Origin of the sequence: Nitrosospira multiformis (assembly GCF_003050865.1) — a bacterium.
In the GTDB taxonomy this organism is placed as follows: Bacteria; Pseudomonadota; Gammaproteobacteria; order Burkholderiales; family Nitrosomonadaceae; genus Nitrosospira; species Nitrosospira multiformis_E.
This window is the reverse complement of sequence record NZ_QAOK01000004.1, coordinates 115,344-168,470: the sequence shown is the minus strand read 5'-3', so window position 1 is coordinate 168,470 and position 53,127 is coordinate 115,344. Positions and strand designations below refer to the sequence as shown.

Below are 53,127 nucleotides of genomic sequence, written 5' to 3'. Positions count from 1 at the left end.
ACCTATGCCCTGCTGCTTGCAGGGCTCGGCCTGATGGGTGTTATGGCGAAACGCAGGAATGATAAACAAAACACTTGAACTGATCTAACTTAGAGCCACCCCTCCTCCGGGAGGGGATTACCCGCACACAATCTCCCTCAACCCGCTTCTCACCCTTCACCTGCTCCTGTTTCTCACCATTGATCCGGCTCCGCTTGGCGGATGCCGCTCGCTCCTGTTTTCTTGGGATATATCATGAGAAAGCCTGCCGGTGAATCACCGGCAGGCTCTGGAATAAAAATATGGCTGGCTTGCCCGAAAGCGGGCTGGCGGGCTAAAAGCTACCGGGAAAGGAGGACCCGGCAGCAACGGATAACCTGTGTTCAGTTTTTTGACTTTTTCTTGATATTCCTGGTTTTCCTGTTTTGCGGTTACCGGAAGAAAAGCTGAGAAAAAATTCGGAATAGAGCTTTCTTATCCCGACGTAACCCTCTTTCCTATCGGCAGGGGCCCTCTTCTCAGATATCACTCGTAGCTCTGCAACGGTAATTCCACAAGACAATAATAATAAGAATTATTCTCATTATATCCGGCAATGGGGAAAAAGCAAGCGCTTTTATTCGTGCGCCGGAAGACTGCTGCATTTTGAATAAAGCTGAAAATGAAGATCACGCCCTCATTCAGTAACATTCGAATTTCTTATCTTAAATAGAAATAATTCTCATAATCATTATAAAAAATCAAACCATAATCGTTATCTTCAGGGGAGCAATAGAAAGCATTCCCTGCCCAAGGCCAATACCTGCGTATTTGCCACAGAAACCCCGAAATAAGAAGGACTAACAATCTAGAGGGAGGTGATCTCTGCGAATCGACAATTTGTGCCGCAATAAAAATAGATGGACGTCAAAAATTAATAACCTGATTGGAGATAACAAATGAAGTTGAATGCGATCCATTTCAAAAAAATAGCCGTTTCCGTGCCATTATTTACATTGGCTTTTCTCGCCAATCCAGCACACGCCGTTGACTGGACTGAGATCGGTGATGCAGGACAGTTGGTGAGTACGGCACAAATGCCGACAGGGGATGAAGGCAGGCTGAGAAATATTTACGGAACCATTTCGACCAATAATGATGTGGATCTGTTCAGGATCTACATTTCCAATCCCACTACATTCTCCGCGGGTGTCAGCTCTACCAGCGGCAACCTTGATTCGGGACTCATCCTGTTTAACGAGGGAGGGTACGCGCTATATGGAAATGATGATGCCATGCTTCGTACGGGTACCTCAGGCTTGCCGGCAGGTCACTTGAGTGGGCCCCAGGCACCAGGCTGGTATAATCTGGCAATATTTGCCCTTGGCACGCCACCCGTCAGCGGCGATGGCTTTACGTCCGACCACTATATGTTTCCCAATGTAAGCTCTCCCTATACCCAGATCCTTACCGCGACAGGGCCTGGAGGAGCCTCGTCCCTGACGGGGTGGGCGCAGTTAAAGGACACGGTTGCGCTCAACGAGGAGTACGGCATAAGACTTTCAGGAGTGACAGTTTCCCCGGTTCCCGAACCGGAAACCTACGCCATGCTGCTTGCCGGCCTGGGATTGATGGGAATGATGGTTCGGCGGAGAAAGGGATTTATTGCGCGATAGATTGCTTTCCCGTCCGGGATTTCTGGAAGATCGTCTGACGAGAAGGAAGGGCTGCCAAAATAGGCACCTTCAAGGCTGAAGACTTTACCAGGAAGATTTGTTTGTGTAGACAAACGGTGTGTGAAAACCTTGTGGACAGTATTATTCGTCCACAAGGTCCTTCATTTGAAATGACTTATATGACTGATAACAATCCGTGTGAAGTCAAAGGCAGAATTGTAAAAACTTGCTGATCAATCTTTATCAATCTCGATAAGCTTCCCATCCTCGCCCACCTTGATCTCGATCTTCTTTCCGTCAGGCAGCCTCACATCAGCCTCATAAATTTTTGTCTTCTTGCCACTTATCGTTTCAGTTTCTTTCTCGATCTCCTCGATTATGCCCCCGCTCGTGTTTTCAGTTATCGTTTTCTGAACTGCCGGGGGAACATCGGGCCATTGAACTTTTTCATCGGCAAAAGCCAGCGTCGAAAGTGCCAGGGCAACGGGCAAGAAAATCGGCACAAACGGTTTTTTATTCATGAAGTGAATCTCCTTATGAGAAACAAGTAGCTACGGGTGAGTGCCCCGCGATGTGAGAAAAGGAACCATGACAGAAAACATGACCTTTGATTATTAGATCAGGACGATCGCGAATCATCCGTACGTTATCGAACAGTACGATGACAACATATTGCGAGTTTGCGGATTTGCCACAGAAGCCTTAATTTACTGCCCGTCTATCCATGCACGGGCTGCCACATTAGCCGCCTCATATGCCTTGTCTTCGTCGTGCAAAGGCTCCACGAAGCTTTCGTAAACCACTATGCCTTCATCATCCATTATCCTGTAGCGGCCATTCCAGAGACCACTGGCATCGTCCCGCTCCGATGCAGTAATGATCGTGTACCCCTTATAGTCGGTATTCATATTGCCTCCATAGGTAAACTGTAAACTGACGATGATAATTGCGAACCCACGTATATCGATGTTCTCTGTCTTCAGTTGGAGAGGTGCGGCATGGTAAACGTTCATTACCAACGCTCGTTCCATTCGCCCAATTCCTTGAATTCCTTATACCCCTCGCCCGCACTCCTCCCGGATAGAGACGTCAGGCTTACCGGTGTCAACAAAACTTTTCCCCGTTTGTAGTATTCTATGAATTAGAGTTGCCAATTCAACAGAAATCGGATTCCTCGCACCACTTCCCCGATAGTAAATCTGGAGCTGCCATGCCGCCTCACACACCCCGCTATTTTCTCCCCTTCAAAGTCTTCAGCAGAATCGTACTTATATTAATCGCGCTGGCGATTGTCTACGCCGCATTGATCTCGGTCAAGAACTGGTCCGGCATCAGCGTATAAGCTCTGCCAGCAGTACTCATCTCTAACATCTCAAAGAGGTATCGATGACCAAGCGACAGGGACGGCTTTTTTTTATTATTTGCACCCTTGTTTCCGCCATCGCCTTCATTGGCCTTACATTCGACAGTCACCGGCGCTTTCCCGGACTCACCAATGAAGACAAGCTGACGCCCGAGATCATCAGGGGAAAAGACGTCTGGCATAACAGCAACTGCATCAACTGCCACACTCTCCTGGGCGAAGGCGGCTACTACGCGCCCGATCTGACCAAGGTTACCCAGCAGCGGGGCACGCCTTATCTAACCGCCTTCCTGAAGGACCCTTCCCAATTCTACTCGGAGGAGAAGCACCGGCGCCTGATGCCGAACCCGAAACTGAGTGATACGGAAATCAGCGAGGTCATCGCCTTTCTCGACTGGGTCGGTCATATCGACAACCAGGGCTGGCCTCCACGCCCCATTATAGTATCCGGCACAACCATTCCAGGTACCGATGTCGGCCAGCCACCGACACATGCGTCTGTTTCCACGGACCCGGTCGCGCAGGGTGAAGCACTCTTCCGCTCCTCACCCCCCGCTTGCAACGCATGCCATTCCATCGCACCGGGGGTAAATCTGGCGGGTCCCACTCTTGCCGGACTCGCTACCCGTGCCACGGCGATCGTTGCCTCTCCTGAATATAAGGGAGAAGCGAAGACGTCCGCCGACTACATCCGCGAATCCATTACTCATCCAAGCGTTTACCTGGTTCCCGGCGCCATGTATTCCGCCAATAACCAGTCGTTCATGCCCGACAACTTTGCTACGGATCTCGAACCTCGACAGATCGACAGCCTCGTTGCCTACCTCGAAACCTTGAAATAGGAGACGCCATGCGCTACCGCTCACAGTCGATCGCATACTGGTATTTCGCCATCGCCATGTGCCTGTTCGGCCTGCAACTGGTATTCGGGCTGCTCTCTGCGAGCAAGTACCTGGGGCCCGATCCGCTTCTGGATTTCCTCCCTTTCGATAAAACCAAGGCCATTCACACCAATCTTCTGATTGTCTGGGTGCTTACGGGTTTCATGGGCGCAACCTACTACGTGGTGCCGGAAGAATCGCGCAGCGAAATTTACAGCGTCAAACTGGCCTACATCCAGCTTGTCGCCTGGACGCTCATGGGAGTAACAGCGATTGTCGGTTATATGTTCGGCTGGACCGCCGGCAACAAAATGCTGGAGCAACCGTTCCCGCTGAAGATCGTGATTGTCATCGTCATGCTGATGTTCCTGTATAACATCCTCATGACAATCAAGCGGGCGGGACGCTGGACCGTTACCGAGGGTGTGCTGGTAGCCGGTCTGGCGCTTGCGGCGGTGCTGTATCTGCCGGCCCTGATCGAATATGAAAATTATACTGTCAGCATCTTCTATCGCTGGTGGACGATCCACTTGTGGGTGGAAGGCGTATGGGAGATGATACAGGGCGGCCTGCTCGCGTATCTGCTGATCCGGTTGTCCGGCGCCGACCGGGAAGTCATGGAAAAATGGCTGTACGTGATCGTCGGCCTGGTTTTCATGGCCGGTATCCTGGGCACCGCGCATCACTACTACTGGGTGGGCGTGCCTCATTACTGGCTGCCTATCGGCGGTTTCTTCAGCGCCCTGGAACCGGTGGCGCTCCTCGGCATGGCAATGTATGCATACTTTGCCATGCGCCGCGCCGGGTTTTCCCACCCCAACTCACTGGCCGTTCACTGGACCATCGGCAGCACCGTATTCACGGTATTCGGTGCCGGTCTGCTCGGATTCGCGCATACCTGGCCGAGTGTCAATAAATGGACGCATGGCACGCTCATCACCGCCATGCATGGACATGGCGCGTTCTATGGCGCCTATGCCATGACAGTGCTGGCCATAATCAGCTATACCCTGCCCCACCTCACCAGTGATCGTAAAGTGGAGGGAAACAGTATCGGCTACTGGGCGTTCTGGATGCAGGTGATGGGAATGTTCGGCATGACGCTCTCCTTCGGCACGGCTGGCATCGGGCAGGTTTATCTGGAGCGCATCCTCGGCCTGGGCTACCTCGATACGCAACTGAAACTGCAGGTGCACTTCCTGATGCTGATCGCCACTGCATCGGTGTTTGCAATCGGAGCAGCCCTGTTCATCTGGAATTTTTTCCGAACCGCGCCCAAGTCCGTCGCAGCAATTGATCCCAGCGCATCCGCACCCGATCTTGCTCCAGCCGGTCATGCCAGTTCCGCCGGCAGCGGATAGATTGCGCGATAATGGAGGATCTGTTAATCAAGCTCCCGGCTTTAGAAAATACGCGCCAGGACGTGCCGCACCCGCAGGCCGAAGAGCCTTATTACCTTCCTTTCGGCGATGAGGTAAGCATTTTTATGCAATGCCATCGACGCCACCTCGCCGTCATGCTGAAAGGCCCGACGGGCTGTGGAAAAACGCGTTTTGTCGAGCACATGGCCTGGCGCCTGAAGCGGCCCCTCATCATCGTATCCTGTCACGATGATCTGACCGCGGCGGATCTCGTGGGCCGCTTTCTGATACGCGACAACGCCACCGTATGGCAGGATGGTCCGCTCACGCGCGCTGTTCGCACTGGCGCAATCTGCTATCTCGATGAAGTGGTTGAAGCGCGGCAGGACGCAGTCGTCGTTATCCACCCTTTGACGGACTATCGGCGTGTTCTCCCTGTCGACAAAACCGGCGAACTGATTGAGGCCACTCCAGGTTTTCAGCTTGTCATTTCATATAATCCCGGTTATCAGCATGTAACCAAGGATCTCAAGCCGAGCACTCGCCAACGCTTTGTCGCGCTTGATTTCGACTTTCCACCTCCTGAACGGGAAGCCGAGATCGTCATCCACGAAAGTGGCGCGGAACCCGTCCTGGCGCATGATCTTGTGGCACTGGCCGGACGCATTCGCGGTCTGGCAGACCGTGGTCTCGCCGAAGTACCCAGCACGCGCCTGCTGGTGGCAACAGCCCGCCTCATCGCCAACGGAATTGCACCCCGGCTGGCCTGTCATGTTGCACTTGTGTCCCCATTATCCGATGATCCTGTCCTCGTGGCCGCGATGCTTGACTTGGTCGACGCAACGCTGGTGGATTGAATATCGGATAGGCAAATCTCCTCGTGCGGTGCCCCCATTCTTTCTTATACCCTTCTTTCTAGCGCTATTTCCGCATGGCCGAACCTGAAGGACTCATTATCGATGCCGCCCGCCAGGCAACTGCTTTCGTATCCCGTCTGTGGGACCATGACAACAACGTACCGGATAATTCCTGCACGCTGTCCGCCTGCCGCCAGCGCCTGGAATTTCTCCTGTCGGCCGTTCACGGGCACGCTGTATCGCTGCGGGTCGCCCAACCTCCGGCGCCGCCATCGGCCCTATCCCGGCTGTTTGGCCGCATCCCGCGACATCTGATCGAAACCCGCCCGTTACCGGCGAACGATGGCGCCACTATTTTCCTGCCCATGCAGTTGGATCCGGGCGAACAGAGCGCGCTTTCTCCGCATCATTTCTTTCGACTTCTCGCCTTGCAGCAAGCCGGGCGTGCCCGGCGTCGGGAAATACAAACACTTCCCATTGACACGCTGACACTTGACCTCTTTCAACTGAGTGAAGCAGTTGCCGCAGATCATGCCCTCGCCCTTCATTTTGCCGGACTGCGGCTTGATCTTGCGGCCTTGCGCCGGGCGATGCTATCGCAGCGACCGCCGCCTTCGCTTCTAAATGCGGTCGAACAGGCGGTGGAAGAACTTTATTGTGGCGTACTCAAGGCTAGTCCGGATGACATTCCTCCCCCGCTTGCTCTTGCGCGGAAGCCCGAGGATTCGCTTGACTGGGCGGTGGAGATGAGCATGAAGATCTCGACTCGAACAAGGATGCCCACGGTTCGCTATCGAGGATGCGCCAAGGATCTGTGGTGGGGTAAGATGCTGCCGCCCTCCTCCGGAAATCAACCCATCCGATACGAGGAAGCGCTCCGGGATATGATGCAGCCTTCCGCAAACCCCCGGCGCAGCGCAAATCTTTCCCGTCGTCCGCAAGCCCGGGAAAAAACCCCAGATGAGGATGACGAGACGCAAGGGATGTGGATGGTGCAGAAGGATGATCCGCAGCAGCACGTCGAAGATCCTGCTGGCCTCCAGCGGCCAGCTGACCGCGATGACGACGCTGACGCTGGCGATCTGGCGGATTCCCTGTCCGAACTACCGGAAGCACAGCTCATCTCATCTTCGAAGACCGTGCGGGAACTCCTGCTGGCGGATGATCCCCTTGACCAACGGACGACGCTAGTCCTCCCCGGCAAGGGAGCGGCGCACGGCATTGTTTACCCGGAATGGGATTTCCGCGTTTCGCGTTATCACAAGGAGGGGGCCATCGTTCGGCTTCAACCGCCATTGCTGGGAGATGTCGGCTGGGCAGAGTCCGTGGTGGCAAGACGCCCTGCTCTGCTGCGGCAGGTTCAGCTTCGACTTGAGGGACTGCGACCGCGGCGTATTCGCTACCACCGCCAACCGGAAGGAGAGGAGATCGATATCAACGCCTGCGTGAACGCCTTCGCGGAACGACGAGCAGGCTTGCCCCCGCAGGATCGCTTGTATCAATCAGTAAAAGCAGCGCGGCGCGACATTGCTGTTGCATTGCTGATTGATATCAGCGGCTCGACCGATGGATGGGTTTCCCAGGAGTTGCGCATCATCGACGTTGAAAAGGAAGCGCTGCTGCTCGTTTATCTGGCATTGACCAAACTGGGTGATCCTTTCTGCATTTATGCCTTTTCGGGAGAAAGCGCGCAAAATGTCTCGTTGTGGCCCTTGAAGAATTTTGAAGAGAACGACCGGATACTTGTGCAACGCCGCATTGCAGCATTGGAACCGCAGCTCTACACGCGCGCGGGGGCCGCGATTCGCCACACCACCAGCCTGCTCACTGCCACCAGCGCCCAGTATCGCCTGCTTATCCTGCTGTCGGATGGAAAACCCAACGATGTCGATCGCTACGAGGGTCGCTACGGAGTGGAAGACATGCGTCAGGCCGTGGCCGAAGCCCGCCTCCAGGCCATTCATCCGTTCTGCATTACTGTCGACCGGCACGCGCCGCAATATCTTGCCCGGGTGTTTGGCGCGCGGCACTACGCCGTATTGCAGCAGGCGGAAACGCTCCCGGTTGTCCTGGCAGACGTGCTCAGAAGGCTAATCAGGCAGTGAGCTTCACTCCTCTGTCGACCCACGAATTGCCGCCATCCCACGCATTCCTGCGATAATTCTTCCTCAGCCTAGCCGTTTTCCCCACAGCATTTTGGTTTGCGGTGGCCTGCTGGTTTAAAATAACGATCTTGCCCATAACCGCCGAGCTTGAGCGAAACCGGTTAAAATCCAATTGAAACCCTTTGCATCTATTACTGGAGAGACATTGTGCTGTTTGAGCGCGTCAAATCTTTGGATCACATCCTGGAGTCGGCTGAAACCCGAGGGCTCAAACGACAGCTTGGCGCATTTGATCTGACCATGCTGGGAATCGGCGCCGTCATCGGCACCGGCATCTTTGTATTGACTTCGGTTGCTGCGGACAAGGCAGGCCCGGGCATGATGTTTTCCTTCCTCATAGCCGGGTTCGTCTGCGCGCTGGCTGCCCTTGTCTATTCTGAAATTGCAGCCATCGTTCCGGTAGCAGGATCCGCCTATACCTATTCTTATGCGATATTCGGCGAACTCGCTGCATGGATGGTCGGCTGGGCGCTGATTCTGGAGTATGCGATCGCCGCAGCGGCGGTAGCCGTGGGCTGGTCCGGTTATATCAATGGCTTCCTGAACGAAATAGGCTACGGGCTGCCACTGGCGCTGACGGCAGGACCGGCGGACATGATTGTCGGGCTGGATGGCACAATATCGGCAGGAGGATTCAACCTGCTGGCATTTCTGGTGTCGTTGTTCGTCACCGTGCTGCTGGTCATGGGCACGACAAAAAGCGCCAGGTTTACCGCAGTTCTGGTTGTCATAAAAATTATCGCACTTACCGCATTTATCGTTCTCGCCCTGCCGGCGGTAAATTCCATAAACTTCCAACCCATGCTGCCCAATGGATGGGGCACACCGCTTTCAGGAGTGGGAATCCTGGGTGCGGCCGCGTCCATCTTCTTTGCCTATGTCGGATTCGATGCTGTTTCGACCGCAGCCGAAGAAACGAGCAACCCAAACCGTAATGTGCCGATAGGATTGATAGCTTCATTGACGATTTGCACCATCATTTATCTCGTCGTCGCCTACGCGGCGGTCGGAGCAGTGGGAGCGCAGCCGGGAGGCGATTTGTCCCTCTCCAAAGAACCACTGGCATTTGTGCTGCGTGAGGTCGGTTACCCAACCATAGGCAACTGGGTGGCTTCGGCGGCAATTGTCGCACTGCCCTCTGTCGTGCTCATGATGCTCTATGGGCAGACCCGCGTCCTCTTCACCATGTCTCATGACGGATTGATGCCCGGTATTTTTTCTCATGTACACAAACGCTTTCACACTCCCCATATTGTCACCCTGTTCACCGGAACGGCCGTCGCGCTGTTCGCTGCCATGTTTCCGGTAGGCATGCTGGCCGATATTTCCAATTCCGGGACGCTCTTCGCTTTCTTCATGGTTGCTCTCGGCGTGATGGTCCTGCGACGCCGTGCACCCGATCTCCATCGACCTTTCAAGACCCCTATGCTGTGGATGGTCGGCCCGCTGGCAATGGGTGGCTGCGGTCTGCTGTTCGTCAGCCTGGGGTGGGAGACCATCAGGCTATTCCTTGCGTGGGCAGGTATCGGCCTGATTATCTATTTCACTTATGCCCGCAAGCACAGTCATCTTGGAAAACAGCAGGCAAACTAGTGCTTTCAGATTAAAATGGCCGGCATGCGTTCCAAACCCCGATACCTGATACCTGATACCACGATTTTCGGTCCACCCGCCAATTCCATGAGTCGCACTGCCCTTGCCAATTCGAACGCTGAAGGCGAATGGTGGAAGAAAACCACTGTTTATCATGTCTATGTGCGTTCTTTTTACGACTCCAATGGCGATGGAATCGGAGATATCCAGGGCATCATCGAAAAACTGGATTATCTGCACGATCTCGGATATGAAACAATCTGGGTGTCGCCCTTCACGCAAAGTCCACAAAAAGACTTCGGCTACGATATCAGCGATTACCTCTCCATCTCTCCTGAATATGGCGATATGCCGCTCTTTGAGAAACTGGTTGAAGAGGTGCACCGCCGCAGCATGAAACTGGTATTCGACCTGGTGGTGAATCACACTTCGAGCGAGCATTCCTGGTTCACCGAATCCGCAAGCTCGCGCGACAACCCCAAAGCCGACTGGTATGTCTGGAAAGATGGGAAAGGCAAAAAGGGTTTGAAGCGCCCGAATAACTGGCGCGCCATGGCAGGTAACAAAGCCTGGACTTACCACCCGCAGCGGAAGCAATTCTATTACACCGCTTTCCTCCCTTTTCAGCCCGACCTGAACTACCACAATCCGGAAGTCAAACAGGCGATGTTCGAAGTCATCAGATTCTGGCTGAACAAGGGGGTGGATGGATTTCGTCTCGATATCATCAGTGCCATCTACGAGGACTCCGAGTTGCGCAGTAATCCTCCCAGTCCCCGTTTGACCCCATCGGATAAATCGCTATCCATCTTTTTCCAGAACCTGAAAAACAATTTTCTCCACGAAAAGAGCTTTGAATTCGCTACCGAGTTGCGGCGCGTAGTGGATGAGTTCGATAATCCCAAAAGGGTGCTTATCGGGGAATCACATGGAGATGAAGCACTGATCCGTCGTTTCTGTCAGAACGATGGGCAGTATGGGTTGCACGCTGTTTTCCTTTTCAAGGCCATTTCCACGCCTTTCAAGGCGGAAAAATACCGCGAAATGCTGATGACATTCGAGAAGCATTTTCCCGAACCGCTGATACCCACTCTCGTCTTTGCCAACCACGATCGTAACCGTGTCATCAGCCGCCTGGGAGGGAGCATAGAAAAGGCAAAACTGCTGGCGCTGTTCCAGTTTACCTGCCGGGGGATTCCCTTCACCTATTTCGGTGATGAGATTGGCATACCTCGGGTAAGAATTCCCCTGAAGGACGGAAAAGATGCGATTGCCATCCAGCATAAATGGGTACCGCAGTTTCTGGTTGATCGCAGCAGTGAAATTCTCAATCGCGACGAGTGCCGTACTCCGATGCTATGGAATGAAAGGCCCAGGGCAGGCTTTTGTGAGAGCTCAGCAGAACCATGGCTGCCGGTAGCAGACAGCTTCAGGGAAATAAATGTAGAAAAACAGATTTCGGAACCGCATTCCCTTCTCAATTTTTACAGGAAAATCATCCGGCTCCGCAACAAGGCGCCAAGCTTGCATGCCGGGAGCCTCGAAATCCTGCATGACCTCTGCGACCGGAAAATTCTCGCTTATCGCCGGATATTCAATGAAGAGAAGCACATAGTGCTCCTCAACATGTCCCACCAGCAGGTTAAAACCCCCTTGAATAAACCAGTGCTGCTTTCCACGCATCCGCAAAGCCCCGTGCATCAATTACAACCTTTCGAAGGGCGCATCATCAATGAATCGCATTGACAGCATGCAGTGGGAATCTTTCTTTCTCGCTGAGAAGGATGCGGGAACCCTGTCGGTTCCATTTGAATGATTTGTTTTCAATATCTACAGAAAGGAGTATGACTTGTGGTAATTTTTCAAGCTTTAACGCGCAGCATCATTTCTGCAATCCTGCCTGCAATCCTCATGCTGCCGACGGTGTTGCTGGCCGATGCAACCAGCAAACCGCTCAAGGCAAGCGTAGAGACCCATGAACAGCCTGGATTCAGAGCGGATTGTCCTTCCAAATTCGGCGGTACCACTACAGGTATCGGCAAAAGTACCCACATGGGTAAGGTTTCGCTCAAGGCCATCGACTGCATTACCCCCATGGAGGATCATTTTATTTTCGAGGGCACGTTCACCTTGACGGTCGCAAACGGCGATACCGTTACCGGCCTCTACAAAGGTGCATTTGTACCGGCCGATGATCAATCCAAGTACAACCTGACGGATGCGAAATTTGAAATAAGCGGCGGAACGGGGCGTTTTCGCGGAGCAAAGGGAATTGCGGAATTGAAAGGAGATCAGGATATCGCGACCGGGAAAGGGAAAATTGAAATTGATGGAACGGTTTCATACTGAGGCAATAAATGTGCGAAGGGCAATAGCAAGCAGCAGCATGACGCTCCAATAACATTCACAGAAATTTCATTTCGGCCATTTCAGCCCGGACGCAACCATAAGACCCCCCTGACCCCTGCTCACCCTTCTTCAGCATCCGGGTCGACCCAGTATTTCGACATTCCCGCGGCGAACAGGAACATCCACATGACCAGGACAAACGGAAATGTGAGAGTCGGCAGGCCTATGGGGGTCAGAAAGCTGGCAAAGCCCGCTGAACGAAACGAGGCTGGACTTTAAGTCAGATCTGGCCAATGCGCCTGCCACAAAAAATGGCCGAACCTTTGCTCACAAAATCCTAATCATTCTTATCGTTCACCGTACGGAAGAAAATCTCACCCTCCTTGATCATACCGAGTTCATTGCGCGCGCGCTCTTCGACAGCGTCATACCCCTGCTTGAGGTCCCGCACTTCCGCATCCAGTGCGGAATTGCGAGTTTTGAGTTTTTCGTTGGTTTCAGACTGAGTTGCAAGCTGCTGATCGACCTCCCATACTTTCAGCCAACTACCCTTACCCAGCCATAGCGGATATTGCAGCAGAACAATCAATGCCACGAGTATAAGAGTCAATACTTTCACTTCGGCTTCTCCCAGGACTCCTCCTATGAGGAGTTCCTGACTTGTCCGCTCGGATTTGAAAAGGCTTATTTCAACTGGTAGAAGGCGTCGCGACCGGGATAACTGGCGGTGTCGCCCAGATCTTCCTCGATGCGCAGGAGTTGGTTGTATTTTGCAAGGCGGTCGGAACGGGAAAGCGATCCGGTCTTGATCTGCAATGCATTGCTCGCCACAGCGATGTCCGCGATCGTGGTATCTTCGGTCTCCCCCGAACGGTGCGAGACCACTGCTGTGTAGCCGGCACGCTTTGCACTTTCAATTGCGTAAAGAGCTTCGGTAAGCGTCCCGATCTGATTGAGCTTGATCAATATGGAATTTGCGATGCCCTGGGAGACACCTTCTTTCAGAATACTCGCGTTTGTAACAAAAATATCATCGCCCACCAGTTGCACGGATTTCCCAAGTCTGCTGGTCAGCAGCTTCCAGCCATCCCAGTCATGTTCGCTCATCCCGTCTTCAATACTGATAATGGGATACTTATCGATCCAGGTGGCAAGATAATCGGCAAACTGGGTCGAATCGAGCACCAGGCCATCCGACTCCAGATGATATTTGCCGTCACGGTAAAACTCCGAAGCAGCGCAATCTAGGCCAATGGCGACATCCGGCCCCGGAAGATAGCCCGCGTTCTCGATCGCTTCCACGATCAGTTGCAATGCCGCCTCATTATTGGGGAGATCGGGTGCAAAGCCGCCTTCGTCACCCACCGCCGTATGCATGCCTCTCTTGTCGAGCAAGCCTTTCAAGGTATGAAATATTTCTGCACCCCAACGCAGGGCTTCGCGAAAACTCTGGGCGCCCAGAGGAATGATTACGAACTCCTGCATGTCAATATTGTTATTGGCATGGGCACCGCCATTGATGACGTTCATCATGGGAACAGGCATGGCCATGGGTCCCGCGCCGCCGACATACCGGTACAGCGGTAGTCCGCATTCTTCCGCCGCCGCCTTGGCTACCGCGAGCGATACGGAAAGAATTGCGTTGGCGCCAAGCCTTGATTTGTTGCCGCTGCCATCGAGATCGATCAGTGTGCGGTCGATAAAAGCCTGGTCCATTGCATCCAGTCCCATGATTGCTTCTGAAATTTCGGTGTTCACATTTTCCACCGCTTTCAGTACGCCTTTACCGAAATAGCGCTGAGCGTCCTCATCGCGCAATTCGACAGCCTCCCGGGTGCCAACCGATGCGCCGGAAGGAACAGCCGCCCGACCCAATACTCCGGATTCAAGCAAAACATCCGCTTCCACGGTTGGATTCCCGCGCGAGTCAAGAATTTCGCGGGCGATGACATCTACAATTGCACTCATGCTATTTTTCCCTGATCATTTATCTGTAAGTTATTAAAAAACGGTTCTGCTGCTTTCCGGGGGCTACCGGGGACGGCTTGAGGATGGGAGGCTGAAACGGCCTTAAATGGTCTTAGGCGGTCTTGAAAGGCGCCTCCAGCAATACGGTTATTGGATATAGGCGCCCATTGTGGTGCGTTCAGGCTTATCGGCCGATATCACCCCTTCGCTGGAAAGGTTCTTGTCCGCGGACACTGCCGCCGCCTCGATGAATGCCGCAAAGAGAGGGTGTCCGGTCCGGGGAGTCGAGGTGAACTCAGGATGGAACTGGGAGGCAACAAACCATGGATGTTCGGTTTGCGGCAATTCGACCATTTCGCACAATCCCTCTCCGGCCGATACTGCGCTGATACTCAGCCCCGCCTGTTCCAAACGGGAGATGTACTGATTGTTAACCTCGTAACGATGCCGATGCCGTTCGATAATTTTGTCCGACCCGTAAATTTTACGGGCAAGAGACCCCTCTTTGAGCAAGCACTCCTGGCCGCCCAGGCGCATGGTCCCTCCGAGATCGGAATCCGCAGTCCGGGTTTCCAGCTGGCCTTCACGGGAGCGCCATTCGATAGTCAGTGCAATAACGGGATAAGCTGTCTCAGGATGAAACTCGGTACTGTGCGCCCCTTGCATGCCAGCCTTGTTACGCGCGTATTCGATAACAGCCAGCTGCATGCCAAGGCAGATACCAAGGTAGGGAATGCGGTTGGTACGCGCGAAATGGATAGCCATAATCTTGCCCTCTACTCCGCGTTTTCCAAAACCACCAGGCACCAGGATAGCATCCATGCCTTCCAGACAACCGGTACCGTCCTTTTCTATACTCTCGGAATCCACATAATGAATGTTGATTTTGCTGCGAGTGTGAATTCCTGCGTGAATCAACGCTTCCGAAAGAGACTTGTAAGACTCCGTCAGATCGACATATTTTCCAACCAGCGCGATTTCTATCGTCCGCTCTGGATGTTCCAGCGCGTGAACCAGTTTTTTCCAGGTACTGAGATCCGCTGCCTTGGCAAGGACGTGCAGCTTGTGGCAGACAATTTCATCCAGCATCTGGTCGTGCAGCAGCGAGGGAATTTTATAGATGCTGTCCACATCCAGCGCCAGGATCACCGCCTCTTCCCGAACGTTGGTGAACAGTGCGATCTTGCGCCGTTCATCCCCAGGCAATGCACGGTCAGCACGGCACAACAGCACATCCGGCTGAATGCCGATTTCGCGCAACTCCTTTACCGAGTGCTGCGTTGGCTTGGTTTTCAGTTCTCCCGCTGAGGCAATGTAGGGCAGCAATGTGAGGTGAATGAAGCAGGTATCTTCGCGCGGAAGTTGAACCGCCATCTGCCGGATAGCTTCCAGAAAGGGCAGTGATTCAATATCCCCTACGGTTCCACCGATTTCAACGATGGCTACCTGGGCGTCTCCGGCGCCCGCCCTGATGTAATGCTTGATTTCGTCCGTGATATGCGGAATGACTTGTACGGTGCCGCCCAGATAGTCGCCGCGCCGCTCCTTCTTTATCACGCTCTCATAAATCTGACCCGTGGTAAAGTTGTTGCGCCGGCTCATCTTGCCACTGATGAAGCGCTCGTAGTGCCCCAGGTCGAGGTCCGTTTCCGCGCCATCCTCGGTGACGAAGACCTCACCATGCTGAAAGGGACTCATGGTGCCTGGATCGACGTTGATATAAGGATCCAGCTTGAGCAGGGTAACTTTGATGCCGCGGGTTTCGAGAATGGCTGCGAGAGAAGCGGCGGCGATACCTTTCCCCAGAGAAGAAACCACCCCTCCGGTCACGAACACGTACTTTGTCTTCGTCATTGGACGCCGATCATAAATACGCCCTTTGCCCCAACCAGCGACGCACCTCTTCTGGTCGATTCGACTTTGTCATAAGGAGACACCCACAACGCGTACTTTGTCATGGACGGATATGATACCTGAAAACACATCATCACTCAAATTGGGCTGGATAGCAAAGCTGCGTTTTTATGGATGAAGTGAACAGGAAGTACCAGATTCGACCTCTTTATACCTGTGCTTTATTACAGCCATTACAGCCATTACAGCCATTACAGCCATTACAGCCAACAGCAAGAGAGATATTAACGGCAGCCTGGTTTAAATAATGAATGGCGGAAAGTGCAAGGCAGGATTCTTTTGACTATTTTGTATCGCTGGACGCACCGCCTTTGTCGTTGTGGCGCAACCATATTAATACTTTTCCCTAATTCTAATTCCCCTCTGTAGGTGCCTATACCATATATCACTATACAGCGGGACTAAACACCTAAGTATTCCTGATATCCACCTCCGTTTCAGCCTCCACCAGATCAAACAGTTCCAGCAAGTCCTGGTTCCGCATTCGGATACAGCCGATGGAGCCGGGTTTGCCCATCTCCACGCTATCGGGAGTGCCATGAATGTAGATATACCTGCGCATCGTGTCCACCTTCCCCAGGCGATTGAAGCCAGGCTCACAACCGGAAAGCCATAAAATGCGGGTCAGTATCCAGTCCCGGCGGGGGAAATTTGCGGCAAATTCTGGCGTATAAATTTCGCCGGTGGGACGACGTTTCACGAATACCGTATTGACCGGTTGTCCGGTCCCGATCTTGGCGCGAATGATGTGCCTGCCTAATGGCGTACAAAAGCTGCCATTCTCCTGTCCCACCCCGTTTTTCGCCGAGGAGATACGGTAACGCCTGACGACATCGTTCTTGTCATGTAAATCAAGTGTTTGAGAAGGAATGCTAACTTCAATTCTCATCAATCTCTTCCCTGTTCATTGTTCTTGCCTCGCGTCTCTTTACAAAGAATTGCTTCAGTTTGTATCCCCCCTCCTCAGCGAGCACCCCTCTCGTCACCTGCAGGTGATGGTTGAGCCGAAGCTCAGCAGAGAGGTTAATCACGCTTCCACATGCACCCGTCTTCGGATCCGGCGCACCGTACACCAACCGGGCAATACGTGCATGAAAAATCGCTCCCATGCACATGGCGCAGGGTTCCAGAGTCACGTAGAGCGTACAATCCGCCAGCCGGTAATTGCCAAGATGACGGCCTGCGTCCCGTAAGGCCATCACCTCTGCATGCGCAGTGGGGTCTGATGTCGAGATGGGACAATTATAACCGCGCCCAATAATTGTTCCATTCCTGACCATGACCGCCCCAACCGGCACCTCGCCCGCTTGTTCCGCCTGGGCAGCAAGCTCCAATGCAGCATGCATGAAACCGGCATCCGAACTATTCAAATCAATTATTCTTCCCTGCATTACTGAAACAAAATGTTCCGCTGGATTTGGACGCCTTGCTCCAGAACCCTGATACCCTTCGCGATCAGCTTTACCCGCAATAGTCTACCTTCTGGATATTCCAGCTTTCTCTCCCAATTGAGCGTAAGTGGATATTGTATATCGCCCACCTGCTCCCGCAGAAGGCTTGTCCGATCCGGTCAAATCCTTCACCTTCAGGAACGGGTTTATTGATCTGCATTTCTCCCTGCTTTCTTGTGTCGCGGAGAGCCTCTAAAGCTTCTTGCTATTTGAAACAACATGAACTAGAAAAAACTGTAAGGCCAGTAGACTTCCGTAAGCAAAGCTTTCAATCAAATCGTTTCAGGGAGAATTGGAAATGTCCGAATCCCCACAGGAAAAATTGAAGCCTCTCGAACCATTGAAGGGCGATGACCGGCAGCGTATGGGTCGCTTGTTTGAAGAGATTACAGGAAAAGTGCAGGAGATGAGTGCAATAATGAATCGCCTGCATGGCACCCCCGTTCGCTGGTCAAGCTTCCGCATCTCTTCGTCTGCTGGGTCTGCAGGTACGAGCACCGATGGCCCCGGCATAATTACCGTTGTGTGCAATGAGGAAACCGGCGAATGCGGATGCTACGATCACGAGGCCGGAACATGCGGTCCATGCCCTGAGCTTCCGCCGGATTTCCCTTGATCTGAACGAGAGATTCTATCCGCTCCGCTCGATCCGGTTCCGATATAACATGCCAGATGAATTGCAGGCAGGCGTTGTAGTGATGCGATTTTTCCATTTTCCCGCGTCAACCTAATACCTATGACAAATAAACATATAGCGGATATCGGGACTGGCTGGCCGAAACTGCCTCCCCTGGAAGCCTGGCAGGACACCTGCAACACCCTCCATATGTGGACACAGATAGTCGGGAAGGTACGGCTCATGCTCTCGCCGGATATCAACCACTGCTGGGGCTCCACGCTTTATGTCACCGCTCGCGGCCTCACCACTTCGCCTATTCCTTACGGGATATTTACCTTCGCCATCGACTTCGATTTTATTGCGCACATGCTTCATATCACCACATCGAAGGGTGCCGATCGCACCTTCGCGCTGGAACCCATGTCGGTTGCTGATTTCTACTGCAAGACCATGCAGGCGCTCGACGAACTCGGCATTGAGGTAAAAATCCTTGCCAGGCCGGTGGAGGTGGAAGTGGCTATTTCTTTCGAGAAGGATGATCAGCATGCAAGCTATGATAAAGAGGCAGCTTCCCTCTTCTGGCGAGCTCTGGTGCAAGTGGACTGCGTTTTGAAGGATTTTCGTGCCCGCTTCATAGGAAAAGTGAGTCCGGTGCATTTTTTCTGGGGTGCGTTCGATCTCGCGGTAACCCGGTTCTCGGGACGAACCGCGCCGAAGCATCCGGGGGGCGCGCCCAATGTTGCCGCCCGTGTAATGGAAGAAGCGTATTCGCATGAGGTATCGAGTGCGGGCTTCTGGCCGGGGACAGGCCTGGGAGAGGCTGCCTTTTATGCTTATGCCTACCCCAGCCCTGCGGGTTTCAACGAGTACAAGGTTCAGCCGGAGGCAGCTTATTTTCATGACAAGCTCGGCGAATTCATCCTGCCCTACGAAGCCGTTCGAACAACCGGGAATCCTGCACAGACACTGCTCTCGTTTCTTCAAACCACTTATGAAGCAGCTGCCACTCTCGCACACTGGGATAGGGACGCGCTCGAACGTAAGACCGTGAAAGTTTGAGATGACCTCAGCAAACTCGTCAGGCAAGCAGGAATGGACAGGGTGCAGGCGAATGTGAACAGGAGCAGGCATCAGGATTAGAGCCAGCGAACCGAGTTCAACGCATCATCCCCCGCGAGCTGTACCGTCCTACCCACAGGAGAAAGCATGCAAAATTCGGATCAATCCCGACGGCTCGACCCCAATCTGCGCAGGACGCTGAGGCTCACATTCCGAGTTGCAGATGGAGTGGTTCACCTTGTCTCGTACGAGCGACTTCCCATGATTTGTCCGCCTTCGGTCGGAGAAGCGCCTCAGGCCAGAAAAAATGGTGGCTTCTGGATGGAACTCCAGGACAGGAACAACCAGCTCCTGTTTCACCGGCTTATCCATTCGCCGCTCCTCGGCTCCGTTGAGGTGCACTCACCCGATGGCAAGATTGAACGAAAATTCGGGGAGGTCAAGGAGAGTATTTTTGAAGTGCTTCTTCCGGACAATCCCGCTGCCGAATCCATTGCCCTGATGGGTGAGTCACTGAATGTTTCTGCTCTTTCCGCTACAGGCGCACACCAGCGTGCCGCCTCAACCGAGTTGGCCCGGTTTGACATACCTAGGGGAGAGAAAGGGGGCATGCAATGAGTGCGAGTGACGGGTATGTCGTCGGCACCACAAAGATCGTTGATCACGGTTCCGATAGTGTGCGATGGAACCTGGTCATTCTGGGCGATGGATACCGTGCGACCGAGCTGGCGCAGTACCATACAGACGTACAGAATTTTGTCACGGCCCTGCGCACTACCCCGCCCCTGGACGAACTCTTCTGCGGAATCAACGTGCACCGCGTCGATGTGGTGTCGAATGAAAGCGGCGCGGATGACCCTGGATGCGCGGGGGGAACTCCAACCACGGCCAATACCTACTTTGACGCGACATTTTGCAGCATCTTTGCCGGAACACCGCTCGATCGCCTGCTCACCGTGGATACTGTGCTCGCGTTGTCTGTTGCGTCCGCCCAGGTCCCGCTCAGGCATCAGATACTTTGCATAGTCAATTCGAGCAAGTATGGGGGCTCAGGTGGAGCCATTGCCACGTGCTCCACCCACGCCCAGGCAGCGCAGATAGCGATCCACGAAATGGGGCACAGCGCTTTTGGACTGGCCGATGAGTATGGGGGGAATGGCGCAGGCACACCGGCGGGAGAACCCTCTCAGCCGAATGTAACACGCGACACGAACCTTGCCACAAACAAGTGGCGCGACCTCATCGCGACGAGCACTCCCATGCCTTCGCAATGCGACCCCGGTTGTGCGGCATCCGCCTGCGTCCCACCCGCGATGCCTCCCGCGCCTGGTGCGGTAGGCACCTATGAAGGCGCAATTTACTCGGACTGCGACACCTATCGCCCCCTGCCAAGCTGTTATATGCGGGATTATGCGCCCTTCTGCCCCGTCTGCGCAGGCGTAATCCGGCAAACGCTGCAACTGTTTCTTCCCCCTGAATCGATCACCCTGACCACTCCGAGTATAAATTTCCTGAATGTTCCCGCCGGGATGGGCGGTGTCGGCGTAACAACGCATCGGGCAATCGTATGGGAAGTAGTGTCCTGCCGAAGCCTCACATTCGAGATTACCGCAGGCCCTACCGACGGATTCGGTACACCGAATGGCACCTCCGTTGTGGTGACGAGCGACCCGATTCTGCCGGTCACCTACGCGCGGCTGTGGCTGTCCTACACCTCCATGAATCCAGGCGATACTGCCAGCGGCAATGTTACCGTGCGCTGCGTCCAGACCGGGGAAAGCTGGGTAATCAACATCGCTGCCAACACAATTGCGCGTCCTCACTCCGCTGTGGCGCTTGTGCTCGACCGCTCCGGCAGCATGAATGAAGATGCTGGCGATGGCATCCCCAAGGTACAGAAACTGCGTGAAGCCGCCAATGTTTTCATCAGTGTCATGCAACCCGCGGACGGTATCGGCCTTGTCCGCTTCAACGAAGCGGCACAGCGCCTCATGGAAATCCAGGAGGCCGGTGCTGCTCCGGGCGGCGCGGGGCGAACCATCGCCATTGGACATATTGCGGGAAGCGACATCGATCCCGCTGGCGCCACCTCCATTGGTGACGGTGTCATAAATGGAAAGCAGATGCTGGATGATGCGCAGGCGGCGGCAGCCACGCCTTATGACGTTACCGCCATGGTCGTGCTCACCGACGGAATGTGGAACCGTCCCCCGCCTCTTGCTGACGTCACGGGCAGCATCACGGCAAATACTTATGCGGTCGGCCTGGGACTACCCTCCAATATCAGTGTTCCCGCATTGACAACCCTATGCCAGGGACATAACGGGTATCTTCTGGTGACCGGCGCACTTTCGGGCGACCAACCCATGCGGCTCAGCAAGTATTTCCTGCAGATTCTCGCAGGCGTATCGAATGCCCAGATCACAGCCGATCCGCGGGGTGTTCTCGATAGAGAATCGGAGCATCGTATCCCGGTTTCGATCTGTGAAGCGGATTATGGAATGGATCTGATCGTATTGAGCCCTTTCCCGCGAGCGATCGATTTTCAGCTTGAGGCGCCAGATGGCTCCAGTATTACGCCGGCTTTACCACGGGAGCCAACCAATTCACAATTCATCTTGAGCCCGTATGCATCTTATTACCGATGCGCGTTGCCAGTGCTTCCGGCCCAGGCTTCCGGAAGCCATGCCGGGCAATGGCATGCAATACTGAAGTTGCAGGGCGGAACATCGTTATCTGCTGCACAGCACACGGCGCTACCCTATGAGTTTGTGGCGCACATCTATTCCAGCTTGACCTTCACGGCGTACGTCAAGCAAGCGAGTTTCGAGGTGGATGCAGTCATTCACCTGATCGCTGCGCTGTACGAATATGATGCACCGCTTCAGGGAAATGCAAACGCCTGGGCCGAAATAGTGCGACCGGATGGGATTTCTGAGCTTATCGCGCTCAGCCGCGATTCGCAGGGGCAATTTACTGCTGCCTATTCACTCAAGGTGCAAGGCGTCTTCCACATCCGGGTGCGCGCACGCGGTGAAACCGCGCGGGGAACGCCTTTTGAACGGGAACGCACGCTTACTGCGGTTGCGACCCCGGGAGGCGATGTATGGAATCCGAACGAACCCAAAGCCAACGATTTCTGCAACCTGCTGCACTGCCTTCAGGAGAAGGACGTGATCAGCGATGAACTCATACAGAGGCTAAAGGAACAGGGAATCGATCTGCCGACGCTGTTGAAATGCCTGGATGAACGGTGTGGCCGGAGTAAAGGGATAAAGCCCGAATAATGTCCGAAGGAAGAATCGGTCAGAAGTCCTGAGCGTGAGCCTTTCAACTTTCAATCACCGCCCGCTTTCCACTCTTTCCCATTCGTGGGCAGTTGGAAGCTCATCGGCAAGCTCACGGTTTCCCACCCTCAATCATCCTGCCCTCTTCAGGAGTTCATCAATCAACCAAAGGAACCGCACATGATTGTCAAACCCATACCCGATGGCTACCACAGCATAACTCCCTATCTCATCATCGATGGAGCGGCCGAGGCGATCGCATTCTACAAGCGTGCCTTCAGTGCAATGGAATTGTTCAGGATGGATACGCCGGATGAAAAAGTCGGCCATGCGGAGATTCAGATCGGTGATTCGCGCATCATGATAGCGGATGACTGCGGCGAGGAAAGCCCTTTCCGTAATCCGCAATCGTCCGGCAGTTCTGCGGTCGGCCTGCATCTATATGTGAACGATGTGGATGCAGTGTTTGCTCAGGCCGTGGGGGAAGGAGCAAGGATCATCAAGCCGCTGGAAGACCAGTTTTACGGCGACCGGTCAGGCGCCCTGCAAGACCCTTTTGGCCATATCTGGTTCGTCGCAATGCACAAGGAAGACCTGTCGCTGGAGCAGATCAGGCAGCGCGCCGAGGTAAAGTTCAAGCAATAAGTACTTTTGATGCCCTACGCGCTGCCAGGCTCACCCATAAAAACTGGAAGATCAATCCGAAGGCCATCGGCCTTATCGTTACGCTATAATGCTGTCTTTTTTGGCGACCGATAATGCCCACGCTGCAAGGAATTGACCTGACCTGCATTCGCGGAGACCGCAAGCTGTTCAGTGGGGTCAATTTTTTGCTCGAATCCGGGGGGTTGATGCAGGTTCAGGGCCCGAACGGCAGCGGTAAAACGAGTCTTCTGCGCATGTTGTGCGGACTGGCTTCGCCGGCCGAGGGCGAAATCCGCTGGGACGGTACCCAGATTCGCTCTCTTGGCGGAGACTATTTTGGCGCAATGACCTACCTCGGCCATTTAGGCGGGGTAAAAGACGATCTGACTGCCATCGAGAATTTGCGCATCTCCAGCGCGCTCGGGGGGGTTGATCTGGATGAACGTAAGGCCCACGCTGCCTTGCAGCACATGGGATTGGGCGGACGCGAACTGTTGCCTGCCAAGGTGTTGTCCCAGGGCCAGCGCCGCCGGGTGACGCTGGCACGCCTGCTGGCATGCGGTACCGTGCTCTGGATACTGGATGAGCCCTTGACTGCACTCGATACGAGCGCAGTCAAACTGGTACAAGGTTTGATAGAGCGGCACCTGGAACACGGCGGCATGATCGTGATGACGACCCACCAGGAAATCGAGATAGCCGGCGCCGCCATCCAGCGGCTGCAGCTCACCTGACATGTTTTTCTGGATCATCCGGCGCGATCTTCTGCTCGCGGCAAGGCGCCGTTCGGATGTCCTGACGACGCTGTTTTTTTTCATCATCGTCGTCAGTCTTTTCCCGCTTGGTGTCGGGCCGGAGATGAACATGCTCCGCGTCATGGCCCCCGGCGTGGTCTGGGTGGCTGCCCTGCTGGCGTCGATGTTGTCACTGGGTCGCATGTTTTCCAGCGACTACCTGGATGGCACACTGGAGCAGATGCTGCTCTCGCCCCAATCCCTGCCCCTGCTCGTATTGGGCAAGGCATTGGCGCACTGGCTCGTGACTGGCGTTCCGCTTGTACTGATGGCGCCCGTATTGGGCATCCAGTACGACCTGACGAATGACGCACTTCTCGTGCTGACTGCTTCCCTGCTGCTCGGAACACCTGTGCTGAGCCTGATCGGCGCAATCGGCGCAGCGCTTACCCTTGGCCTGCGCGGCGGCGGCGTACTGGTCTCCCTGCTGGTGTTGCCGTTGTACATACCCGTACTGATTTTCGGCGCAGGTGCAGTGGAGGCAAGCACTGCCGGGTTAGGCGCGGGAGCACACATGTCCCTGCTGGGTGCTTTCCTGCTGGCATCCCTGGTATTGGCGCCGTGGACTACCGCGGTATCGCTGCGTATATCCCTCGAATAAAGAAGGTCAAAGAACTTACGCATGGCTGCGTCGGGATCGGCGAATAGTGCCAAGCTTAGTGGCTTGCGCTTTGTTAAGAGAATAGTGGTTTTCATGTCATACCTCATGCTAACCCAGCGAATTTGCTGTAGGGAAATGATAAGCAACGCTGTAAATCATTCCATGCGTTAAGCCACGTACAGCTAAACGGACGTCAAGTTAATCATCATGTTTCTCGAGCTTCCGTTACAACGAGTAGTGGATCAATGTGTACCCATGTATCGAAACTAGCCGATTGGGAGCACAGCATTGCAGCGCCAATCACAGTATCCTTACTCCCTGTAGGGCAAATGATCATTGACTCTACGCAAGAGCATCGACGCCCGACAAATTGCTGGTTTCGAAGTCCAATTGTGGAAGATCGATAAAGCTGCAAAAAAGACTAGCATTCTTTTTCTGATCAAGTCCTCATCAGGCAATCGCAGCCTGGGCTGACCAGAGGTGGGCCCCGACCAGAGCTCGCCAGGGGGAAAACTGTGCGAGCCAGGTCCTCGTATTTTCCTCGCTGATTTTGCCCTGCGCACCGAGCAAGGCTTGCAGGCCCCGTCGAACCGCTGCATCGCCGTGCAGTGAGCCGTCGAGCCAACCGAAGCCGCGCAGCAGTCCATAATTGACCGTCCAGGGACCGATGCCGCGAATTTCTTCAAGTTTTTCGCGAATGACATCGACCGGAAGCGTTTCAACCCATGCATCCAGCGGAAGCTCGTTGTCGGACACGAGGGCGGAGAGTGCACGCAAGGTTCTGGTTTTGGTTGTCGAAAAACCTGCTTGCCGCAACGTCTCTTCGGGCAGTTCGAGAATCTGGCGCGCATCCGGGTAGCAGAGCAGACCACAGGAGTGACGGATATTCGCTGCGACGATCAATTTCCGGCGCACGGAAACAGCAGCGCTGACGCTGATTTGTTGGCCGGTGACCGCCCAGGTCAGTGCCTCGAATGGGGTGGCAGTGACCGGCACACGTAGACCGGGTTGTTGCGCGATCAGGATGCCCAATTGCGGGTGATCGCGATACCGTTTCTCGAAGATCTCGATCTCCTGGGTCAGACCCAGCATGCGCAGGACCATACGCTCGAAGATGAGCTGGCGATCCTCGGCTACTTTACCATCGATGACCAACGAGGCCTTTGCCCATCCCGGCTCGAAGCTGATAGACAGGTACGTTGGCACGTCGCGCCAGATCATGGCTTTTTGCAAGGAGGCATTGCTGACACGCTCTGCGATCTCTTGCCGGTCGCGCCGATGAAAGGCCAGGATATCGCCGGGACGAAAGGTCGCAGGTAAGGGAATGGAACAGGAAAATTGCATGGTCGCTTTCGGATTTCTGGAATAGAAAGAAGTGTCTGCCGGATTAATCGGCTAAATGAAATGATTATGTTCCCAGGATACTTTGCGCGAAATCCTGTTTTCCTGCTTTTGCACGTATTTTTGCATGTATATCGGCTGTAGCTGATCCACCTTCTCCCGCTCCCTCTTCGGCACTGCCCTCCTCCCGATTGCAGCCAAGCGATAGTTTTTAACAAACCAATTCTGAATTTGAGGTTTTTAGGTTAAAATTGGGAGTTACGCGCACGGGGCGTAAGGATGGGTAGGTAGGTTGGGTTGCAGTGGCCGACAGTGTCCTGCGGGATACATGGCCATATGGGTACGGCGCAATCTATCAAAGCCTCATCGAGGCCTCAATTATGGAGTCTGCTACCTACTTTGCTACATGGCGATAAACTGGTTTAAATATTCCTCTCCGGCAAGCTTCTATTTTCTGGCCGGCAAAATGATTCCCCTGTTTTCCATTGCTGCAATTGTATTGTGTGCGGTGGGACTTTATATCGGCTTTTTTGTAGCTCCCACCGATTTTCAGCAGGGTGAAGCCTATCGTATCATTTTCATCCATGTCCCTGCGGCCTGGCTGTCGATGTTTCTCTACGTCATCATGGCGCTGTGGTCGGGTATCGGCCTTGCATTCAATACCCGCCTTTCCGCCATGGTGGCAACCGCCATTGCCCCCACTGGCGCAATGTTCACATTTATTGCGCTTTGGACCGGCGCCTTGTGGGGCAAGCCCATGTGGGGCACCTGGTGGGTGTGGGATGCGCGCCTTACCTCTGAACTGATTCTTCTGTTCCTCTATATCGGCTTCATGTCTTTGCAGGCGGCCATAGACGATCCGCGCCGTGCGGACAAAGCCGGAGCAGTGATTGCTCTGGTAGGCGTGGTAAACGTTCCCATCATCTATTTTTCCGTGAAGTGGTGGAATACATTGCATCAAGGCGCCTCCGTCAGCCTCACGCAGTCGCCAAAAATGGCCACCACCATGCTTACCGGGATGCTGATTATGTCAATCGCATGTTGGATGTATGCCATCGCCGTGATACTGATACGCACTCGCGCCATTATCCTGGAACGTGAACGTCATACCGCGTGGGTGGGTCAGTTGCAGGAGACAGCGCAATGAACTGGAACAGTCTGTCTGAATTTCTGGATATGGGTGGGTACGGGTTCTACGTATGGGGGTCCTACCTCGTTACCCTGATCTGCATTGCAGGGGAAATCGCTCTGGTTTCCAACCGCAGGCGAACTTTGCTCAGGCATCTCAGTCTGATTCATCAGTCAACAAAACAAGAGAAGGGAAATGAAACCACGTCATAAAAAATTGGCAATCATCGCTTCAAGCGTGACCGCGTTGGGTGTTGCTTCGGTGCTGGTTTTAAACGCATTTCAGAGCAACCTGGTATTTTTCTTCAGTCCTACCCAGGTAGCTAATAATGAGGCGCCCATTGGCAAGAGTTTCCGTATCGGCGGGCTCGTGGAAGAAGGCAGCGTCAAACGCCAGGCCGACGGCGTGACAGTCAATTTCCAGGTGACAGATACCGCAAAGGTTATTCCAGTCGTATATACCGGCATCCTTCCCGACCTGTTCAAGGAAGGCAAAGGTGTGGTAGCCCAGGGCAAGCTGGCTTCGGACGGTATTTTCCGGGCGGATGAGGTGCTCGCGAAGCACGATGAAAATTATATGCCGCCGGAAGCCGCGGGCGCGCTTGATCAAGCCGACAAGGCACGCAAGACAGTGATGCAGTAGCAAACGGTTTCAGCCCCGAGCCCTTCCAGAATCGAAAGGGCTGCCATTCCTGTTCATATCTATTCATATTTTTCCATAACCCACAGCCTCAGCCATGATTCCAGAACTTGGTAACTTTGCCCTGATCCTCGCCTTGCTGCTGGCACTCATACAAGGCACCCTGCCCATCATCGGCGCCGCCCGCGGCATCCCTTCCTGGATCGCCCTGGCGCGGCCCGTAGTTCAGGGGCAGTTTGTGTTTGTAGCCATTGCCTTCTTCTGCCTGGCCTACTCATTCGTAAACAGCGATTTTTCGGTAGTCAACGTTGCGCAGAATTCGAATTCGAAGCTGCCGCTGCAATACCGCTTTGCCGCCACCTGGGGCTCGCACGAAGGTTCCCTGCTGCTCTGGACGTTCATGCTGGCATGCTGGTCGGTTGCAGTCAGTGTATTCAGCAAGCATTTGCCGAATGACATGGTGGCGCGCGTGCTGGGCGTCATGGGCCTGGTGAGCGTGGGTTTTCTGATATTCATGCTTTTTACTTCGAATCCTTTCGACCGGATGCTGCCGGGAGCGATGGAAGGAAGCGACCTCAATCCGCTGCTGCAGGACCCCGGCATGGTCTGCCATCCACCCATGCTCTACATGGGTTATGTCGGCTTCTCCGTCGCGTTTGCATTCGCCATTTCCGCTCTGCTGAGCGGCCAGCTGGATGCGACCTGGGCGCGTTGGTCGCGGCCATGGACGACGGTTGCCTGGATGTTTCTCACCATCGGCATCATGATGGGAAGCTGGTGGGCGTATTATGAACTGGGCTGGGGTGGATGGTGGTTCTGGGACCCGGTTGAAAATGCCTCTTTCATGCCCTGGCTGGTGGGGACTGCTCTGGTTCATTCCCTTGCAGTGACGGAAAAGCGCGGCAGCTTCAAGAGCTGGACCGTGCTGCTGGCAATCTGTGCGTTTTCCCTGAGCCTGCTCGGCACGTTCCTGGTTCGCTCAGGCGTGCTGACCTCCGTTCATGCTTTTGCAACCGACCCAACGCGCGGTATATTCATCCTGGCCTTCCTGGTGACCATCACCGGAGGCTCCCTGCTGCTGTTCGCATGGCGGGCGCCGAAAATCGGATTGGGTGGAAAGTTCGACCTGGTTTCACGCGAATCCATGCTACTCGCCAATAACTTGTTGATGATGGTTGCAGCGGGAAGCATCCTGCTGGGCACGCTCTATCCCCTGTTCATGGACGCGCTTGAACTCGGCAAGATTTCGGTCGGCCCTCCCTATTTCGAAGCGGTATTCGTCCCGTTGATGACCCCTGCCGTCTTTCTGATCGGCCTTGGCCCCCTTGCGCGCTGGAAGCAGGCAAGCCTGCCTGAACTTGCGGTACGCCTGCGCTGGGCATTCGGGGTAAGCGTAGTTACCGCTCTCGTAATGCCCTTTGTCATGGGCGAATGGAAGCTAATGGTGAGCTTCAGCTTGCTGATGGCTTTCTGGGTCATTACGAGCGTGATCGTCAACATAACTCATCGCCTCCGAAGCACCGGCAAGCAGGGACTGTTTGCCAAGCTGGGGGCGCAGTCGCGCAGCTACTATGGCATGCACGCTGCCCACCTTGGCATCGCCTTCTTTATTATCGGCGTGGCGCTTGTGGGTGGTTATGAAACGGAAAAAGATGTGCGCATGGAAATTGGCGATACGGTCGAGGTAGGAGGCTATACCTTCCGCTTCAACGGCGTGAAAAAAGCGCCAGGTCCAAACTACATGTCCGACATCGGCAATGTCGACGTATTGCGCGACGGAAAGAAAATCAATGTGCTGGAACCCGAAAAACGAACCTATAACGCATCCGGGATGCCGATGACCGAAGCGGCAATCGATACCGGTATTCTCCGCGATCTGTATGTGGCCCTGGGTGAACCCCTGGAAAACGGAGCATGGGTCGTGCGTGTTTATCATAAGCCCTTCGTGGACTGGATATGGTTCGGCTGTATGTTGATGGCATTCGGAGGCTTCCTTGCCGTCACTGACAGGCGTTACCGGCTGTCCTCGCGCAAGCAGCGTGAGACTGTCGAGGCCGAGGAAAGGAAGGCTGCTAAAGCCAGCAAAGCCGGCAGGAAAGCCACTGCGCCCATGATTGCCAGGAGCAAAAAGGCATGACGCGTTTCCTGTTGCCGCTCGCTGTTTTCGTCGTACTGGTGGGTTTTCTGCTCGTCGGCCTGGGCCTCAATCCGCGTCAGGTCCCCTCTCCCCTGGTGGGGAAACCAGCTCCCGAATTCCAGTTGCAACAATTGCACGAACCGGAAAAAACACTGACCTCGAAGGAAAACCTGGGCAAGGTATGGCTATTGAATGTATGGGCCTCGTGGTGCGTCTCCTGCCGCCAGGAACATCCGGTATTGGTGGAACTGTCGAAGTCGGGAATTGTCCCTGTCTACGGACTCAATTACAAGGACCAGCGAGACGACGCGTTAAGATGGCTTCAACAGTTCGGCGACCCCTACGCGGTCAGCGCGGTTGATCCCGAAGGCCGCACCGGCATAGAGTTCGGGGTCTACGGCGTGCCGGAGACTTATGTCATCGACAAGAATGGGGTGATCCGCTACAAGCAGATCGGTCCCGTAACAGTGGAAGCACTGCAGAATAAAATTCTGCCTCTGGTGAGAGAATTACAAGGATGAGATTGAAACTTTTATCCCGGTCGTCTTTGGCGGCTTATGACAGCGGTAAAAACGATAAAGGCAGCCGTATAGGCAACCCCAGAGGCAACCCCCGAAGCGCCCTGGAAGGCATGAGGGCAAATGAAGGTGGTTTCGCGCTGCTAAAAACGGCGCTGCTGCTCTGTCTGTTGCTTCTCGCTCCGTTTGCAGGGGCAAAGGAAGCTGCTCCTGTTGCCGAAGACCCGGAAATAGAGAGACGCATGGTTGCGCTATCCGAAGACCTGCGATGCCTGGTCTGTCAAAATGAGACGATAGCCGCTTCGCGTGCTGATTTTGCCAACGACTTACGGCGCGAAATCCGCGAACAGATGCAAGCCAACAAGAGTGACAAGGAAATTGTCGACTTTCTGGTGGCGCGCTACGGCGATTTCGTGCTTTATCGTCCACCGATGAAAAGTACCACCCTGTTTTTATGGTTCGGTCCTTTCATCTTCCTTTTGGCCGGCGCAGTTTTCCTGGTGTTTTATCTCAAGCGCCGCCGCAAACACATCGAAGAACCCGCGCTATCCGAACAACAACTCAAGCAGGCGGAAGCCCTCCTGAAGGAAGGCAAGGGGTAATAAACGCATGACTTCATTCTGGATTGTGGCCGGCATATTTATTGTCGGCGCCCTGCTGTTCGTATTGCCAACATTGTGGAGCAAGAAGGATCGCGACGCCGGCGTCGAACGGGATGCCACCAATATCGACGTTTATCGGGATCAGTTGGCGGAGCTCGATAGCGATCTGCGCAGCGACATCCTGACGCGGGAACAATACGAGCAAAGCAAGCGCGAGTTGCAGCAAAGAATGCTGCAGGATATTCCCGAAGACGGCAGTACGACCACGGTAATGGGTGGAAGACACAACGTGGCCACCATGACTGTCACCACGCTCGCCCTGCCTGTCCTCGCGGTTTCCCTTTACCTGGCGATAGGTAACACCAAGGCACTGCTGCCCCAGCCCGCTGCGGAACACCCCTCGATGTCGGCTGGGGAAGGGCAAGGAGGCCACCCCGATTTTTCCTCGGTGATGGAAAATCTCATTACGAAGCTTGAGGACAATCCTGACAACGTCGAAGGATGGTTGATGCTTGGCCGGACCTACGCCATGATGCAGCGGTTCAACGAGGCGAAGGAAGCTTATGAAAAGGCGCTTGCCCTGACGCCCGAGGACTCCGCCATTATTACCGATTACGCCGATATTGTGGCGATGACGAATAATGGCAGCCTGGTCGGAAAACCGACGGAACTGATCAAAAAAGCGTTGAGCCTGGATCCCAATAATCCCAAGGCGCTGGCGCTGGCAGGTACAGCCGAATTCGAGGAGAAGAGATACAAGGAGGCTGCCAGATATTGGGAAAAACTGGCAGCACTGATTCCGCCATCAGAGGCTGAGCTGGTGCAATCCGTTAATGACAGTATCGCAGAAGCAAAATCGCTGGCCGCAGGAAAAGGCAGCTTGGTGGCTAGAGCGCCCGACCAACCAGGTACTCAGACACCTCCTCCTGCAAACAAACAGGGATCAGCCTCGGGCGCGGGAGGCGCTACCTCCGGTACGCTTTCCGGCAAAGTAACGCTAAGCCCTGCCCTAGCAAGCAAGGCATCTCCTGGTGACAGCCTGTATATTTTTGCCCGTGCCAAAGTGGGACCAAAGGCTCCGCTTGCGACCCTGCGCCTGCAAGTCAAGGATCTACCGGCAAACTTTTCGCTGAACGACTCCATGGCAAGATCGGGTGTGCAGTTATCCACTTTCCCCGCTGAAGTGGTAGTAGGCGCCAGAATCTCGAAATCGGGCTCCCCCATGCCACAAAGCGGCGACTTGCAAGGTTTCAGCCAGGGAGTGATGATCGGCGCCAACGGGATCAGCGTCGTTATCGACCAGCAGCTGCCTTAGTAGTCAGCACTAACTACCCTGGACAGCCTAGCTATCTCTGGAGTATGCCCCTTGAGGGCGCAAAGGTTTTACCTTTGCGCCCCCCTTCTTTCTCGGGAAACCTCCCTTGAGATGATTTCCGGATAAACAGTACGAACGTCATATCGGCTGAAGCCCGGTATCAAGTGACGTTCAAAGCACCGTTGTTGGGCGTGGGTGAATTCCGGTTTACTGGATTCGAGTCAGGCCCGGAATGATGAGATTCATAGTATTTTATGGCCGGATCAATAAGAGTTGAAATCTCAACTACTGACGTATTGACGCCGCAACTCATGATTCACCCAAAGGGCAGCGGTAAGCAGCAGTAATGCGCCAGCCTGATGCGCTGCCGCGAGAGTTAGAGGAACAACCAGCAGCAGCGTGGAAATCCCCAGGGCTATCTGCACTGCCAGCATGATCAACAGCAGGCTGCATGCAAGACGAGCCGAGCCGGAAAGTGGCGCTACTCTGGATTTGAGCCAGAAAATCGGAACAAGAATTGCCAGCGTCCATGCAATCAGGCGATGGTCGAATTGCACAGTGGTCATGTTATCGAAGAAGTTCCGGTACCAGGGTTCCAGCATGAACAGTTCCGGGGGAATGAAATGGCCATCCATGAGTGGAAAAGTATTGTAAGCCAGCCCTGCCCGAATGCCTGCCACGAAACCTCCCGACAAAACCATTATGAATATCAGGGCAGACAGCGTGGTCGAGAAATTGAGCAAACCGCGTACTCTGCCGTTTGCAAGCGTACCGCGATCAGGATTGAGCAGATCGAGCGCTACCCAGAACATTGCGGCATAAATCGCAAAAGCGAGGCCCAAGTGTGCGGTCAGGCGATACTGGCTGACGTGGGGGTTATCCACCAATCCGCTCTTTACCATGTACCACCCCATCCCTCCCTGCAAGGCGCCCAGCAGGAAAATTCCTGACAACTTCAGACCCAGTGGCCGATCGACTGCCTTTTTTGCCAGAAAATACAGGAATGGCATGAAAAATGCCAATCCAATGACGCGCCCCAATAAGCGGTGGAAATATTCCCACCAGAAGATTGTCTTGAACTCTTCCAGGCTCATGCCAAGATTCACCTTTTTATACTGAGGCGTCTGGTGATATTTCTCGAAGAGCTCATCCCAGTCATTTTGACTGAGGGGGGGAACCGTACCGACGAGGGGCTGCCATTCGACGATGGAAAGCCCCGAATCGGTAAGGCGGGTTACGCCACCTACAACCACCATGGCGAATACCAGAGCGCAGCAAACGAGCAACCAGATAGCGATGGGTTTTTGCACAGCAAACTCTTGATCGGTTCTTTGTGGAATTGTTGATGTTTGGACAAACTGCATGGCTAGGAATTTGATTTAAAGTTATAAAATATCGAGGTTATTTCGCGCGCATCAACCGCTGCTTGTCGCGCTCCCACTCTTTCTGTTTCTCGGATTCGCGCTTGTCATGCTGCTTCTTACCCTTTGCAAGTCCGATTTCGAGCTTGATTTTCCCTGATTTATAATGCATATCCAGCGGAACCAGGGTGTACCCCGCCCGCTCCACTTTGCCGATAAGCCGTTTGATTTCCTCAGCATGCAACAACAGCTTGCGCGTACGAACGGGGTCAGGGTGGATGTGAGTGGAAGCTGCCAGCAACGGGCTGATATGACAGCCAATGAGAAACAATTCACCGTTCCGGATGATGACATATGCTTCTTTCAGGTGTGCCCGTCCCGCGCGAATCGCCTTCACTTCCCATCCTTCCAGAACCGCCCCCGCTTCATGTTTCTCTTCGATAAAATAGTCATGAAAAGCTTTCTTATTCTGGACGATGCTCATTCAGGGATTCTCAAGACAAAGTGCTCGCTGCTCATAAAGAGCGCAAAGGTCGCAAGGATAAAGGAATACGATACAAGGGGATACGATGTTCAAGGAATCCCTGGATAAGTCCTCGAGGGAAGAAAAAGGTGAGTTCAACGCGGGTTTCGTGTATTTTAACAGCTTTCGCCCTGAATTCGGCAGATGGACAAGCTGGAGCACTCCCGCGGTTCAGGCTCCCCGCAGGTTCAGAGGCTGGAAACGCTCAGGTAATTAAAACAATGCATATGTACCAATTTTCCAGGTCAAAAAACGAGCAGTCCGCCATCAAGCTGAGATTCCATACTGTCTCGCTGAAGCGGGGCAATTCGTCGCATGGCTGACATCGAAAAATCGGTTCTGATTGGTTATTCCGCAAGCCGCATGTTCGAACTGGTGGATGCGGTGGAGGATTATCCGAAATTTTTACCCTGGTGCGGGGGATCTTCCGTTGTGCATCAAAGCGAGACGGTCACTCATGCCACCATCATGATCGATTATCATCACATCAAGCACAGTTTTACGACCGAGAACGTACGCAACCCGCCAGAACTGATTAAAATGACATTATTGAACGGACCGTTTCAGAACCTGGACGGGCACTGGCGCTTCATTCCCCTCGCGGAAAATGCATGCAAGATCGAGTTTCGCCTGCACTACACGTTCTCGCACATATTTCTGGAAAAACTGGTAGGCCCCGTTTTCTTCGTCATTGCCAACAGCTTCGTGGAAGCATTCATCGAGCGCGCAGAAGAAGTTTATGGGAATTCCTGATCGGGTATTGACGTCGGGAAGTCTATGGAAGTTCCTGCTCTGAATATTGACATCGAAGTGGTGTATGCATTGCCCGAGAAACAGATTGTACGGCAGATGAATTTGCCGGAGGGCACCACTGCGGAACAAGCCGTAAAACTGTCCGGCATCCTCCCACAGTTTCCCGAGATCGATCTCCTGAAAAACAGGCTCGGTATATATGGCAAGCTGGTCCCGCCAGCCACGATTCTGTGCAATCGCGACCGGGTAGAAATTTATCGTCCTCTGAGGGTCGATCCCAAGGAAAACCGCAGGAAGCGTGCAAAAAGCCGGTGATTGTGCATCAACCCCGGAACGAAAATAAAAACCAGGCTTATAAATGGAGGAGCGCCATGAACAATTGCGGCAAGGGCTCTACGGCATAAACAGATAGGAAAGCTTCGAATCGTTCCTGCGCTTCGTCTTCGTATGGATGATTCCCCATAGCATCCATGTTCGCTATAATGCTGCTTTGTGAAGGATCACTATCATGCGACTGGTTGAGAAAGCTCTAACCTTTGACGATGTCCTGCTGCTTCCCGCCCATTCCGTTGTTTTACCGCGCAACGTCAATCTGACAACGCGACTCACGCGCGAAATCTCCCTCAATATTCCCCTTGTATCAGCCGCCATGGATACCGTTACCGAAGCGCGGCTCGCGATCGCGCTCGCCCAGGAAGGTGGAATCGGCATCATACACAAGAATATGCCGACAGAATCCCAGGCCGCCCAGGTTTCCAACGTCAAGCGCTTCGAAAGCGGCGTGGTAAAAGATCCCATTACCATTCCGCCTGACATGACTGTGCGGGAAGTGCTCAACCTGATCCACAAATTCAGGATTTCAGGCTTACCGGTGGTAGAAGGTTCGAAAGTGGTGGGGATTGTGACAAACCGCGATCTTCGCTTCGAAACCAACCTGGATCAGCCGATCAGGAATATCATGACCTTGAAGGAGCGGCTGGTAACGGTGAATGAAGGCGCCAGCCGCGAAGAAGCAATGGCCCTGTTGCACAAATACCGGCTGGAGCGCGTGCTCGTCGTGAATAACGACTTCGAGTTGCGCGGACTGATCACCGTGAAAGATATCATCAAGACATCCGAACACCCCAACGCCTGCAAGGACGAACAGGGCCGGTTGCGTGTTGGCGCTGCGATAGGGGTTGGCGAAGGCAGTGAAGAGCGCGCCGAGGCGCTGGTCGATGCAGGTGTGGACGTGATTGTCGTGGATACCGCACATGGACACTCGCAGAGCGTGCTTGAACGGGTACAGTGGGTAAAGAAACGGTTCCCTAAAATCCAGGTTATTGGCGGCAATGTAGGTACTGCCGCCGCCGCCAAGGCTCTGGTGGACCATGGCGCCGATGCGGTAAAGGTGGGGATCGGTCCGGGTTCGATATGCACCACTCGCGTTGTGGCGGGAGTGGGAATACCTCAGGTTACGGCCATCAAGAACGTTTCCGCGGGACTGGCGGGCAGTGGCGTGCCGCTGATTTCCGATGGGGGGATCCGCTATTCGGGGGACATTGTAAAGGCGCTGGCGGCCGGGGCGAGCTCAATCATGCTGGGAGGATTGTTCGCGGGCACAGAAGAATCACCGGGAGAAATAGAACTCTTCCAGGGGCGCTCATACAAGACCTACCGTGGAATGGGTTCACTTTCAGCGATGCAACAGGGTTCAAGCGACCGCTATTTCCAGCAGGCCGAGCAGGATTCCAGGAAGCTCGTGCCGGAAGGCGTGGAAGGCCGGGTTCCCTTCAAGGGAAGTGTCATTGCGGTCATCCATCAGTTGATTGGCGGCGTACGCTCGGGCATGGGCTACCTGGGTTGCGAAACAATCGATGACATGCATGCCAAGGCGGAGTTTATCGAGATTACTGCCGCTGGTATTCGCGAATCACACGTCCACAACGTGCAGATTACCAAAGAGGCCCCGAACTACCATATCGATTAGACGCAAATGGCGTTGCATGACAATAATATATTGTCTCGGCCCCCACTGTTGCACCTACAGTCTGCCCTGCTACTTTTCTCCCCTCTTCACTGACAGCATTATTCATTTTAGGACGGATTTCCGCTCTCTGAACGTTCGATGATCGGGTCCGAGAGCTTTGGTCATGCATCAAAAAATACTCATCCTTGACTTTGGTTCCCAATATACGCAGTTGATTGCCCGCCGCGTGCGGGAAAGTAATGTCTACTGCGAAATTCATCCTTTTGACGTAAGCCCGGAATTCATCAGGAATTTTGCTCCGGCAGGCATTATCCTTTCCGGGGGGCCGGCCTCCGTGGCCGACGATGAGACGCCGCGTGCTCCACAAATCGTCTTTGAACTGGGAGTGCCGGTAATGGGCATCTGCTATGGCATGCAAACCATGGCGGCGCAGTTGGGTGGTTCAGTTGAAAACTCGAAAGTGCGTGAATTCGGTTACGCCGAATTGCAGGTAAAAGACCTGGCCGGCCTGCTTCAGGATATCCATGATCGTACTGATGCAGCAGGCCAAAAGCTTCTGGATGTGTGGATGAGCCATGGCGACAGCGTGAACATTCTTCCTCCCGGTTTCCAGGTCATGGCAAGCAACCCTGCCACCCCCCTGGCCGCCATAGCGGATGGAGTGCGAGGGTTCTACGGGATGCAATTCCATCCGGAGGTCACTCATACCCCGCAAGGCAAAGCCATTATAGACAGGTTCGTCCATGAAATTTGCGGACTCGCTTATGACTGGAACATGCCCGACTATCTGGAGGAAGCGGTTGGCAGAATCCGTTCTGAAGTGGGACCGGACGAGGTTATTCTGGGGCTGTCCGGCGGCGTGGATTCTTCCGTTGCAGCGGCCCTCATTCATCGTGCTATTGGCAAGCAGCTTACCTGTGTTTTCGTGGACAACGGCCTGCTGCGCCTGAATGAGGCCGAACAGGTAATGGACACCTTCAGCCGAAATCTCGGCGTAAAAGTCGTTCATGTCGATGCCAGCGAAGAATTTCTAGGACATTTGCAAGGGATCACGGATCCGGAAGCGAAGCGTCGCATTATCGGACGCGAATTCGTCGAGGTATTCCAGGGGGAAGCAGCAAAAATCGCGAATGCGCGCTGGCTTGCCCAGGGAACAATTTATCCGGATGTCATCGAATCTGCCGGCGCCGGAACAAAAAAGGCGAACACGATCAAATCCCACCACAATGTCGGCGGCCTGCCGGAAACATTGCATCTGAAGCTTCTGGAGCCGTTGCGGGAATTGTTCAAGGATGAAGTACGCGAGCTTGGACTGGCCCTGGGTCTGCCTCATGATATGGTCTTTCGTCACCCTTTTCCGGGGCCGGGCCTTGGAGTGCGCATTCTCGGCGAGGTCAAGCGCGAGTACGCCGAATTATTGCGGCGTGCCGATGCAATCTTTATCGAGGAATTACGCGATGCAGGCTGGTATGAAAAAATCTCCCAAGCGTTTGCTGTCTTTCTACCAGTAAAATCGGTCGGGGTCATGGGCGATGGCCGCACCTATGATTTTGTCGTAGCGCTGCGTGCTGTTCAGACCGAAGATTTCATGACAGCGCGCTGGGCAGAACTTCCTTACGCCCTGCTTGCCCGCATATCCAACCGCATTGTTAACGAAGTACGTGGAATAAACCGGGTGGTTTACGACATATCAGGCAAACCGCCTGCTACCATCGAGTGGGAGTAAAAGCATCCGGAGGAACCCCGGATGCTTTTCCTGAATAAACTCAGGTCGGATTGGAAATTTCGGTAAGGGCATTCGCAACCGGTCCGATATCGGAGGCATCCACTGCAAAATCCCCGAGAGAGACGATTCCCACCAGTCGTTGTTCGGCGTTCACGACCGGCAGGCGGCGGATCTGGTTGTCGCTCATGATCTCGGCTGCTTCCTCTATCGAATCATCCTCATGAGCCCATATCACATCTTCGGACATGATTTCACTGACCGGAGTGCTTGGCCCCCTGCCCTCCGCCACCGCTCTGATGGCAATGTCGCGATCAGTGATGACACCCAGCAACTGCTCTTCATCTCCCACGGGCAAGAGCCCGAAGTCGCCGTCGCGCATTTCCTGGGCTGCCTCCTCGATGGTTGCGTCCGGGCTGATGGTCTGCACATCCGAACTCATCACTTCGCTTATCCTTTGCATGTCATTCTCCTCATCGGCTCGCCTGTGGTCTCACGGGCGCACATAAATCAAAGCGGTTTGCGGCCGCTGATTACCCGAAGCAGAATCACCACGATGGCTATTACCAGAAGAAGGTGTATGAAGCCGCCCATCGTATAGGAACTGACCAATCCCAATAGCCACAGGATGATCAAAACAACAGCGATTGTGTAAAGCATGATAGCCTCCTTTTCGTTATCATGAAGTTATCAGCAAGCACCACCCTTGGATCTTGGCTACATGACGCTTGCTTTACTTGCCAGGGATATATCCTCAAGCCCGCTCTTCTGAGTATTGTGCTAATGGAAAACCTCTCGCAAGAGGAATCTATTCAGAGATTCCTAATCTTCCCTCTTGGCATCCGCTATCGCAGCCGCTTGCGCAGCTTTTGCTTCTTCTAGACACACATCCTTCACATTGCCTGACAGGTCATCACATCGCTCTTTCGCCACCCGATAGTCAGCTTTCGCTTTTGCCGCCCGCACTTCGTACCGGCTTTCCTTCGATGGCCTGTACTTATCTTCCAGCTCGGCCTTTGCAACTTCTTCCCGACCTTTGGCTTCCGCCTCGCATATATCCTCGGCATTGCCATCAAGGGAATCACAGCGCTGCTTGTCCGCCTTGTATTCACGCTCGATGCGCTCCTTGTCGGCCATATATACCTCATAGACGTCGGATGGCAGCCGATATTGCTGCGCCATCACGGCTGAACTGACCGAGAAGCCGAGTGCAACAAGAATGACGTTTAATTTACGCATGATTCCCCTCGCTTTGATGATTTGACTGTGTGGTTCGGACAGAAAAACAGTCCTCCATTCCCACTTTTCCCTTCAATAGGAACGATGATGTGTGTCCTGCTGTTTTTCCCATTCATTGATCTGTTTCTCGGCTTCTTCCTTCGTGATCCCGTATGATTCCTGGATCTGGCCGGAGAGCTGATCCCTTCGTCCGGCGATCTCGTCGATATGATCATCGGTGAGCTTGCCCCACTGCTCTTTCACTTTACCCTTGAATTGCTTCCAGTTGCCTTCTACTTGATCCCAGTTCATTTTTAGCTCCTTTAAGTCTGATCCAGTTTGAAAAACTCTTGAACATTCATGCTCATTGATACCGATCTACTGTCGATAATCTGGAATTCCTATCGCTTGATGCTTATTTTATTGACCACATTCTTGACACCTTCAACGCCACGCGCAACCTTGACAGCGCGATTCATCTGCGCTTTATCGTTTGCATACCCGCTGAGTTGAACTTTCCCTTCGTGCGTTTCCACCGCAATGTCAGTACTGTTTTTGATGCTCTCATCACCCGCCAGTGCAGCCTTGACTTTGGTGCTGATAATACTGTCATCTATCTTCTCGCCGACCGAGGCCTCATCCCCCTTTACCATCATTTTGTTGTCAACGTTTTTTACCCCCTTGATACCCTTTGTAATCGCAACGGCCTTGTCAATCTGCTCCGGGCTATCCACATAGCCACTGAGCTGGACCACCCCTTTGCGCGTCTCCACCTTGATGTCCAGTCCCTTGACGTAATCGTCCGCCAGAAGCGCGGTTTTTACCTTAGTGGTAATCGCGGTATCGTCAATCTCGGTGCCAATCGTCGTTTTCGCCTCCGACTTAGGTTCTCCGAAGACAGGTTGCTGGGCCAGCAGGGCAAAACTGACTGAGAAACCGAGTGCGGCAAGAATGACATTTGATTTACGCATGATTCCCTCGTTTTGATGGTTTTATTTTGTGTACCTAGGTAGGTTGGCAAATAAGCCCCCTACCACCCGTCCCACTTTTCTCTTTAACAGGAGCGATGATGTGTGTCCTGCTGTTTTTCCCATTCATTGATCTGTTTCTCGGCTTCTTCCTTCGTGATCCCGTATGTTTCCTGGATATGACCGGAGAGTTGATCCTTCCGTCCGGCGATCTGGTCGATATGATCATCGGTGAGCTTGCCCCACTGCTCTTTTACTTTACCCTTGAATTGCTTCCAGTTGCCTTCTACTTGATCCCAGTTCATTTTTGGCTCCTTTCTGGTCTGATTCAGTTAAAAATCCTGAAATTGGCGCCCGCGGTGCAGACGCTTCTGAATCCTATTTATTCCTTGATGCTCATTTTATTGACGACATTCTTGACACCTTCAACACCACGTGCGATCTCGACAGCGCGATCCATCTGGGCTTGATCGTTCGCATGACCGCTAAGCTGAACCTCCCCCTCCTGGGTTTCTACTGCGATATCAGTACTGTTCTTGATGCTGTCATCACCCGCCAGCGCAGCCTTGATCTTCGTAGTAATGATAGTGTCATCGATCTTTTCGCCAACCGAGGCTTCGCCTCCTTTTACCATCATTTCATTGTTGACGTTTTTGACGCCTTCAATACCCTTCGCAATTGAAACCGCCTTGTCAATCTGCTCCTGGCTATCCACGTATCCGCTGAGCTGAACTTCCCCTTTGCGCGTCTCCACCTTGATGTCCAGTCCCTTGACGTAATCGTCCGCCAGAAGCGCAGTTTTTACTTTAGTGGTAATCGCGGTGTCGTCAATCTCGGTGCCAATCGTCGTTGGAGCTGTTTGAGCTTCCGTCTTCGGCTCCCCGGGGGCAGGGGCTTTCTCTTCTTTCTTTCCGCAGCCCGCGAGGGCAAGCGCACTGATGAGCGCAATGGTCAGAACAAGCGATTTATTTTGAATACTCATGCTGTTTTTCTCCCGACTAGGTTTGAATTAAGGGTCGCCAATGACTCGCAGCTAAAGGCCATTCATGTCGCAGCTAAAGGCCATTCATGCCCTGCTCCACACCGGCTTCTTTTCTGATCCTGCGATTCAATCATCCCGCGCTATCGCTTATAGCTCAGTGCGCTGGCGCACATAAATTGGAAAAAGCCAATTAGCCGTATTTCGACGAATACTATAAGTCGCTGGTGCAAAACGTATAGTTGCGCAAAAAGCCTGCTCTTGCTCGCAGTCACCTTCCCGCTCAAGGAAGCTGAGGGACTGAAGATGGCTGAAGCAAAAAGCAGTCAGTAGCAAAGAAAAAGGTGAGAAGCCCGAAAAGAATTTTTTATTTCGATGAAACTGCGGGTTTGAAAGAGGGAGAAAATTGCGGTCGGAAAGATAGCAGGAATTTGTAGAAGGTTGTAGTAGGCATGAATGTCAGCTGGAAACACTGCCACACTGACAGGCGGCTGCAATTTCAGTGAAACGCGCTTGAATGCGTTTGAATTCGGTCGAAAATGCCGCCGTCCGCAAAATGGATGTTGCGAGCCTCCTTCCAGCCCCCAAACATGTCATCGACGGTAAACAATTCGAGGGATGGAAACTGCATCGAATACCTGGCGGCCATCCTCTCATCACGCGGGCGATAATAGTGTCTGGCTGCTATTTCCTGTGCCTTCAGTGTGTAGAGATAATCGATGTAAGCCCTGCTCACTTCATGCGTTCCATTCCGCGAGGGAACATCACTTACTATACTCACAGCGGGTTCGGCCAGGATGGAGAGGGAGGGGGTAACGATCTCAAATTTGTCTCCGCCATGCTCTTTGACGATCAGGTGCGCTTCATTCTCCCAAGTCAGCAGCACATCCCCTCTGCCGCGTTCGACGAAAGTCGTTACTGAACCATGCGTTCCGGTTTCCAGAGTCTTTACGTTGCCAAATATTTTTTTTATGAATTCAATCGCCGTTACGTCACTTCCTCCAGGCTGCTTGAGCGCATACCCCCAGGCAGCCAGGTAACTCCAGCGAGCATCCCCGGAAGTCTTTGGACTGGAAGTTACAATCTCGATACCGGGGTTCGCAAGATCATTCCAATCCCGCACCTTCTTCGGGTTGCCATTGCGCACCAGAAAGACAATGGTTGAGGTATAGGGTGACTTTTGTGGTAAGGGTTTTTGCCAGTCAGGTAACGAAAATTTACTGGCTTTTTGCAGTGTCTCCGGATCATAGGATAGAGCAAGTGACGTGACATCAAGCCCATCTACATTCGCCCGGAGGGGGATACCCGGCTTGCTTTCCGCATGCCGAGTCGTAACCTCCACACCGGTGCGCGTTTTCCAGTGCTTGATAAACGCCTTGTTGAAATCATCAAACATTTTGTGATTTGCATCGGAACTGTAGTTCGCGGACATGCTATGCAGCGCGGCAACTGCTGCACTGAAGCTGAGCAGAATTGCCAGAATCGCAAAAACCAGCCGGAAGTGATATGAACGCATCTTTTCCTCCTGTGTATTGATACTAGGAAATCTACCACCGGTTTATTTCAACAGCATTGCATGGAAATGAAGAAATAGAGCGGGTTGCCGTTCTTTCTTTTAGAAAAGCGGGAGGGAAGCCGCTTGCCGTATATCCCCCTCGGCTCGGTACAGGGTCTGTAAATAAATCGCGCTCGGGAGTCCAGGCGTATAAAATTAAAACAGGCAATGATGCAATAGGTAATTGACGGGCAATTGCAGCGATTCATGAATATCAGAAACTTTATCAGTTTTTCCAATGTTACCCTTGCGCTGTTGCTTGCGGCGATCGGTGCGCTCGTCTTTCATTCGATGAGTATTCGTGAGGAGATCAATATCGCCGAGCGTCACCGATTCCAGGCGCTTCTGCTTGGGGATGAGCTGCTTCATACCTCCAGTGACCTCACACGCATGGCGCGTACCTATGTTGTTACAGGAGACCCCGTTTACAAACGTTATTTCAACGAGATACTGGAGATTCGCGATGGCCGGCATCCGCGGCCGTTGAATTATTCCCCGACATACTGGGATCTTATAATGGCAGGGAAGACTTCCGTCGTCAGGCAAAACGGCGCTGTCCCGCTACTGGAGAAGTTTCAGCAAGGAGGCCTGAACAATGAGGAATATGCCTTGCTGAAAGAATCGCTGGAACGCTCCAACAACCTGGTCAAACTCGAGCAGCGCGCCTTTGCTGCAATGGAAGGCTTATATGACGATGGTGACGGCAATTTTACCGTACGCGGCAAACCCGATCGTGATTTGGCGATAAAGCTCCTGTTCAGTGAACGCTATATTGCGGAAAAAGCTGCCATCATGAAGCCGATTCAGACATTCATTGATTTATTCAGTGAACGGATGCAAACCCAATCAAATCTCGGCCTGGCGCGACTCGAACGCCAGATCATCTTTGAGATGGCGCTTATCTTTGTCGCCCTGGTGGCCACCCTGGGCATTATTTTTTATACCCGGCTCAACATACTACGGCCGTTGGCCGATCTCGGCCGCCAGGTCGCGGGAGTCACCCGGGGCATTCTTCCCAGTCGCTATGGGCAAGCGACGAGTAATGAGGTCGCCAAGCTCGGCGAAGCATTAGCCCTGGCAGATGCGGAAAAACAGCAGCTTCTCGAGAATGAGCGAATCGCCCGAAATGAAGCTGAGCGCGCAAGTCGCCTTAAGGACGAGTTTCTGGCAACCCTCTCCCATGAATTGAGAACTCCGTTAAATGCAATCCTGGGATGGTCCCAACTCATCCTGAGCGGAAACCTTAAAAAAGAGAACATCCACATCGGACTGGAAACGATCGAGCGAAATGCGCGTGCCCAAAACAAGCTGATTGAAGATCTCCTCGAGATGAGCAGTATCATCTCCGGAAAAGTCAGACTGGATATGCATCAGCAGGATATCACCAACCTGGTCGAGACATCGGTCGAATCAGTAAGGCCGACAGCGCAGGCCAAAGGGATCATTCTGCAAAAAACGTTGGGCAAAAAAGTCGATTCCATCATTGGAGACTCCAATCGGCTCCAGCAGATACTCTGGAATTTGCTCTCCAATTCGATAAAATTTACGCCCAAGGGCGGTAAAATAGAAGTTACAGTAGAACAGCGCGACTTGTTCCTCGAAATCAGGATAAGCGACTCCGGACTGGGAATCACTCCCGAATTCATGCCCTATGTCTTTGACCGCTTCCGGCAGGGGGATGCTTCGCTTACGCGGCAGTACGGCGGACTCGGCCTTGGTCTCGCCATTGTGAAGCAACTGGTGGAGCTTCACGGTGGAACGGTGCATGCAGAAAGTCCAGGTGAGGGAGAAGGATCATCCTTTATCATCAAACTGCCGATCGCTCCTCCTGTTCCCGAGATAAAAAGTGAACCGCTCCCCTCACAGGAATGCATCGAACCGCAGTCGTTGTTCAAGGGCTTGAAAGTGCTGGTTATCGATGATGAACTGGATGCGCGCGAACTCATCAGGCGGATTCTGGCGCAGCAGGAAGCAAGCGTGATTACGGCTGCGCGTGCGGCAGATGGCTTGGAACTCTTGAAGACCGAGAAGCCGGATATTGTTATCAGTGATATCAGCATGCCCGAAAAAAACGGGTATCAGTTCATTACCGAGGTGAGAAGCCTTTCGGCAGAAAATGGGGGAACAACGCCCGCTATCGCCCTCACGGCATTCGCCCATCCGGAGGACGGGACCAGAATGATGAGCGCAGGCTACCAGAAACACCTGCCCAAGCCTGTGGATTCCGTTGCATTGATTACGGCCATCGATAACCTCGTCGGATCAAAAAAACTGACCCATACCAGCACTAGCGCTACCTGACTAGCCGTATCTTCAGGCGCCACAACAATATCATTCTGTCATCCCGGCACCCAGGATTCTCCTCCACGACGGATCCCCCTCCACCATCATCTTTCAGTTCCCAGGTTCTCGGCGCCCTCTTCCTATTTATTCCGTCATATCTCACCATAGCATTGCTTCTTACGGTCCAGTCCGCGCTCCCCATCAACCATTCCATCAGGAAGCTGCGACATATTGCCGCATGCGACAATATGCCACATTGATTTATCGGTATGAATAATAAATACTCCTCACCATCGGCACTTAAGCATAAATATGCCGATATCTTAAAAATACGAAAAAACACCTACCTTCAATAGACAATCAACGAGGGACCAGTATGAAAAAAGCATTCAGATATCTGCCCGCTGTCACCGCCATCATCTCGCTGCCCGCGATGGCGCATGTGGGTTATACGGACCGCAATTTCGGTACTTTTGACAACACCCATAGCACAGCGACGTTGTCCGATCAGGCGGTTACAGGCAATTACGGCTGGATCGATGGGACCGACTCAGATAATGGCGATAGCCACAAGCTGCGCCCCTACCGTTTTACCCTTGCTGAGGAAACGAACGTGACACTCACATTCGAGCAGGCAACTTCCCAAGTGAGTGACCATCTGGGCAACGTCTCGACTTCCCAGCTGGGCCTGAAACCTGGTTTCTCTCTCTATCAGGGCCTGGCGCACCTCGCCCCGGTGAAGGCCGATCATGATTCTGCCGAAATATCGGTTGCCAATCGTGACCCCGGTACAGAGGGATCATTCAAAGCTCTTGCGGATTGGTCGATCGGTAACGACCCGGGCGAGTTGAACGGAACCCCCATCCCCGCAAGCCTGAGCTTCTTCAAGTATATCGGTCATGCCTATGATGGTACCGGCTTCGGCTCCGACGGTACGCCCGACGGCAAGGTTTCGCATACATTCATGAATCTCAAGGCCGGCGACTACTCTGTGTTCGTCGGCGGCACGGACTATTTTTCCCAGGAAGCCAGCAATCCCGACCTCTCAACAAAGTACGGCGTTACAGCAACGCTAGTGGCAGGCGTGGTTCCCGAACCCGAAGTTTATGCAATGTTATTGGCGGGCCTTGGGTTGATGGGCGCAATGGTGCGACGAAGAAGCATGTATTAATCTCCGCTGCTGAATGTTGCCGTCCTGATCGGGGCGGCTCCACGCAACGCAGCCGCTTCCGCCCCGTCCGTCCAGTTTCGACATCTCCAATCAAAATCTAGGTCTTATCCCACATCACGTCGCAGTGCTTCCGGGCTGCTGCGGAGAGCAGTTCAATCAGCGGTAATGCGCGATACCTCAGGCTGACACTCTGGTCGTCTGCCTGTTCGGCATTGTCTCGCGGCTTCTGTGCCTCGTCCGCTCTTCCCCCATCGACGGCGTGCCTCAGGCGGTCGAGCGCTGCAGGAACTTCATCCGCTATCATCGCACTGGGCACGGTCCCGCTATGCCCCATCATCTTCAGCAACTGTTTTGCAATGTCACCGAACATGATGATGTCAGCATGGGCAGAAGTCTTGAATGTCACCAGCATAGGGATGGAAATATCGTGGAAACCGTTTCAGGCAATATCGTCACCTCTATATCACTTCGACACTTGCACTTGTACCTGCCGCCGCACTGGCATGGTCTTTTGCCTCCTGCTTACTGCCGAGGCAAGCACCAGCAGGCCAAGTATGAACATAAAGATTGCCGCTGGCTCCGGTATCGCAGCGGCGAAGCCTGCCCCCAGAATGGCATGGGCATTAGTGGTAGGATGAAAATCATCCCAGAAGAGACGCACCTCGGGATTGTCGCATGTAATCCCCAGTAGAGTGAAACACGGATTGGTCACATCGGTGAGCCCGTAATTGACCGGATTCTGCGCGACATCATTCAATAACGCGAAGGTGTCGAAGCGGTGGATGCTTACCCCTGGAAAAGTTCCGTCGAGGCTTCCGAGCTGGTTCGCCAATTCCGTATTGAACACAACGGAATAGTCGTGCGCCAGCGACACTTCGCCTTCCCTCCTGGCGAAAGGCGTAAGACCCAGATCAGGCAGGTTTGGCACAAGAAAATTCCGCGCTCCCGCCGCTGCAAGCACATTCACGTAACTCCCTATGTTTCGAGCAGCCTGGACGGGAGAATCGTGGATAAGATAATCATTGCTCCCGCCCCACACGAAGTACAAGGCATTTGGATCTGCTGCTCCGCCTGCATTACTCAGGTAGAGATTCACCTCCTGCTGCATGCCCGGCAGGTTCAATATGCCTGTTGGATCAGCATCATTACCGATGTTGTGGTTACCCGACGTCGAACCGGCGACGGCATAACCCTGAAAGTTAGCTGTATCTACTCCGACGGGAAAGAGGTTTTTCGCCAGATACTCCGAGGCGACGGGCCCGTTGGAGAAGCGACCGTCATCATACGGTCCGAGTGGCGGGCAGGGATGCAAAGGATCGCAGTTATCGCCGAGCTCTTTGTAAAGACTGTTGACGGCGGAAGGATTGTCTCCCGCATCGGAGAGGCTGTCCCCGAATACGATAAGGCTGCTGAAAGGGCTGGCGGCACTGGCACTTCCTCCAGACAGCAACACGACAAGTGCGACAACTGTTGTTGATATTTTCATTGTCCGTCCTCCTTCGCACAGAGACCGTTTTTTTAAGGAAGCATCAAATGTCGCCGCAGACAGCAGGGTGATTTTCAAGATCGGCTTCTCCTTGCCAATATCACCGATCCTTTTACCTCACCCCGCTTCTCCATCTCAACCCGGGCTAATCGCGCGGGCTTATCAAGTACCCGACCAGAATACCCACCGCAACTGCCAGCCCGACCGTCTGCCATGCATTCTCATGTACGTATTCATCAGTAGCACGTGCGGCGACTCTGGATTTATCCACCACCACATCCTCAAAATTACGTAAATATTCCTTGGCCACACTCAGGTTCTGGTTAAGCTTGTCCCGCACCATTTGCGCCTTTCCTTCGCCCTCGTTGCTTACGAACTTCATTAATTCCTCTGTATCAGCAATAACCGAACGGAAATCTTTGACGAGTTTTTCTTTGCTTCCCTTGGGGGTTCTACGCATTACATCCTCCTGTAAAAGTAACTATATTGAATTCAAACTCAACCTTTTCTTATCTCGTACACGAGCATAGCTGATTTTTTCTTTTTTCAAAGCAAATGTCTGTCTGACACCGCACATACGCCTGTGCAAATTGACGGGTAATCTCTTCCAAAGAATAAAGGAAAAATTTTTTATCGCACCGGCGAATAGTGAGGAACACATGTCACATATTTTTACTCCCCCGCAAAGCACTCCCACGCAAAACTTTTCTCACAGGCAAAATCTTCTGTTAGCGGCTCTCCCCCAAAAGGATTATGAGCGTTTGCAACCTTCCCTCGAACTTGTCGCCCTATCACAGGGCTGGTCGGTCTATGAAAACGGGGGCGAACTGGACCTGGTGTATTTCCCCACCAGCAGCGTCATCTCCCTGCTTACTGTTTCCGATAAAGGAGAGACAGTAAAAATTGCCGCTATCGGCAAGGAGGGAGTATTCGGTATTTCCATGCTCATGGGGAGAAAGATCGCACCGACTCAGGCTCGGGTGGCAACCGCGGGCTACGCCTATCGTCTCAGTGCCGCGAGCCTGAGAAGCGAGTTTGAGTTGGGAAGCCCTCTGCGTTATCTGCTCCAGCGCTATACCCACGCCCTGACGAGCGGGTTTATCCACTCCCCCATGCCTGGAGCGCATCCGTCAGCAAGACGAGGCACGTCAACGAAAGCGCTCCCTACTCCGGCTGCCGGGGTTTCCCCGCACATATTTACACCTTCCACCTCTGACGAGCCCCCTTGTCGGCTTCCGTCTCGTTCCGCCCACACTCCTGGTCATTCCCTATAACCTGCGCTTGAGCAAGATTGGCGCTTCTGTGAAAGAAACTCCCCTTCGCTCAACCCGGCTTATCACCTGATCATCTATACGAGGAGCAAAGCGTAGCTTAAAGCGACAATATTAATTCAGCGACCAAACAGTACAAACGCCATACCGGCGGAAGCCGGTATTCAGCTCAAAGCACACCATTATTGGTTTGGCTGGATCCGGTTTGTCAGGATTCGTAATCAGGCCCGGAATGACGAGATTCATAGTATTTTTGGCCAGATCAATAGTACGTAAATAGTACGTATTCAACTGCTCCAGACTCATTGTTTAAGCGTATAGCGAGAGCGGCTCACCCGCACTTCTACATTGTGGGGGCCCCTGTCATCGACAAGGCTGAGAGTCAGTTCTTGCTGCTCGACCCCATCGGCGATAACGACCTCCTTATCCGGATCGATGGCTGCCTGATTAACAATGATCGGATAGGTGGTTTCTTCATAGCGGTATTTCACCGTAAAACTGGCCCAGTCTTCCGGCAGGCAGGGGTTAAAATGAAGTTTCGTCCCTTCCCTTGTAAGACCCAACAGTGTTTCCAGCATCAGGCGGTACAACCAGCCGGCGGAACCTGTGTACCACGACCACCCGCCCCGGCCCGTATGGGGAGGCACCGCATAAACATCGGCTGAGACGACATAGGGCTCGGTCTTGTAGACCGATACAGCCTGTGAAGACCGCCCGTGGTTTACTGGATTGATCATGGAAAGCAGTTCCCATGCCCGCTTATGATCCCGCAGCACTGCAAAGGCCATTGTTGCCCATATCGCAGCGTGCGTATATTGCCCCCCGTTCTCCCGAACGCCCGGCACGTAGCCCTTGATATAGCCTGGATTGAGGTCGGATTGATCGAAAGGAGGATCGAGAAGCTGAATCAGGCGAGCATCCCGCCGGACAAGCTGCTCATCTACCGCTTGCATCGCCTGCCGCTGACGCTCGGCGGAGCCCCCGCGAGATAGAACCGACCAGCTCTGTGCGATCGAGTCGATACGGCATTCGGTATTGCTGGAAGAACCCAGTGGAGAACCATCGTCGAAATAGGCGCGGAGATACCACTTTCCATCCCAGCCATGCTGTTCGATATTCTTGGCCAGCTTGTCTGCTTCCTTCTTGCATCGTTCGGCAAAGGCCGTGTCACCGTGCCCGGCAGCGAGACTGGAAAATTGAATGAGAATGTCATACAGGAAAAATCCGAGCCAGATGCTTTCACCCCGGCCATGGAAACCGACGAGATTCATCCCATCGTTCCAGTCCCCTGTACCCATCAAAGGAAGACCATGTTCCCCAAACCGCAATCCATGCACGATTGCACGGACACAATGGTCATACAAACTGGACACCTGCGCGGAGTGAGCCGGCAGATCGTAGTATGATTCCTCGTCTGAAGCGACAGGCCGGCCTTCGAGAAAGGACACTGTCTCGTTCAGTACTCCGGTATCCCCGGTCGCCACGACATAGTGACAAGCGACCAGGGGCAGCCAGAGGTAATCGTCCGAGCAGCGGCTCCTGATACCGCGCCCCACCGGAGGATGCCACCAGTGCTGAACATCCCCTTCGACAAACTGGCGGGCCGCAGCTCGCAACAAGTGCTCGCGCACCAGAGTGGGTTCGACGTGGACCAGCGCCATCACATCCTGCAATTGATCGCGGAATCCGAAAGCGCCTCCGGATTGGTAGTATCCGCTGCGCCCCCACAGACGGCAGGCAATTACCTGATATAGCAGCCAGCCATTGACCATCACGTTGACGGATGGATCGGAGGTTTCCACCTGCACGCCCCCGAGCGTTCGATCCCAGTAGCGGCGCACCTTTTCAAGTTCATCATGTGCCACTTGTAGTCCGCGCATCCTTTGGACGGTTTCCAGCGCATCTTCACGATGAAGCCCCGCGCCCAGGCGAAAAACGACCTCTCGCGTCGCGCCTGCAGGCAAATCAAAAGGAACACGGATAGCGCCACAAGGGTCCAGTCCCGCTCCTACCCGGCCCGAAAGATCCTGAGCAGCCATACCCGCGGGATTTCGCATTCTTCCATTGCGGCCAATAAATTCCGTCCGGTCGCCAGTCACACTTTGCGTTCTGTCATCGACGTCGAAAAATGCCACCCGGCTTGAAAACTCGTTATTGTAGGGATTGCGCGCAAGCAGCACTCCGCTTGCCGGATCGATCTCCGTGACCACATGCATTCGCGTCTTCTCGGGAAGGTCCCCCAGCACCCACTCCACGTACCCTGTTGCGGAAAGTCTCCGGGGCCGTCCGGAATCATTGCGAATCCGCAATACAACGAACTTGACCGGAACGTCACGAGCAACATAAACCCACAGTTCGGAAAAAACACCCTTTCCTGCATGCTCGAATACGCTGTAGCCGAATCCGTGGCGGGTAACGTAGGAAGCGGCTCCAGGACTCGGAAGAGGGGCAGGCGACCAGAAATCCCCACTTTCTTCGTCTCGCAGATAGTAGGCCTCTCCACTGGAATCGCAGACCGGGTCGTTATGCCATGGAGTCAGCCGGTATTCATGGGCATTCTCACACCAGGTATAAACGTTTCCGCTTTCGGAGATAACCGTACCGAATTGCGAATTCGCCAGAATATTTGACCAGGGAACCGGTGTTCTCCGATCCTGGCCGACAGCGATGACGTATTCGCGCGCGTCGGAAGCAAAGCCCCCAAAACCGTTATCAAACAACAGATTCCGTTGCGGCAATGCCCCGGTTTCTTCGGCATTGGAGCGCTGCACCGGTTTCAGGGGGTTTGGCCGCAGCGGAAGGTCGGCCGGAAGGCGGCTCGTCAACTGTTCGACCAGTTTCCCATTCGTATCGAAAATAATCACTCGCGCCACCGCCTGCATCAGGATCCGGTCTTCCGGAGCAATCTGCTCCCCACGGCGGATGAAAATACCGCCTGGCCGATCGAGCACATGGGCTTCCGCACTGCCGGCCAGAAGCCCCATGATATGATCATGCAGTTGCTGGCGGTAACTTGAATGATCCTCGTTCCAGATGACCAGGTCGACCGCCATCCCTTTCACGCGCCAGTAGGCATGCGCCTGCACCAACTGGCGTACCAGGTCAATATTTGCCATATCGTTGATCTGCAGCAACACAATAGGCAAGTCGCCGGAAATGGCATAACCCCATAAACCCGATTGCCCCTGCCGGTTCTTGCTCAGCAGCGCCTCGTCAGCACGCAGATAAGGACTTGCATACAGGATGGAGCCTGCCATGCGGCCGAACAGCTGTGCATCCGTTTCAGTCGCATTGAGCTGGCGCAGGACAACGAGGCTATGAGTCCAGGCAAGATCGAAAACGCGATTTTTCAGATGCTGGTCCTGGTACTTTTCTACCAGATGCATGACCGCGTGCCGCGAATCTCCCGCGCCCGTGACAATATCCACGATCGCCGACTCCCCGGGTTCTATCATCATCCTCTTGCGGATGGCAACGACCGGGTCGAGCACTGAACCCGAGTTGCCGGACAGCAGTCCTGCATTCAGCATCGCCTGCGGGGCAGACACATCGTTTCCCCGGCCAATGAATGCCATGCGATCGGTCTCATAAGAGGCCGCTTCAGTAGTGGCTCCATCCACCGTCATTAAATGGAACATCCATGGC

53 protein-coding genes and 1 pseudogene (1 of these 54 cut by a window edge) are annotated in these 53,127 nt (G+C 53.7%); 31 read left to right on the top strand and 23 right to left on the bottom strand.

Annotated features, from left to right (window positions below; genetic code table 11):
* Positions 1-78 (top strand): PEP-CTERM sorting domain-containing protein (locus tag C8R21_RS16630; protein WP_375135993.1); only part of this gene is annotated, 78 nt, incomplete at its 5' end.
* Positions 79-917: 839 nt separating this feature from the next.
* Entirely contained in the window at positions 918-1,634 is a 717-nt protein-coding gene (locus C8R21_RS15810; RefSeq protein WP_181258840.1) for a DVUA0089 family protein, read from the top strand.
* A gap of 233 nt (positions 1,635-1,867) precedes the next feature.
* Here the strand turns inward: C8R21_RS15810 and C8R21_RS03885 are convergent, their stop codons facing one another.
* Together C8R21_RS03885 and C8R21_RS16355 are read right to left on the bottom strand one after the other, a co-directional pair.
* Complete coding sequence (locus C8R21_RS03885) at positions 1,868-2,155, bottom strand: hypothetical protein (RefSeq protein WP_074974202.1); 288 nt, start codon at positions 2,153-2,155, stop codon at positions 1,868-1,870.
* A gap of 186 nt (positions 2,156-2,341) precedes the next feature.
* Positions 2,342-2,665, bottom strand: a complete 324-nt coding sequence (locus C8R21_RS16355) for a hypothetical protein (RefSeq protein ID WP_258192241.1) — start codon at positions 2,663-2,665, stop codon at positions 2,342-2,344.
* Positions 2,666-2,844: 179 nt separating this feature from the next.
* Between C8R21_RS16355 and C8R21_RS16350 the strand changes: the two genes are divergently transcribed.
* From C8R21_RS16350 to C8R21_RS03845, 8 genes are all read left to right on the top strand, one after another.
* On the top strand, positions 2,845-2,976 hold the full coding sequence (locus C8R21_RS16350) for a hypothetical protein (protein WP_258192240.1): 132 nt from the start codon (positions 2,845-2,847) through the stop codon (positions 2,974-2,976).
* A gap of 44 nt (positions 2,977-3,020) precedes the next feature.
* Entirely contained in the window at positions 3,021-3,839 is an 819-nt protein-coding gene (locus C8R21_RS03875; RefSeq protein ID WP_107761517.1) for a c-type cytochrome, read from the top strand.
* A gap of 8 nt (positions 3,840-3,847) precedes the next feature.
* The gene (locus C8R21_RS03870; protein WP_107761516.1) at positions 3,848-5,239 is read left to right on the top strand and encodes a cbb3-type cytochrome c oxidase subunit I; all 1,392 of its coding nucleotides are present in this window, start codon (positions 3,848-3,850) and stop codon (positions 5,237-5,239) included.
* A gap of 11 nt (positions 5,240-5,250) precedes the next feature.
* Complete coding sequence (locus tag C8R21_RS03865; RefSeq protein ID WP_308811373.1) at positions 5,251-6,096, top strand: CbbQ/NirQ/NorQ/GpvN family protein; 846 nt, start codon at positions 5,251-5,253, stop codon at positions 6,094-6,096.
* A 74-nt stretch (positions 6,097-6,170) separates the two neighbouring features.
* Positions 6,171-8,201 (top strand): nitric oxide reductase activation protein NorD, encoded by a 2,031-nt coding sequence (locus tag C8R21_RS03860; RefSeq protein ID WP_107761515.1) that lies wholly within the window; start codon positions 6,171-6,173, stop codon positions 8,199-8,201.
* 207 nt (positions 8,202-8,408) lie between these two features.
* Complete coding sequence (locus C8R21_RS03855) at positions 8,409-9,854, top strand: amino acid permease (protein WP_107761514.1); 1,446 nt, start codon at positions 8,409-8,411, stop codon at positions 9,852-9,854.
* A gap of 15 nt (positions 9,855-9,869) precedes the next feature.
* A complete protein-coding gene (locus C8R21_RS03850; protein WP_107761513.1) occupies positions 9,870-11,600 on the top strand; it encodes a glycoside hydrolase family 13 protein in 1,731 nt (576 codons plus the stop codon).
* A 105-nt stretch (positions 11,601-11,705) separates the two neighbouring features.
* Complete coding sequence (locus tag C8R21_RS03845; protein ID WP_107761512.1) at positions 11,706-12,203, top strand: hypothetical protein; 498 nt, start codon at positions 11,706-11,708, stop codon at positions 12,201-12,203.
* 119 nt (positions 12,204-12,322) lie between these two features.
* Here C8R21_RS03845 and C8R21_RS03840 read toward each other — a convergent pair.
* The 6 genes and pseudogenes from C8R21_RS03840 to tadA all read right to left on the bottom strand — a co-directional run.
* Positions 12,323-12,448: pseudogene (locus C8R21_RS03840) on the bottom strand (urea transporter); the annotation flags it as partial.
* A gap of 92 nt (positions 12,449-12,540) precedes the next feature.
* On the bottom strand, positions 12,541-12,822 hold the full coding sequence (ftsB, locus tag C8R21_RS03835) for a cell division protein FtsB (RefSeq protein WP_107761511.1): 282 nt from the start codon (positions 12,820-12,822) through the stop codon (positions 12,541-12,543).
* A 65-nt stretch (positions 12,823-12,887) separates the two neighbouring features.
* Positions 12,888-14,171, bottom strand: a complete 1,284-nt coding sequence (gene eno / locus C8R21_RS03830) for a phosphopyruvate hydratase (RefSeq protein WP_074974236.1) — start codon at positions 14,169-14,171, stop codon at positions 12,888-12,890.
* Positions 14,172-14,318: 147 nt separating this feature from the next.
* Positions 14,319-16,025 carry a CTP synthase gene (locus tag C8R21_RS03825; RefSeq protein WP_107761510.1) on the bottom strand — a complete coding sequence of 569 codons (1,707 nt, stop codon included), beginning with the start codon at positions 16,023-16,025 and terminating at the stop codon, positions 14,319-14,321.
* A 469-nt stretch (positions 16,026-16,494) separates the two neighbouring features.
* Positions 16,495-16,974, bottom strand: coding sequence for a L,D-transpeptidase (locus C8R21_RS03820; protein ID WP_074974240.1), 480 nt, complete (start codon positions 16,972-16,974; stop codon positions 16,495-16,497).
* A complete protein-coding gene (tadA, locus tag C8R21_RS03815) occupies positions 16,964-17,476 on the bottom strand; it encodes a tRNA adenosine(34) deaminase TadA (RefSeq protein ID WP_107761509.1) in 513 nt (170 codons plus the stop codon). Before tadA ends, C8R21_RS03820 begins: the two co-directional genes overlap by 11 nt.
* Positions 17,477-17,834: 358 nt before the next feature.
* Here tadA and C8R21_RS03810 point away from each other — a divergent pair, with 358 nt between their 5' ends.
* The 7 genes from C8R21_RS03810 (at position 17,835) to ccmB (ending at position 24,541) form a co-directional block, all read left to right on the top strand.
* Positions 17,835-18,152, top strand: coding sequence for a hypothetical protein (locus tag C8R21_RS03810; protein ID WP_107761508.1), 318 nt, complete (start codon positions 17,835-17,837; stop codon positions 18,150-18,152).
* 120 nt (positions 18,153-18,272) lie between these two features.
* Positions 18,273-19,214 (top strand): DUF5996 family protein, encoded by a 942-nt coding sequence (locus C8R21_RS03805; RefSeq protein ID WP_107761507.1) that lies wholly within the window; start codon positions 18,273-18,275, stop codon positions 19,212-19,214.
* Positions 19,215-19,361: 147 nt separating this feature from the next.
* Positions 19,362-19,832 carry a hypothetical protein gene (locus tag C8R21_RS03800; protein WP_074974250.1) on the top strand — a complete coding sequence of 157 codons (471 nt, stop codon included), beginning with the start codon at positions 19,362-19,364 and terminating at the stop codon, positions 19,830-19,832.
* Positions 19,829-22,501 (top strand): M64 family metallopeptidase, encoded by a 2,673-nt coding sequence (locus C8R21_RS03795; protein ID WP_107761506.1) that lies wholly within the window; start codon positions 19,829-19,831, stop codon positions 22,499-22,501. The genes C8R21_RS03800 and C8R21_RS03795 overlap by 4 nt, the downstream gene beginning before the upstream one ends.
* A 180-nt stretch (positions 22,502-22,681) precedes the next feature.
* Complete coding sequence (locus tag C8R21_RS03790; protein WP_107761505.1) at positions 22,682-23,146, top strand: VOC family protein; 465 nt, start codon at positions 22,682-22,684, stop codon at positions 23,144-23,146.
* 113 nt (positions 23,147-23,259) lie between these two features.
* Positions 23,260-23,880 (top strand): cytochrome c biogenesis heme-transporting ATPase CcmA, encoded by a 621-nt coding sequence (ccmA, locus tag C8R21_RS03785; RefSeq protein ID WP_107761504.1) that lies wholly within the window; start codon positions 23,260-23,262, stop codon positions 23,878-23,880.
* 1 nt (position 23,881) lies between these two features.
* Complete coding sequence (gene ccmB, locus C8R21_RS03780) at positions 23,882-24,541, top strand: heme exporter protein CcmB (RefSeq protein ID WP_074974256.1); 660 nt, start codon at positions 23,882-23,884, stop codon at positions 24,539-24,541.
* Between the two features lie 450 nt (positions 24,542-24,991).
* Here the strand turns inward: ccmB and C8R21_RS03775 are convergent, their stop codons facing one another.
* The gene (locus C8R21_RS03775) at positions 24,992-25,885 is read right to left on the bottom strand and encodes a 3-methyladenine DNA glycosylase 2 (protein WP_107761503.1); all 894 of its coding nucleotides are present in this window, start codon (positions 25,883-25,885) and stop codon (positions 24,992-24,994) included.
* A gap of 403 nt (positions 25,886-26,288) precedes the next feature.
* On the opposite strand from C8R21_RS03775, the gene ccmC reads away from it, so the two are divergent.
* From ccmC to ccmI, 7 genes are all read left to right on the top strand, one after another.
* Entirely contained in the window at positions 26,289-27,029 is a 741-nt protein-coding gene (gene ccmC / locus C8R21_RS03770; RefSeq protein ID WP_074974264.1) for a heme ABC transporter permease CcmC, read from the top strand.
* Positions 27,026-27,223 carry a heme exporter protein CcmD gene (gene ccmD / locus C8R21_RS03765; RefSeq protein WP_074974266.1) on the top strand — a complete coding sequence of 66 codons (198 nt, stop codon included), beginning with the start codon at positions 27,026-27,028 and terminating at the stop codon, positions 27,221-27,223. The genes ccmC and ccmD overlap by 4 nt, the downstream gene beginning before the upstream one ends.
* Positions 27,207-27,653 (top strand): cytochrome c maturation protein CcmE, encoded by a 447-nt coding sequence (gene ccmE / locus C8R21_RS03760; RefSeq protein ID WP_074974268.1) that lies wholly within the window; start codon positions 27,207-27,209, stop codon positions 27,651-27,653. The genes ccmD and ccmE overlap by 17 nt, the downstream gene beginning before the upstream one ends.
* A gap of 94 nt (positions 27,654-27,747) precedes the next feature.
* Positions 27,748-29,787: a heme lyase CcmF/NrfE family subunit gene (locus C8R21_RS03755; RefSeq protein WP_107761502.1), complete on the top strand. Its 2,040-nt coding sequence runs from the start codon at positions 27,748-27,750 to the stop codon at positions 29,785-29,787.
* Entirely contained in the window at positions 29,784-30,308 is a 525-nt protein-coding gene (locus C8R21_RS03750; RefSeq protein WP_011380552.1) for a DsbE family thiol:disulfide interchange protein, read from the top strand. Before C8R21_RS03755 ends, C8R21_RS03750 begins: the two co-directional genes overlap by 4 nt.
* A complete protein-coding gene (locus tag C8R21_RS03745; RefSeq protein WP_107761501.1) occupies positions 30,305-30,907 on the top strand; it encodes a cytochrome c-type biogenesis protein in 603 nt (200 codons plus the stop codon). Before C8R21_RS03750 ends, C8R21_RS03745 begins: the two co-directional genes overlap by 4 nt.
* Positions 30,908-30,914: 7 nt before the next feature.
* Positions 30,915-32,222, top strand: a complete 1,308-nt coding sequence (gene ccmI, locus C8R21_RS03740; RefSeq protein WP_107761500.1) for a c-type cytochrome biogenesis protein CcmI — start codon at positions 30,915-30,917, stop codon at positions 32,220-32,222.
* A gap of 281 nt (positions 32,223-32,503) precedes the next feature.
* On the opposite strand, the gene C8R21_RS03735 is transcribed toward ccmI, so the two are convergent.
* Positions 32,504-33,586, bottom strand: coding sequence for a COX15/CtaA family protein (locus tag C8R21_RS03735; RefSeq protein WP_107761499.1), 1,083 nt, complete (start codon positions 33,584-33,586; stop codon positions 32,504-32,506).
* Between the two features lie 37 nt (positions 33,587-33,623).
* On the bottom strand, positions 33,624-34,067 hold the full coding sequence (smpB, locus tag C8R21_RS03730; protein ID WP_107761498.1) for an SsrA-binding protein SmpB: 444 nt from the start codon (positions 34,065-34,067) through the stop codon (positions 33,624-33,626).
* Positions 34,068-34,421: 354 nt separating this feature from the next.
* On the opposite strand from smpB, the gene C8R21_RS03725 reads away from it, so the two are divergent.
* The 4 genes from C8R21_RS03725 to guaA all read left to right on the top strand — a co-directional run bounded on the left by C8R21_RS03725 (position 34,422) and on the right by guaA (position 38,554).
* On the top strand, positions 34,422-34,859 hold the full coding sequence (locus C8R21_RS03725) for a type II toxin-antitoxin system RatA family toxin (RefSeq protein WP_074974278.1): 438 nt from the start codon (positions 34,422-34,424) through the stop codon (positions 34,857-34,859).
* A gap of 24 nt (positions 34,860-34,883) precedes the next feature.
* A complete protein-coding gene (locus C8R21_RS03720) occupies positions 34,884-35,174 on the top strand; it encodes an RnfH family protein (RefSeq protein ID WP_107761497.1) in 291 nt (96 codons plus the stop codon).
* Positions 35,175-35,367: 193 nt separating this feature from the next.
* Positions 35,368-36,828 (top strand): IMP dehydrogenase, encoded by a 1,461-nt coding sequence (gene guaB / locus C8R21_RS03715; protein WP_107761496.1) that lies wholly within the window; start codon positions 35,368-35,370, stop codon positions 36,826-36,828.
* Positions 36,829-36,991: 163 nt separating this feature from the next.
* A complete protein-coding gene (gene guaA, locus C8R21_RS03710; RefSeq protein ID WP_107761495.1) occupies positions 36,992-38,554 on the top strand; it encodes a glutamine-hydrolyzing GMP synthase in 1,563 nt (520 codons plus the stop codon).
* A gap of 40 nt (positions 38,555-38,594) precedes the next feature.
* Here guaA and C8R21_RS03705 read toward each other — a convergent pair whose 3' ends face one another.
* The 8 genes from C8R21_RS03705 to C8R21_RS03670 all read right to left on the bottom strand — a co-directional run bounded on the left by C8R21_RS03705 (position 38,595) and on the right by C8R21_RS03670 (position 43,232).
* Positions 38,595-39,014: a CBS domain-containing protein gene (locus C8R21_RS03705; protein ID WP_074974283.1), complete on the bottom strand. Its 420-nt coding sequence runs from the start codon at positions 39,012-39,014 to the stop codon at positions 38,595-38,597.
* A 47-nt stretch (positions 39,015-39,061) separates the two neighbouring features.
* A complete protein-coding gene (locus C8R21_RS03700; protein ID WP_107761494.1) occupies positions 39,062-39,211 on the bottom strand; it encodes a lmo0937 family membrane protein in 150 nt (49 codons plus the stop codon).
* 162 nt (positions 39,212-39,373) lie between these two features.
* Positions 39,374-39,790: a hypothetical protein gene (locus C8R21_RS03695; RefSeq protein WP_258192239.1), complete on the bottom strand. Its 417-nt coding sequence runs from the start codon at positions 39,788-39,790 to the stop codon at positions 39,374-39,376.
* Between the two features lie 72 nt (positions 39,791-39,862).
* Positions 39,863-40,081 (bottom strand): CsbD family protein, encoded by a 219-nt coding sequence (locus C8R21_RS03690; protein ID WP_107761492.1) that lies wholly within the window; start codon positions 40,079-40,081, stop codon positions 39,863-39,865.
* Positions 40,082-40,170: 89 nt separating this feature from the next.
* Complete coding sequence (locus C8R21_RS03685) at positions 40,171-40,740, bottom strand: BON domain-containing protein (RefSeq protein ID WP_107761491.1); 570 nt, start codon at positions 40,738-40,740, stop codon at positions 40,171-40,173.
* A gap of 83 nt (positions 40,741-40,823) precedes the next feature.
* Complete coding sequence (locus tag C8R21_RS03680; RefSeq protein ID WP_107761490.1) at positions 40,824-41,042, bottom strand: CsbD family protein; 219 nt, start codon at positions 41,040-41,042, stop codon at positions 40,824-40,826.
* 77 nt (positions 41,043-41,119) lie between these two features.
* Positions 41,120-41,719: a BON domain-containing protein gene (locus tag C8R21_RS03675; protein ID WP_107761489.1), complete on the bottom strand. Its 600-nt coding sequence runs from the start codon at positions 41,717-41,719 to the stop codon at positions 41,120-41,122.
* 496 nt (positions 41,720-42,215) lie between these two features.
* Positions 42,216-43,232: a sulfate ABC transporter substrate-binding protein gene (locus tag C8R21_RS03670; protein ID WP_107761488.1), complete on the bottom strand. Its 1,017-nt coding sequence runs from the start codon at positions 43,230-43,232 to the stop codon at positions 42,216-42,218.
* 246 nt (positions 43,233-43,478) lie between these two features.
* Here C8R21_RS03670 and C8R21_RS03665 point away from each other — a divergent pair, with 246 nt between their 5' ends.
* Positions 43,479-45,572: an ATP-binding response regulator gene (locus C8R21_RS03665; RefSeq protein WP_107761487.1), complete on the top strand. Its 2,094-nt coding sequence runs from the start codon at positions 43,479-43,481 to the stop codon at positions 45,570-45,572.
* A 358-nt stretch (positions 45,573-45,930) separates the two neighbouring features.
* On the top strand, positions 45,931-46,725 hold the full coding sequence (locus C8R21_RS03655; protein ID WP_107761485.1) for an FxDxF family PEP-CTERM protein: 795 nt from the start codon (positions 45,931-45,933) through the stop codon (positions 46,723-46,725).
* Between the two features lie 97 nt (positions 46,726-46,822).
* Here the strand turns inward: C8R21_RS03655 and C8R21_RS03650 are convergent, their stop codons facing one another.
* The 3 genes from C8R21_RS03650 to C8R21_RS03640 all read right to left on the bottom strand — a co-directional run bounded on the left by C8R21_RS03650 (position 46,823) and on the right by C8R21_RS03640 (position 48,671).
* Positions 46,823-47,137: a DUF1840 domain-containing protein gene (locus C8R21_RS03650; RefSeq protein ID WP_074974296.1), complete on the bottom strand. Its 315-nt coding sequence runs from the start codon at positions 47,135-47,137 to the stop codon at positions 46,823-46,825.
* 51 nt (positions 47,138-47,188) lie between these two features.
* On the bottom strand, positions 47,189-48,211 hold the full coding sequence (locus C8R21_RS03645) for an SGNH/GDSL hydrolase family protein (RefSeq protein ID WP_146162438.1): 1,023 nt from the start codon (positions 48,209-48,211) through the stop codon (positions 47,189-47,191).
* Between the two features lie 145 nt (positions 48,212-48,356).
* Positions 48,357-48,671, bottom strand: coding sequence for a DUF883 family protein (locus tag C8R21_RS03640; protein WP_107761483.1), 315 nt, complete (start codon positions 48,669-48,671; stop codon positions 48,357-48,359).
* A gap of 301 nt (positions 48,672-48,972) precedes the next feature.
* Between C8R21_RS03640 and C8R21_RS03635 the strand changes: the two genes are divergently transcribed.
* Positions 48,973-49,485 carry a Crp/Fnr family transcriptional regulator gene (locus C8R21_RS03635; protein WP_258192238.1) on the top strand — a complete coding sequence of 171 codons (513 nt, stop codon included), beginning with the start codon at positions 48,973-48,975 and terminating at the stop codon, positions 49,483-49,485.
* 299 nt (positions 49,486-49,784) lie between these two features.
* On the opposite strand, the gene C8R21_RS03625 is transcribed toward C8R21_RS03635, so the two are convergent.
* Positions 49,785-53,127, bottom strand: partial view of a GH36-type glycosyl hydrolase domain-containing protein gene (locus C8R21_RS03625; RefSeq protein ID WP_107761480.1) — the final stretch only. 5,360 nt of this gene lie beyond the right edge of the window; 3,343 of the gene's 8,703 nt are visible here — the last part of the coding sequence; its start codon lies beyond the right edge, outside the window — the gene reads right to left on this strand; the stop codon is at positions 49,785-49,787.

Bases quoted from the DNA above. Each gene is read 5' to 3' on its own strand.
- C8R21_RS15810 (WP_181258840.1), top strand. From the start codon at position 918: ATGAAGTTGAATGCGATCCATTTCAAAAAAATAGCCGTTTCCGTGCCA.
- C8R21_RS03885 (WP_074974202.1), bottom strand. From the start codon at position 2,155: ATGAATAAAAAACCGTTTGTGCCGATTTTCTTGCCCGTTGCCCTGGCA.
- C8R21_RS16355 (WP_258192241.1), bottom strand. From the start codon at position 2,665: ATGGAACGAGCGTTGGTAATGAACGTTTACCATGCCGCACCTCTCCAA.
- C8R21_RS16350 (WP_258192240.1), top strand. From the start codon at position 2,845: ATGCCGCCTCACACACCCCGCTATTTTCTCCCCTTCAAAGTCTTCAGC.
- C8R21_RS03875 (WP_107761517.1), top strand. From the start codon at position 3,021: ATGACCAAGCGACAGGGACGGCTTTTTTTTATTATTTGCACCCTTGTT.
- C8R21_RS03870 (WP_107761516.1), top strand. From the start codon at position 3,848: ATGCGCTACCGCTCACAGTCGATCGCATACTGGTATTTCGCCATCGCC.
- C8R21_RS03865 (WP_308811373.1), top strand. From the start codon at position 5,251: ATGGAGGATCTGTTAATCAAGCTCCCGGCTTTAGAAAATACGCGCCAG.
- C8R21_RS03860 (WP_107761515.1), top strand. From the start codon at position 6,171: ATGGCCGAACCTGAAGGACTCATTATCGATGCCGCCCGCCAGGCAACT.
- C8R21_RS03850 (WP_107761513.1), top strand. From the start codon at position 9,870: ATGGCCGGCATGCGTTCCAAACCCCGATACCTGATACCTGATACCACG.
- eno (WP_074974236.1), bottom strand. From the start codon at position 14,171: ATGAGTGCAATTGTAGATGTCATCGCCCGCGAAATTCTTGACTCGCGC.
- C8R21_RS03825 (WP_107761510.1), bottom strand. From the start codon at position 16,025: ATGACGAAGACAAAGTACGTGTTCGTGACCGGAGGGGTGGTTTCTTCT.
- C8R21_RS03820 (WP_074974240.1), bottom strand. From the start codon at position 16,974: ATGAGAATTGAAGTTAGCATTCCTTCTCAAACACTTGATTTACATGAC.
- tadA (WP_107761509.1), bottom strand. From the start codon at position 17,476: ATGCAGGGAAGAATAATTGATTTGAATAGTTCGGATGCCGGTTTCATG.
- C8R21_RS03810 (WP_107761508.1), top strand. From the start codon at position 17,835: ATGTCCGAATCCCCACAGGAAAAATTGAAGCCTCTCGAACCATTGAAG.
- C8R21_RS03805 (WP_107761507.1), top strand. From the start codon at position 18,273: ATGACAAATAAACATATAGCGGATATCGGGACTGGCTGGCCGAAACTG.
- C8R21_RS03800 (WP_074974250.1), top strand. From the start codon at position 19,362: ATGCAAAATTCGGATCAATCCCGACGGCTCGACCCCAATCTGCGCAGG.
- C8R21_RS03795 (WP_107761506.1), top strand. From the start codon at position 19,829: ATGAGTGCGAGTGACGGGTATGTCGTCGGCACCACAAAGATCGTTGAT.
- C8R21_RS03790 (WP_107761505.1), top strand. From the start codon at position 22,682: ATGATTGTCAAACCCATACCCGATGGCTACCACAGCATAACTCCCTAT.
- ccmA (WP_107761504.1), top strand. From the start codon at position 23,260: ATGCCCACGCTGCAAGGAATTGACCTGACCTGCATTCGCGGAGACCGC.
- ccmB (WP_074974256.1), top strand. From the start codon at position 23,882: ATGTTTTTCTGGATCATCCGGCGCGATCTTCTGCTCGCGGCAAGGCGC.
- C8R21_RS03775 (WP_107761503.1), bottom strand. From the start codon at position 25,885: ATGCAATTTTCCTGTTCCATTCCCTTACCTGCGACCTTTCGTCCCGGC.
- ccmC (WP_074974264.1), top strand. From the start codon at position 26,289: ATGGCGATAAACTGGTTTAAATATTCCTCTCCGGCAAGCTTCTATTTT.
- ccmD (WP_074974266.1), top strand. From the start codon at position 27,026: ATGAACTGGAACAGTCTGTCTGAATTTCTGGATATGGGTGGGTACGGG.
- ccmE (WP_074974268.1), top strand. From the start codon at position 27,207: ATGAAACCACGTCATAAAAAATTGGCAATCATCGCTTCAAGCGTGACC.
- C8R21_RS03755 (WP_107761502.1), top strand. From the start codon at position 27,748: ATGATTCCAGAACTTGGTAACTTTGCCCTGATCCTCGCCTTGCTGCTG.
- C8R21_RS03750 (WP_011380552.1), top strand. From the start codon at position 29,784: ATGACGCGTTTCCTGTTGCCGCTCGCTGTTTTCGTCGTACTGGTGGGT.
- C8R21_RS03745 (WP_107761501.1), top strand. From the start codon at position 30,305: ATGAGATTGAAACTTTTATCCCGGTCGTCTTTGGCGGCTTATGACAGC.
- ccmI (WP_107761500.1), top strand. From the start codon at position 30,915: ATGACTTCATTCTGGATTGTGGCCGGCATATTTATTGTCGGCGCCCTG.
- C8R21_RS03735 (WP_107761499.1), bottom strand. From the start codon at position 33,586: ATGCAGTTTGTCCAAACATCAACAATTCCACAAAGAACCGATCAAGAG.
- smpB (WP_107761498.1), bottom strand. From the start codon at position 34,067: ATGAGCATCGTCCAGAATAAGAAAGCTTTTCATGACTATTTTATCGAA.
- C8R21_RS03725 (WP_074974278.1), top strand. From the start codon at position 34,422: ATGGCTGACATCGAAAAATCGGTTCTGATTGGTTATTCCGCAAGCCGC.
- C8R21_RS03720 (WP_107761497.1), top strand. From the start codon at position 34,884: ATGGAAGTTCCTGCTCTGAATATTGACATCGAAGTGGTGTATGCATTG.
- guaB (WP_107761496.1), top strand. From the start codon at position 35,368: ATGCGACTGGTTGAGAAAGCTCTAACCTTTGACGATGTCCTGCTGCTT.
- guaA (WP_107761495.1), top strand. From the start codon at position 36,992: ATGCATCAAAAAATACTCATCCTTGACTTTGGTTCCCAATATACGCAG.
- C8R21_RS03705 (WP_074974283.1), bottom strand. From the start codon at position 39,014: ATGCAAAGGATAAGCGAAGTGATGAGTTCGGATGTGCAGACCATCAGC.
- C8R21_RS03700 (WP_107761494.1), bottom strand. From the start codon at position 39,211: ATGCTTTACACAATCGCTGTTGTTTTGATCATCCTGTGGCTATTGGGA.
- C8R21_RS03695 (WP_258192239.1), bottom strand. From the start codon at position 39,790: ATGCGTAAATTAAACGTCATTCTTGTTGCACTCGGCTTCTCGGTCAGT.
- C8R21_RS03690 (WP_107761492.1), bottom strand. From the start codon at position 40,081: ATGAACTGGGATCAAGTAGAAGGCAACTGGAAGCAATTCAAGGGTAAA.
- C8R21_RS03685 (WP_107761491.1), bottom strand. From the start codon at position 40,740: ATGCGTAAATCAAATGTCATTCTTGCCGCACTCGGTTTCTCAGTCAGT.
- C8R21_RS03680 (WP_107761490.1), bottom strand. From the start codon at position 41,042: ATGAACTGGGATCAAGTAGAAGGCAACTGGAAGCAATTCAAGGGTAAA.
- C8R21_RS03675 (WP_107761489.1), bottom strand. From the start codon at position 41,719: ATGAGTATTCAAAATAAATCGCTTGTTCTGACCATTGCGCTCATCAGT.
- C8R21_RS03670 (WP_107761488.1), bottom strand. From the start codon at position 43,232: ATGCGTTCATATCACTTCCGGCTGGTTTTTGCGATTCTGGCAATTCTG.
- C8R21_RS03665 (WP_107761487.1), top strand. From the start codon at position 43,479: ATGAATATCAGAAACTTTATCAGTTTTTCCAATGTTACCCTTGCGCTG.
- C8R21_RS03655 (WP_107761485.1), top strand. From the start codon at position 45,931: ATGAAAAAAGCATTCAGATATCTGCCCGCTGTCACCGCCATCATCTCG.
- C8R21_RS03650 (WP_074974296.1), bottom strand. From the start codon at position 47,137: ATGCTGGTGACATTCAAGACTTCTGCCCATGCTGACATCATCATGTTC.
- C8R21_RS03645 (WP_146162438.1), bottom strand. From the start codon at position 48,211: ATGAAAATATCAACAACAGTTGTCGCACTTGTCGTGTTGCTGTCTGGA.
- C8R21_RS03640 (WP_107761483.1), bottom strand. From the start codon at position 48,671: ATGCGTAGAACCCCCAAGGGAAGCAAAGAAAAACTCGTCAAAGATTTC.